The sequence below is a fragment of the Jatrophihabitans sp. genome, from assembly GCF_046262535.1.
Taxonomy (GTDB): domain Bacteria; phylum Actinomycetota; class Actinomycetes; order Mycobacteriales; family Jatrophihabitantaceae; genus Jatrophihabitans.
On record NZ_JBHEMO010000072.1, the window covers coordinates 1 to 51,944 of the forward strand.

At 70.7% G+C, this 51,944-nt stretch carries 47 protein-coding genes and 1 pseudogene; 24 read left to right on the forward strand and 24 right to left on the reverse strand.

The features are described from left to right. Positions 1–636 (forward strand): LuxR C-terminal-related transcriptional regulator (locus ABR571_RS10150; protein WP_409453078.1); only part of this gene is annotated, 636 nt, incomplete at its 5' end. A gap of 41 nt (positions 637–677) precedes the next feature. Then, positions 678–1,079, forward strand: a complete 402-nt coding sequence (locus ABR571_RS10155; protein WP_409453079.1) for a response regulator transcription factor — start codon at positions 678–680, stop codon at positions 1,077–1,079. Between the two features lie 14 nt (positions 1,080–1,093). Here the strand turns inward: ABR571_RS10155 and ABR571_RS10160 are convergent, their stop codons facing one another. From ABR571_RS10160 to ABR571_RS10180, 5 genes are read right to left on the reverse strand one after another with little or no spacing between them, the layout of a single operon-like run. Continuing rightward, entirely contained in the window at positions 1,094–3,049 is a 1,956-nt protein-coding gene (locus ABR571_RS10160) for a histidine kinase (protein WP_409453080.1), read from the reverse strand. 2 nt (positions 3,050–3,051) lie between these two features. Continuing rightward, on the reverse strand, positions 3,052–3,348 hold the full coding sequence (locus tag ABR571_RS10165; protein WP_409453081.1) for a hypothetical protein: 297 nt from the start codon (positions 3,346–3,348) through the stop codon (positions 3,052–3,054). A gap of 1 nt (position 3,349) precedes the next feature. Next, positions 3,350–5,791 (reverse strand): ABC transporter permease, encoded by a 2,442-nt coding sequence (locus ABR571_RS10170; protein ID WP_409453082.1) that lies wholly within the window; start codon positions 5,789–5,791, stop codon positions 3,350–3,352. Beyond that, complete coding sequence (locus tag ABR571_RS10175; RefSeq protein ID WP_409453083.1) at positions 5,788–6,516, reverse strand: ABC transporter ATP-binding protein; 729 nt, start codon at positions 6,514–6,516, stop codon at positions 5,788–5,790. Before ABR571_RS10175 ends, ABR571_RS10170 begins: the two co-directional genes overlap by 4 nt. Then, a complete protein-coding gene (locus ABR571_RS10180; RefSeq protein ID WP_409453084.1) occupies positions 6,513–7,901 on the reverse strand; it encodes an adenylate/guanylate cyclase domain-containing protein in 1,389 nt (462 codons plus the stop codon). Before ABR571_RS10180 ends, ABR571_RS10175 begins: the two co-directional genes overlap by 4 nt. A gap of 74 nt (positions 7,902–7,975) precedes the next feature. Between ABR571_RS10180 and ABR571_RS10185 the strand changes: the two genes are divergently transcribed. The 6 genes from ABR571_RS10185 (at position 7,976) to ABR571_RS10210 (ending at position 13,498) form a co-directional block, all read left to right on the forward strand. After that, positions 7,976–8,992, forward strand: a complete 1,017-nt coding sequence (locus ABR571_RS10185) for a cyclic nucleotide-binding domain-containing protein (protein ID WP_409453085.1) — start codon at positions 7,976–7,978, stop codon at positions 8,990–8,992. A gap of 89 nt (positions 8,993–9,081) precedes the next feature. After that, entirely contained in the window at positions 9,082–9,831 is a 750-nt protein-coding gene (locus ABR571_RS10190) for an MBL fold metallo-hydrolase (RefSeq protein WP_409453086.1), read from the forward strand. Positions 9,832–9,884: 53 nt separating this feature from the next. Then, positions 9,885–11,081 (forward strand): homogentisate 1,2-dioxygenase, encoded by a 1,197-nt coding sequence (locus ABR571_RS10195; RefSeq protein WP_409453087.1) that lies wholly within the window; start codon positions 9,885–9,887, stop codon positions 11,079–11,081. Then, positions 11,078–12,187: a fumarylacetoacetate hydrolase family protein gene (locus ABR571_RS10200; RefSeq protein ID WP_409453088.1), complete on the forward strand. Its 1,110-nt coding sequence runs from the start codon at positions 11,078–11,080 to the stop codon at positions 12,185–12,187. The genes ABR571_RS10195 and ABR571_RS10200 overlap by 4 nt, the downstream gene beginning before the upstream one ends. Next, on the forward strand, positions 12,184–12,753 hold the full coding sequence (locus ABR571_RS10205) for an RNA polymerase sigma factor (protein ID WP_409453089.1): 570 nt from the start codon (positions 12,184–12,186) through the stop codon (positions 12,751–12,753). The genes ABR571_RS10200 and ABR571_RS10205 overlap by 4 nt, the downstream gene beginning before the upstream one ends. Before the next feature lie 25 nt (positions 12,754–12,778). Next, a complete protein-coding gene (locus ABR571_RS10210; RefSeq protein ID WP_409453090.1) occupies positions 12,779–13,498 on the forward strand; it encodes an anti-sigma factor domain-containing protein in 720 nt (239 codons plus the stop codon). A gap of 131 nt (positions 13,499–13,629) precedes the next feature. Here ABR571_RS10210 and ABR571_RS10215 read toward each other — a convergent pair whose 3' ends face one another. The 4 genes and pseudogenes from ABR571_RS10215 to ABR571_RS10230 all read right to left on the reverse strand — a co-directional run bounded on the left by ABR571_RS10215 (position 13,630) and on the right by ABR571_RS10230 (position 17,691). Next, positions 13,630–14,427, reverse strand: a complete 798-nt coding sequence (locus tag ABR571_RS10215) for a DUF1295 domain-containing protein (RefSeq protein WP_409453091.1) — start codon at positions 14,425–14,427, stop codon at positions 13,630–13,632. A gap of 1 nt (position 14,428) precedes the next feature. Further along, the gene (locus ABR571_RS10220) at positions 14,429–15,712 is read right to left on the reverse strand and encodes a class I SAM-dependent methyltransferase (RefSeq protein ID WP_409453121.1); all 1,284 of its coding nucleotides are present in this window, start codon (positions 15,710–15,712) and stop codon (positions 14,429–14,431) included. An 84-nt stretch (positions 15,713–15,796) separates the two neighbouring features. Then, positions 15,797–16,438 (reverse strand): annotated as a pseudogene (locus ABR571_RS10225) (DUF1365 domain-containing protein); the annotation flags it as partial. Further along, a complete protein-coding gene (locus ABR571_RS10230) occupies positions 16,432–17,691 on the reverse strand; it encodes an NAD(P)/FAD-dependent oxidoreductase (RefSeq protein WP_409453092.1) in 1,260 nt (419 codons plus the stop codon). The pseudogene ABR571_RS10225 and the gene ABR571_RS10230, both read right to left, overlap by 7 nt. Before the next feature lie 127 nt (positions 17,692–17,818). Here ABR571_RS10230 and ABR571_RS10235 point away from each other — a divergent pair, with 127 nt between their 5' ends. Genes ABR571_RS10235 through ABR571_RS10245 form a run of 3 tightly spaced genes read left to right on the forward strand, consistent with a single transcriptional unit; the run spans position 17,819 to position 20,722 of the window. Continuing rightward, a complete protein-coding gene (locus tag ABR571_RS10235) occupies positions 17,819–18,619 on the forward strand; it encodes a thioesterase family protein (protein WP_409453093.1) in 801 nt (266 codons plus the stop codon). Positions 18,620–18,656: 37 nt separating this feature from the next. Beyond that, on the forward strand, positions 18,657–19,445 hold the full coding sequence (locus ABR571_RS10240) for a CPBP family intramembrane glutamic endopeptidase (RefSeq protein WP_409453094.1): 789 nt from the start codon (positions 18,657–18,659) through the stop codon (positions 19,443–19,445). A 26-nt stretch (positions 19,446–19,471) separates the two neighbouring features. Continuing rightward, positions 19,472–20,722: a GNAT family N-acetyltransferase gene (locus ABR571_RS10245; RefSeq protein WP_409453095.1), complete on the forward strand. Its 1,251-nt coding sequence runs from the start codon at positions 19,472–19,474 to the stop codon at positions 20,720–20,722. 10 nt (positions 20,723–20,732) lie between these two features. Here ABR571_RS10245 and ABR571_RS10250 read toward each other — a convergent pair whose 3' ends face one another. From ABR571_RS10250 to ABR571_RS10260, 3 genes are read right to left on the reverse strand one after another with little or no spacing between them, the layout of a single operon-like run. Beyond that, positions 20,733–22,037 carry an SPFH domain-containing protein gene (locus tag ABR571_RS10250; RefSeq protein WP_409453096.1) on the reverse strand — a complete coding sequence of 435 codons (1,305 nt, stop codon included), beginning with the start codon at positions 22,035–22,037 and terminating at the stop codon, positions 20,733–20,735. Positions 22,038–22,069: 32 nt separating this feature from the next. Beyond that, a complete protein-coding gene (locus ABR571_RS10255; protein ID WP_409453097.1) occupies positions 22,070–22,507 on the reverse strand; it encodes an NfeD family protein in 438 nt (145 codons plus the stop codon). Positions 22,508–22,551: 44 nt separating this feature from the next. Continuing rightward, entirely contained in the window at positions 22,552–23,376 is an 825-nt protein-coding gene (locus tag ABR571_RS10260; protein WP_409453098.1) for a DUF3097 domain-containing protein, read from the reverse strand. 62 nt (positions 23,377–23,438) lie between these two features. Here ABR571_RS10260 and ABR571_RS10265 point away from each other — a divergent pair, with 62 nt between their 5' ends. The 3 genes from ABR571_RS10265 to ABR571_RS10275 all read left to right on the forward strand — a co-directional run bounded on the left by ABR571_RS10265 (position 23,439) and on the right by ABR571_RS10275 (position 25,919). Then, entirely contained in the window at positions 23,439–24,188 is a 750-nt protein-coding gene (locus ABR571_RS10265) for a hypothetical protein (protein WP_409453099.1), read from the forward strand. Positions 24,189–24,224: 36 nt separating this feature from the next. After that, positions 24,225–24,650, forward strand: a complete 426-nt coding sequence (locus ABR571_RS10270; RefSeq protein WP_409453100.1) for a PPOX class F420-dependent oxidoreductase — start codon at positions 24,225–24,227, stop codon at positions 24,648–24,650. Positions 24,651–24,737: 87 nt separating this feature from the next. Further along, the gene (locus ABR571_RS10275; RefSeq protein WP_409453101.1) at positions 24,738–25,919 is read left to right on the forward strand and encodes a glycosyltransferase 87 family protein; all 1,182 of its coding nucleotides are present in this window, start codon (positions 24,738–24,740) and stop codon (positions 25,917–25,919) included. Here the strand turns inward: ABR571_RS10275 and mptB are convergent. From mptB to fabG, 5 genes are read right to left on the reverse strand one after another with little or no spacing between them, the layout of a single operon-like run. After that, positions 25,834–27,279, reverse strand: coding sequence for a polyprenol phosphomannose-dependent alpha 1,6 mannosyltransferase MptB (gene mptB, locus ABR571_RS10280; protein WP_409453102.1), 1,446 nt, complete (start codon positions 27,277–27,279; stop codon positions 25,834–25,836). The genes ABR571_RS10275 and mptB overlap by 86 nt on opposite strands. Then, positions 27,276–28,085 carry a phosphotransferase gene (locus ABR571_RS10285; RefSeq protein WP_409453103.1) on the reverse strand — a complete coding sequence of 270 codons (810 nt, stop codon included), beginning with the start codon at positions 28,083–28,085 and terminating at the stop codon, positions 27,276–27,278. Before ABR571_RS10285 ends, mptB begins: the two co-directional genes overlap by 4 nt. Beyond that, positions 28,082–29,125: a ferrochelatase gene (locus ABR571_RS10290; RefSeq protein ID WP_409453104.1), complete on the reverse strand. Its 1,044-nt coding sequence runs from the start codon at positions 29,123–29,125 to the stop codon at positions 28,082–28,084. The genes ABR571_RS10285 and ABR571_RS10290 overlap by 4 nt, the downstream gene beginning before the upstream one ends. Then, positions 29,126–29,893 (reverse strand): enoyl-ACP reductase FabI, encoded by a 768-nt coding sequence (gene fabI / locus ABR571_RS10295; protein WP_409453105.1) that lies wholly within the window; start codon positions 29,891–29,893, stop codon positions 29,126–29,128. 37 nt (positions 29,894–29,930) lie between these two features. Then, positions 29,931–30,638 carry a 3-oxoacyl-ACP reductase FabG gene (fabG, locus tag ABR571_RS10300; protein ID WP_409453106.1) on the reverse strand — a complete coding sequence of 236 codons (708 nt, stop codon included), beginning with the start codon at positions 30,636–30,638 and terminating at the stop codon, positions 29,931–29,933. A 69-nt stretch (positions 30,639–30,707) separates the two neighbouring features. Here fabG and ABR571_RS10305 point away from each other — a divergent pair, with 69 nt between their 5' ends. Continuing rightward, a complete protein-coding gene (locus tag ABR571_RS10305; RefSeq protein WP_409453107.1) occupies positions 30,708–31,661 on the forward strand; it encodes an NADPH:quinone oxidoreductase family protein in 954 nt (317 codons plus the stop codon). 16 nt (positions 31,662–31,677) lie between these two features. On the opposite strand, the gene ABR571_RS10310 is transcribed toward ABR571_RS10305, so the two are convergent. From ABR571_RS10310 to ABR571_RS10320, 3 genes are read right to left on the reverse strand one after another with little or no spacing between them, the layout of a single operon-like run. Then, entirely contained in the window at positions 31,678–32,634 is a 957-nt protein-coding gene (locus tag ABR571_RS10310) for a VWA domain-containing protein (protein ID WP_409453108.1), read from the reverse strand. Further along, positions 32,634–33,623, reverse strand: a complete 990-nt coding sequence (locus tag ABR571_RS10315) for a DUF58 domain-containing protein (RefSeq protein WP_409453109.1) — start codon at positions 33,621–33,623, stop codon at positions 32,634–32,636. The genes ABR571_RS10310 and ABR571_RS10315 overlap by 1 nt, the downstream gene beginning before the upstream one ends. Further along, positions 33,620–34,696 carry an AAA family ATPase gene (locus ABR571_RS10320; protein WP_409453122.1) on the reverse strand — a complete coding sequence of 359 codons (1,077 nt, stop codon included), beginning with the start codon at positions 34,694–34,696 and terminating at the stop codon, positions 33,620–33,622. The genes ABR571_RS10315 and ABR571_RS10320 overlap by 4 nt, the downstream gene beginning before the upstream one ends. A 153-nt stretch (positions 34,697–34,849) precedes the next feature. Here ABR571_RS10320 and ABR571_RS10325 point away from each other — a divergent pair, with 153 nt between their 5' ends. Beyond that, positions 34,850–35,050 (forward strand): hypothetical protein, encoded by a 201-nt coding sequence (locus ABR571_RS10325; protein ID WP_409453110.1) that lies wholly within the window; start codon positions 34,850–34,852, stop codon positions 35,048–35,050. Here ABR571_RS10325 and moaA read toward each other — a convergent pair. The 3 genes from moaA to ABR571_RS10340 all read right to left on the reverse strand — a co-directional run bounded on the left by moaA (position 35,047) and on the right by ABR571_RS10340 (position 38,678). Further along, a complete protein-coding gene (moaA, locus tag ABR571_RS10330; protein ID WP_409453111.1) occupies positions 35,047–36,090 on the reverse strand; it encodes a GTP 3',8-cyclase MoaA in 1,044 nt (347 codons plus the stop codon). The genes ABR571_RS10325 and moaA overlap by 4 nt on opposite strands. A gap of 19 nt (positions 36,091–36,109) precedes the next feature. Next, positions 36,110–37,480, reverse strand: a complete 1,371-nt coding sequence (locus ABR571_RS10335) for an NlpC/P60 family protein (RefSeq protein ID WP_409453112.1) — start codon at positions 37,478–37,480, stop codon at positions 36,110–36,112. Positions 37,481–37,601: 121 nt separating this feature from the next. Then, entirely contained in the window at positions 37,602–38,678 is a 1,077-nt protein-coding gene (locus ABR571_RS10340; protein ID WP_409453113.1) for a phosphatase PAP2 family protein, read from the reverse strand. Between the two features lie 170 nt (positions 38,679–38,848). On the opposite strand from ABR571_RS10340, the gene ABR571_RS10345 reads away from it, so the two are divergent. The 7 genes from ABR571_RS10345 to ABR571_RS10375 all read left to right on the forward strand — a co-directional run bounded on the left by ABR571_RS10345 (position 38,849) and on the right by ABR571_RS10375 (position 49,089). After that, positions 38,849–41,581: an aconitate hydratase gene (locus tag ABR571_RS10345; RefSeq protein WP_409453123.1), complete on the forward strand. Its 2,733-nt coding sequence runs from the start codon at positions 38,849–38,851 to the stop codon at positions 41,579–41,581. Between the two features lie 104 nt (positions 41,582–41,685). Further along, positions 41,686–42,873 (forward strand): xylose isomerase, encoded by a 1,188-nt coding sequence (gene xylA / locus ABR571_RS10350; protein WP_409453114.1) that lies wholly within the window; start codon positions 41,686–41,688, stop codon positions 42,871–42,873. Positions 42,874–42,882: 9 nt separating this feature from the next. After that, a complete protein-coding gene (locus tag ABR571_RS10355) occupies positions 42,883–44,301 on the forward strand; it encodes a xylulokinase (protein ID WP_409453115.1) in 1,419 nt (472 codons plus the stop codon). A gap of 142 nt (positions 44,302–44,443) precedes the next feature. Then, positions 44,444–45,610, forward strand: coding sequence for a sugar ABC transporter substrate-binding protein (locus ABR571_RS10360; RefSeq protein ID WP_409453116.1), 1,167 nt, complete (start codon positions 44,444–44,446; stop codon positions 45,608–45,610). Positions 45,611–45,721: 111 nt separating this feature from the next. Then, a complete protein-coding gene (locus ABR571_RS10365) occupies positions 45,722–46,477 on the forward strand; it encodes an ATP-binding cassette domain-containing protein (RefSeq protein WP_409453124.1) in 756 nt (251 codons plus the stop codon). Beyond that, complete coding sequence (locus ABR571_RS10370; protein WP_409453117.1) at positions 46,474–47,868, forward strand: sugar ABC transporter permease; 1,395 nt, start codon at positions 46,474–46,476, stop codon at positions 47,866–47,868. Before ABR571_RS10365 ends, ABR571_RS10370 begins: the two co-directional genes overlap by 4 nt. A 15-nt stretch (positions 47,869–47,883) precedes the next feature. Beyond that, positions 47,884–49,089, forward strand: coding sequence for an ROK family protein (locus ABR571_RS10375; protein ID WP_409453118.1), 1,206 nt, complete (start codon positions 47,884–47,886; stop codon positions 49,087–49,089). A 2-nt stretch (positions 49,090–49,091) separates the two neighbouring features. Here the strand turns inward: ABR571_RS10375 and ABR571_RS10380 are convergent, their stop codons facing one another. Continuing rightward, on the reverse strand, positions 49,092–50,999 hold the full coding sequence (locus ABR571_RS10380; RefSeq protein ID WP_409453119.1) for an ABC transporter ATP-binding protein: 1,908 nt from the start codon (positions 50,997–50,999) through the stop codon (positions 49,092–49,094). 315 nt (positions 51,000–51,314) lie between these two features. Here ABR571_RS10380 and ABR571_RS10385 point away from each other — a divergent pair. Then, a partial coding sequence (locus tag ABR571_RS10385; protein WP_409453120.1) for a DUF222 domain-containing protein occupies positions 51,315–51,944 on the forward strand: 630 nt, incomplete at its 3' end.

Below are 51,944 nucleotides of genomic sequence, written 5' to 3' on the forward strand. Positions count from 1 at the left end.
ATGCGAGAAGGCATCCGCCAGGTCGTCGGCCTGCAGCCCGACCTCGAGGTGGCCGGTGACTGTCCCGACCTGCCGTCTCTGCGTGCGCTTGTCGAAGCGGAGAAACCGGACGTCGTCGTGACGGACGTCCGCATGCCCCCGACCTTCGGCGATGAGGGCATCAGCATGGCGGTCGAGCTGCGGCGGACCCATCCCGACATGGGGGTGGTCGTGCTCTCGCAGTACGCCGAGCCGGCCTACGCCAACGAACTCCTGGCCGGCGGCAGCGCCCGGCGCGCCTACCTGCTGAAGGAGCGGATCAGCGAACGCGACCAGCTGGCCGCCGCGATCCGCACCGTCGCCGCTGGTGGTTCGGTCATCGATCCGGTCGTCGTCGACATGCTCGTGTCGGCGTCATCGGGCCGGCCGTCGTCGCCGCTCGCATCGCTCACCCCTCGTGAGCTGGAGGTGCTCGACGAGGTGGCCCAGGGCAAGAGCAATGCCGCCGTGGCCGCGGCTCTGTTCCTGTCCGAACGCGCCGTGGAGAAGCACATCAACGCCCTGTTCGCCAAGCTGGGCCTTGCGGTCACCCCGGACGTGAATCGCCGGGTGGCGGCGGTACTGCTGCACCTGTCCGAACGGGGCCGGGGTAGCTAGCACCCTTGCCGATCTAGAAATCCTCACCAAGACTTGACGCTGTGAGCAGTCCCCTCGACACCCGCCCGAGCAGCGCCGCCTCGACCGTCAACGTGCTGATCGTCGACGACCAGCGACCGTTCCGCGACGCGGCCCGCACGGTGGTGTCCGTGATCAAGGGCTGGCAGGTCGTCGCCGAAGCGGCCTCCGGTGAGGACGCGGTCGCCGCCGCCGAGGCGACGTCGCCGGCGATCGTGCTGATGGACATCAACCTGCCGGGCATCAGTGGCATCGAGGCCACCCGCAGGATCGTCGAAGCTGCTCCGGAGATCCGGGTCATCCTGCTGTCCACCTACCAGGCCGACGACCTGCCGGCCGACGCGTTGACGTGCGGAGCCGCCGCGTACGTCCGTAAGGAAGACCTCACGCCGCGCGTGCTGCGCGACGTGGCCGCGGCGTCCTGACGCCGCCCGCCCCGTCAGCGCGCGGCCGTCTCGAGTGGCTGGGCCGGGATCGACGCCCGTACGACGGTGCCCCCTCCCGGCGTCGACTCGACGGTCAGTTCCCCGCCGATCGCGCCCAACCGGTCCTTCATGTTGAGGAAACCGTGGCCGAGGCTGGTCGTGCTGGCATCGAACCCGGCCCCGTCGTCGCTCAGCTCACAGCACAGCACGTCGGTCGTGCCGTGGAGGCGGACGGTGATGGTTGCCCCGTCGCCGGCGTACTTGCCGGCGTTCTGCATCGCCTCCAGGCAGCAGAAGTACGCCGCTGTCTCGATCTCCTCCGCATACCGCCCGGGCAGATCGACATCGACCGAACACGGCAGCGGCGAGCGAGTGGCCGCGGTGCGCAGCGCCTCCCCGAGGCCGCGGTCCCGCAGCAACGGTGGATAGATTCCGTGAGCCAGCTCCCGCAGCTCCCCGATTGTGGTCTGCACGTCGGCGCGCAGGTCCTCCAGAAGGCCGAGCACGGTCCCGGTGTCGCCGTCCTCGGCGATCGAACGCGCGAGGCCGAGCTTCACCGCGAGCGCGACCAGGTGCTGCTGCGCACCGTCGTGCAGGTTCCGCTCGATCGCCCGACGGGACGAGTCGGCCGCCGTGACGATGCGCAGGCGCGAGGCCTGCAGCTCCTCGTTGCGTTCGGCCAGCTCGGCCAGCGACGCCTGCAACGCGGAGTCGAGCCGGACGTTGTGCAGCGCCAGCCCGAGCTGCCGGGCGACCTCGACGAGCGCGCGTTCGTCGTCCTCGGTGTAGTGCTCGTCGACCGGACGACGCCGGACGACGATCAGCCCGAGGAGTTCGCCCAGGTGCGCCACCGGAACGACGCGCAGGTCGCCACCTGCGGGTTGCGCCAGGGTCGGCAGCCAGACCGCGGTCCAGCTCGGCCCGCCGATCCGGGCCCGGCCCACCACGATGCGGTCCTGCTCGCTGAGCTCGATGCGCTCGGCGCCGCGCGAGGGGACACTGACCGTGCGGGCCAGGGCACCGCCGGCCCCCGTCCAGATCTCGGCACCGGCGGGGGCCACGGACGCGCGCAGGGATTCGACCAGCTGCAGCATCAGTTCGTCCATCGGCACGGCCCGGCTCATCCGAGCGCCGAAGCCGCTCACGACTTCGTCGGTCGACGGATCGGTTGCCCCGATCAGCCGGTCGGCGAACGCAATGAGGCGCCGGCGGACGGGCACGGCCAGCGCCGCGACCACGAGCGCCGCGGCGAGGCTGGCGATGAGAACATCCCGCTCATGGCCATGCGGGGACCCGTTGATGCCCACCACGACGACGAGGTACACGATGACCACAAGCGCCGCCAACCCGGCCGCCGCGATCGCTTCCAGCAATACGGCGGCTGAGGCCCGGGTACCGGTCACGATCGCGCTGAGGACGAGCGCGATCGGGACGAACAGCAATCCGGCGGCCACCCAGACCGGCAAGGGATGGGGTTTGTCGGTCATCAGGTCGAGCGCCAGGCACACGACGATGAACGCCGCCGCCAGCACCGAACCGGCGGCCAACCAGCGCAGGATGCGTTTCTCTTCGACGCCGCCCTTGGCGTAGCGGGCGATCGAGGCCACCGCTCCGCCGGCACTGCCGGCCACGGCGACGATCACGAAGCCCGTCATCGGCGGGTGGTCGCCAACCACCTCGAGCACCACGGCCCAGCCGACGGTGGCCGCCAGCGCAACGGCGGCAAAGACACGGCGTGGTGCGGTTCCCAGGGCGCCACCAGGCACGGCCAGGGCGAAGACGAACCAGGCGCCGAGCACCAAAGGAGCGAGCTCGGGCCACATCGCGGCCAGCACGTGGGTGACCGCGGCGCCAGCGCAGCTGAGCGCCAGGTGCAGCCGCGTCGCGGGAGCCCATCTCTGCAGCACGACGATGGCGGCGACAGCCCACACGCCACCCAGCGCGATCGACATGATCGACAGGCCGGTCATCGTCACTCCGTCCTCAGGACGTGCGCGATGCGCAGTTTCGCAGCGCGCCGCCCCGGCCACGCGGCCAACGCGTTGGCGACGACCAACGCCAGCGGAACGATCAGCAGCGTCACGAGAAGCGCCGTCGGCGATTTGTACTGGATCGGGGTGTAGTCGGCGACGGTGCGACAGCCGCGCCGGGCGCCGGCGAGGGCTGCCATCACAGTCGCGCCCGCGATCGCGATAAGGACGGCGAGCACCACCAGGGAGCGCCGCGGGCGGCGTAGGTCCAACCGCAGCCACGCGTGAGCAACCGCCATGTCACTCCGCCCTCAGCACGTGTGAAATGCGCAGCCGCGCTGCCCGCCGACCCGGCCACGCCGCCAGGAGGTTGGCGACCACGAACGCCGCCGGCGCGACGAGCAGCAGCGCCCACAGCGAGATCGGCGAGACGTACTCGAGCGGGGTGTAATCCGCCACCACGCGCCACACGGTCCGGCCGAGCGCCAGACCGGCCGGCACCCCGAAGACCAGTCCGATCAGGGCCAGCAGGCTGGCCTGCGTGACGACGACCCAGCGGCTCTGCCATTGGGTCATGCCGACGGCGCGCAGCACGGCCAAGTCGTGCGAGCGCCGCCGCACCGCTGTGGCGAGGGCATGTCCGACCGCGCCGATCGCGAGCAGTGCGAGGAATGCGCCGAGCAGGATCGGCAACGTCCGGACCTCGCGGATGAGCGCGAGTTCAGTGGGGACGTCACCGGGGTCGAGCTCCAAGCCCGCATCCTTGAGTTCCGGCATCTTCTTGATCACTTCGTCGACGAGCGCGGCGGACGCCTTGTGCACATCCGCACCGGGCCGAAACCTGATCAGGATCGTCCGGAACTTGTAGCCCTTGAAAAGCGCCTCGTAGCCCGCGGTCGCGACCCAGCCGCCTTCGGCGTAGCCATTGTGCGGGCCGAGCGGGACGAGTCCGCTTCCGGTGACCCGCATCCGTTGGGGCGTCCGGTGGCCCGGCTTGTTGCCCGTCAGCTCCACGAGTCCCCCGACATGCGCGTGTAGCAGGGACATGGTCTGGGGCGCCAGCATGACCTGGTCGGCCGTCGTCGGCATCCGTCCTTCGAGCACGACAACGGGCAGCGGCTTGGCTGCGGCGCGGTACTCCCACAATGGGACGGACGCCCGCCCGCCCGACCCGGTGGCCACGGCGCTTCTGCTGTCATCGATCCCCGTTGTCAGCGCACTGTTCCGCATGACCGACGTGACCGCGGCGACGGGACCGCCGTCCTTGCCGTTGATACCGGCAAAGGCGACGGCCTGGAAGGTCTGGCCGAACCTCTCGGGCCGCGCCGCCGCGTCGCTGACGCCACTGGAGAACGTGAACGCGGCAACGATCCCGATGACGCCCAGCACCGCACCGAACAAGGCCGGTCGAACGGGCACCGCGGTGCGGCCGCGTCCGGTTTCCAGCGCGAATCGCGCGCCCACCACGATCGGCACCGGCATCCCGGCTTTGGCTGCGGATCTCGCGATGGTGGACTGCCGGCTCGCAGTGCCACGACGAGCCGAGACGAGCGCCATCAGGGCCGCGACCGCGGCACCCGCGGCCACGAGAACCGCGATGAGTGCGCCGACGCTCCCGGTCACGAGCGGATCCCAGGAGCGGCCCGGCGACGGTTCGAATAGGCCGGCCGCGCCGTAGGGGAAGTGCGAGGACGCGATCCAGGCGGCCGCTCCGGCAACCACGACGCCTATGACGCCCACGAGCGTCGGCGCCGCGGCAGCCGTGATCATCGCCTGGCGAGGTGTCATGCCCAGAGCGCGCAGGGTCTGCAACTCCGTGGCGCTCGCAGCGGCGTACCGCGCGATCGCCTGACCGACGAGGAACAGTGCCGCCACGAACGCCGCAATGGCGAACGCCAACAGGCACCGCGACTCGAAAGCGATGTTGTGTTGAATCGTCCGGCCCTGCTCGTAGAGGTTCGAGATGTCGAGGTCGGACCGTCCGGTCACCCGGGCCAGGTCATGACTGAATCGCGGGACGTCGGTCGGGCTGCGCAATCGGACGAGGGCGTTGACGAACTGCGTGTTCTCCGGGATGTTCGGATCGCCGACCGTCTCGAGGGGATACTTCGCGACGAGCCCGGCCGAGATCTGCAGACCGCCCTCGGCGTCCGGGGAGTCCGAGAGCCACGGCGAGACTCCCACGCCCACGATGTGGACCTTGATCGTCGGGCCCACCAGCTTCCTCGGCGTCGGGCCGTCGTTGAAGGAATCGGCCAACTGCTTCGCGCTCGGCAGATGGAGCGTGACAATGTCGCCCACGCCCTTGTGGTGTTTGCTCACGAACCTGCGAGTGACGATGGCTTCGTCGGCGCGCGTGGGGTCAGGGGTGCGGCCGGCGAACAGCACCGGCTTCTCGATGGTGCGCAGAAAGGCGCCGTCCGCGGGCGGGAAGCCGAGGCTCGCACCGTCGATCCCGTCGAAGGACACCGTGTAGTCCACGACGAATTTGCTGAGGGCCCGAACCTCCGGGAGGGCTTCGACCTTGGTCCAGTCGAACCCCGGCTGGTTGGCGAGCACGGCGATGGTGGCCGGTTCGGTCCGAGCCGACAGGCGGGTGAGGGCGCTGGCCCCCCGACGCGCCGCCGCGAGAGCCGTGATGACCACGCCGGCCGACAGCGCGACGAGCAGCCCGAGCACGACGAGCGAGCGCCAGCGGCGGCGGAGCTCGAGCCGCAGCCACGTGGCGACGATCGGCGTCATGTACCGGCGCTGTCCGACTCGACCTGGCCGTCGCGCATCACGACCTGGCGGTCGGCACCGGCCGCAACGTCGTGGGAGTGAGTGACCATGACGATGGTCTGTCCGGTGTCGTGCAGTCGGCGGAAGAGTTCGAGCACCTCGATGCCACCGTCGCTGTCCAGGGCGCCGGTCGGCTCGTCGGCGAGCAACAGCGTCGGGGAGTTGACCAGGGCCCGGGCGATCGCCAGGCGCTGCCGCTGGCCGCCGGACAGGACCGCGGGAACCTGCTGGGACCGGTCACCCAGCCCGAGCAGGTCGAGCAGCTCCCGGGCGCGCGACTCGGCCGCTTTGCGCCGCATGCCGCCGAGCACGCCGGGCAGCACGATGTTGTCGAGCGCACTCACCCCGTCCAGCAGGTTGAAGAACTGGAAGACGATGCCGATGTGGTGCCGGCGGAATTTGGCCAGCCAGTTCTCGTCCCGGCCGTCGATCCGCTGGCCGGCCACCTCGACCGTCCCGTCGTCAACCGTGTCCAGGCCGGCGACGATGTTGAGCAGCGTCGACTTGCCGCAGCCTGACGGGCCCATGATGGCCACGAACTCTCCGTCGGCAACATCCAGGTCGATGCCGCGCAAGGCCCGTACCGGCGCCAGCTCGGCGGTGAAGGTGCGCCGCGCCCCCCGCAGGCGAACGGCCGGCTGACCGACCACTCCCGGTTCGGGCTCAATCAATTCCACCGCACTCATGAATCGCTCCCCTGATCGACTTCTTGCCCCGGACTCAGCCGGTAGGCCATGACGGGCGCTTCCCGGCCCTTGACATCGCACGCTCCGAGCGACTCCCAGGGCCACTCCGCCGAGCACAGCTGCACGGTGGCTTCGCTCGCCACAGTGGTGCCGGCCGGGCGGGCGAGGTCCTGCAGGCGCTGCGACAGGTTCACCGTGTCGCCCACCACCGTGTATTCGAGCCGCTCGGCACTACCGAGCATTGCTGCCGCCACGTCTCCGGTGGACAGCCCGATGCCCAGTCCGAACGCGGAGAGGCCCTGTGCGGCCCACTCGTCGTCCAGCTTCCGCTGCAACCTGTGCATCGCGATGGCCGCCCGTACCGCGCACGTCGCGTGGTCGGCCTGCGGATTGGGCGCGCCGAAAACGGCCATCACCGCGTCCCCCACGTACTGCATGACTGTTCCCCCCTCGTGGAGGATTGCAGCATTCATCTGCCTTCGGTGCGCGTTGAGTTGCCCGGCCAGCACCGCGGGGTCGGCATGTTCGGCGATGCCGGAATAGCCGCGAACGTCCGACATGAGCACCGTGACCGTCATCCGTTCGGTGCGGTCGATCGCGCCCTTGTCGGCGCGCAGCTTGTCGGCGAGGCCGCCGGGCAGGAGCCGGGACAGCGTCTGGCCCTGTTCCTCCCGATCGAGGATGGCGGTGTGCAGCATGCGCAACCGGCGCAGCGCGTCGACCTGGCCGGCTGATGCTCCCTTGGCAAGGGTCAGGAAGAGGTCCTCGATCTGGTCGTTGACCTTCTCCGGCGGGACGTGCAGCGCGCTGGCGATGGCCTTGACGGGCCGGCCTTCGGCGACCTGACGCAGAAGGTCCTCCTGCTCGTTCGTCAGTGCACCTTCGGCCCGGACGGGCGTCACAAGGGAGTTGACGATCTCGGGGTCGAGCATTGATCCGCCGGTGGCCACCTCACGGATCGCCTGGGCCAGCCGGTCGCCGTCGGCCACCCGGTCCTTCAACAGGTACGCGTAGCCGGCGGCGCCGCTCGACAACAGCTCCACCGCGTACTCAGGACTGTCGTACTGGCTCAGGACCACTACGCCGGTGCCCGGGAAACGCTTGCGGACCTCCTTGGCGCCCTCGATGCCCTCGTTCTGGAACTTCGGTGGCATGCGGATGTCGGTGACCAGGACCTGAGGCGTCAAGGCCATGGCCTGGGCGATGAGCTCGTCGTAGTCGCCGGCCACGCCGACGACGTCGATCGTCGGATCGCGTTTGAGGAGCGCCCGGACGCCCTCGCGGACGATCAGGTTGTCGTCGACGAGCAGCACGGTGATGGCTTGCACGGCCTCATTACCCCGTAGCCCGGCGTCCACGACAAGGTGGTCAGGACGACGCGGCACGGGGTGGTGGCTACACCACAAGATTCAGGTTGGCGCCCGTGATCTGGCGCGGTCTCGCGCTTAGCGTCTGCGGCATGCGAGTCGAATCCAGCGCGACCTCCCTGTCATGGATCCCGTCCGAGGCGGTGAGCGGCCCGATGAAGGCAGGCTTCGCCACCGGATTGGCGCACTACGACCCGCCGCCGCCGGCTCATCTCGAGCCCGAAGACGTGGCCACCATGCTCGCCGCCGATCAGTTCCGCTTCGGCAACGTCCTCAACGCCTGGGCCGAGTTCGACGGCGACACCGTGGTGGCGCACGGGCGGAGCGGTGGCCTGCTGATCGGCGCCACGACGGTTCGCGTCGGCCCCCTGGATGCGACCTTCCAGGCGGTCGGCATGCCGGAGCTCACCTACGCACCGGAGATCGGCGACGGTCTCATCAGCTGGATCCAGACCGTCGGCGGGCGGACGTCGGTGCCGTTGCCCCGCACGATCAACAAGCCGCCGTACGTCCGCCTGCACGCGCCGCTCGTGTGGACGACGCTGCGGCTCACCCTCTATGCCGACGGCACTGCCCGGCGCGAGCTGGTCGGCGCCAGCCCGTTCCCGCGCCACTGGGTGTACGACGCCGAAGGCAACCTCGCGCTGAAGGCCGGCGTCGCGGACTGGAAGCACTGGCTCGGCCAACCGTCCTGGTCGGCCACGCCGTGGGGCGCCGAGGACTCGCCGGTCGTCTCCGCCGCTGCGGAGACCGCACTGGAGCGCGAGCTGTCGACCTTGCTGATGCACGGGGCCCACCGGCCGAAGATCGAGAGCATCAAGACCGGCGCGGTCCTCGCCCGGCAGGGCGATCCGGGTGATTCACTCTTCCTTGTGCTGGACGGCATTCTCGAGGTCACCGTCGACGGTGTGAAGCTGGGCGACATCGGCCCAGGGGCGGTCGTCGGCGAACGGGCCGTGCTCGAGTCCTCACCGCGCACGGCGACACTCACCGCGCTGACGCCGGTTCGGGCGGCCGAGGCGCCGGCCGGCATCGTCGACCGGTCCGTCCTCGCCGAACTCGCGGGCGGGCACCGGCGCGAGGTGGCAGACCACCCGATCGCTCAGTGAGGGTCGTCCCCCTGGGAGTTCGGGGTTCCACGGCGGCACCCGGTGCCGCGTTCGTCCGCTACGGCGGCCACACGAGTTGCGTTGCGGTGATGCAGGGGGGTGTCACCGCAACGCAACTCGTGCTGGATGCGGGCACCGGGTTGGCCGCCCTTCCGGACCTCCTCGGCGATGCGCCGTTCACCGGCCGGATCCTGCTAAGCCACCTGCACTGGGACCACATGCAGGGCCTCCCGTTCTGCCGGTCGATCGATCGGCCGGACGCGGAGGTGTCGCTGCTGGTGCCGGTGCCGTCGGCCGACGTCGATCCGGTCCAGCTGCTGGCCCGGTCGTTCTCGCCCCCGAATTTCCCGATCGGGCCGGAGGGGCTGGTGGGCGATTGGCGGTTCCGGGCGCTGCTCGCGGGGCCGATCGACGAGACCCTTTCCGTCGCTCAGGTCGTCCACAAGGGCGGTGTCACGTTCGGTGTGCGCGTCGCGCTGGACGGCTCGACGCTGGCCTACCTGCCCGATCACGCGCTGCACCGCGGCACTTCTGCGGTGGACCGGCGAAGTGCGGCCCGGCTCGCCGCGGGTGCCGACCTCTTGCTGCACAACGGCCAGTACCTCGCCGACGAGCAGGGCCTCGCCGTCGCCTACGGGCACGCGATCATCGAAGAGGTTCTCCGCTTCGCCGACGAGTGCCGGGTCGGCGCTGTAGCGCTGACCCACCATGCTCCGATGCGCACCGACGACGAGCTCGACGAGCTGGCCCGGCGCTTCGCGCACACACCGGGCGGGCGGCCGGTGACCTTCGCCCGCCAGGGTGTCCCGATCGACGTCGGGACGCCCGCTGCCGGGTAAGTCGTGCCACGCTGGATGCGATCACGACAACGATGTCGAGGAGCGAGAACCGAATGGCGTACTACCAGCAGCGGGGCAGCGTGCCGCCCAAGCGGCACACCCAGCACCGCGGTCCGGACGGCCGGCTGTACTTCGAGGAGCTGATGGGCGAAGAGGGCTTCTCGTCGGACTCGTCGCTGCTCTACCACCGTGAGATCCCGTCGGCGCTCGTCGACGCCCGGCCGTGGGAGCTGCCCGACCAGGCGACGGTCCCGAACGAGCCACTGCTCCCCCGCCACCTCCAACTACACGGCCTCTTCGACGACGGTGCCGGGACCGACGTCGTCACCGGGCGGCGGCTCGTGCTCGGCAACGAGGACGTGCGCATCTCCTACGTGGTTGCCAACCGCCGCTCGCCCTTGTACCGCAACGCGGTCGGTGACGAGTGCGTCTATGTCGAGTCGGGCTCGGCCACTGTCGAGACCGTCTTCGGCACGCTGCCCGCAGTGGAGGGCGACTACGTCCTAATCCCCCGCGCCACGACGCACCGGTGGTTGCCCGGCCCGGACGGCGTCCGGGCCTACTGCATCGAGGCGAACTCGCACATCACGCCGGTCCGCCGGTACCTGTCGAAGTTCGGGCAGCTGCTGGAGCACGCGCCGTACTGCGAGCGTGACTTGCATGGGCCGTCCGACCCACCGGTCGCCGACGAAAGCGACGTCGAGGTGTACGTCAAGCATCGGGGCTCCGGCCCCTCCGGGCTCGCCGGCTCCGTCCACGTCGTGCCGCACCACCCGTTCGACGTCGTGGGTTGGGACGGCTGCCTCTACCCGTACACGTTCAACGTCGAGGACTTCATGCCCATCACCGGTAAGGTGCACCAGCCCCCACCGGTCCACCAGGTCTTCGAGGGCAACAACTTCGTCATCTGCAACTTCGTCCCGCGCAAGGTCGACTACCATCCGCTGTCGATTCCGGTGCCCTACTACCACTCGAACGTGGACTCCGACGAGGTGATGTTCTACTGCGGCGGCGACTACGAGGCCCGCAAGGGTTCGGGGATCGGTCAGGGCTCGATCTCCCTGCACCCTGGTGGTCACTCGCACGGCCCGCAGCCGGGTGCGTACGAGCGCTCGATCGGGATCGAGTACTTCGACGAGCTCGCCGTCATGGTCGACACGTTCCGGCCGCTGCGCCTCGGCGAGGGCGGCCGGGCCGCCGACGACGGCCGCTACGCGTGGTCGTGGTCGGGCCGCGGCCCGGCGACATGACCTTCGGTCTCGACAACCTGCCGTACGGGTCGGTGGCCGGACCGGGCGGCGAGCCGATCGCGGCCGTGCGTTTCGGCGACAACGTGCTCGATCTGCGCCACGTGGACGAGACGCTGTTCGCCGACGGCCGCCTGGACGCTTTCCTGGCGGCCGGGCCGCAGGCGTGGGCCGACGTGCGCGGGGCCGCCGGCGACATGATCGAGGCGGACGGGCGACCGCTCTTGCCACTGTCGGGCCTGCGTCCGGTCCTCGGGTTCACCGTCGCCGATTACGTGGACTTCTATGCATCCGAGCAGCACGCGACGACGGCGGGGCGCATCCTGCGTCCGGGAACCGATCCGCTGCCCGAGAACTGGCGGCACCTGCCGGTCGGCTATCACGGCCGATCCGGATCGGTCGTCGCGTCCGGTGCTCCGGTCGGCCGGCCCGCGGGCCTGCTCGGGCCAGGACGGTTCGGGCTGACGCAGCGGCTGGACTTCGAGGTTGAGGTCGCGTTCGTGGTCGGCGTCCCCGGTAGCCGGGTCGACGTCGCCGCGGCCGACGACCACCTGTTCGGGGTGTGCCTCCTCAACGACTGGTCGGCCCGCGACATCCAGCGCTTCGAGACCCGTCCGCTCGGACCCTTCCTGGGCAAGTCCTTCGCGACGTCGATCGCGACCTGGATCACGCCCCTTGCCGCTCTGGGCAGCGTGCGCGTAGCCCCTCCGCGGCCCGACCCCGCACCGGTTGCCCACCTTCAGGAGTCCGATCCGCCCCACGGCCTCGCGCTCGACCTCGAGGTGCGCATCAACGGGTCGGTGGTCGCCCGTCCGCAGTTCGCCGGCATGTACTGGACCTACGCGCAGATGCTGGCCCATCTGACGTCCAACGGGTCGTCGGTCCGGACCGGGGACCTCTTCGCGTCCGGCACGGTCAGCGGGCCGGGTCCGGGCGACGCGGGCTGCCTGTTGGAGCTCACCCGCGACGGCGCGGATCCGATCACCCTGGCCGACGGCACCTCCCGCGCCTGGTTGCTCGACGGCGACGAGGTCGTCATCGCGGCGACGGCCGGCAGCATCACCCTTGCCGAGGTTTCGGGGCGGGTTCAGGCCGGGGTGGAACCGTGAACCGGTTCCACCGCGAACACAAGGATGTGGAGTCCGCACTCGCCGACATCGGGGAACGCCTCAATCGGGGCGAACCGGAGGCCTTGGAAGAGGCCTACCGGACCCTCGGCCCGTTGGTGATGTCCTATCTGAGCCGGTATGTCCCACAGCCGGACATCGAGGACGTCATGCAACGGGTCTTCTACGAGGTGTGGCGGGTCCACGAACGGTACGACCCAGGGCAGTCCTTGCGTGGCTGGGTGCTTGGCATCGCACGAAAGCGCGCGATCGACCATCTTCGCAAACGGCGCGACGTCGTGGTCCCGCTGGACTCGATGCGCGAGATCACCGGCGACGACGGCCGCGAGGTCGCCGAGCGCCTGGTCTGGGCCGACGAGGTCCGCGGGGCGTTGGACCTGCTGCCCGAACTGCAGCGCGAGGTCATCGAGCTCGCCTACTTCAGCGGGTACACGCAGGTCGAGATATCCAGTTCGCTCGGCATTCCGCTCGGCACGGTCAAGACGCGCACCGCGCGGGGGTTGCAGCGCCTGTCCGGTCTGCTGGAGAACACGCGGGGGCAGCGATGACTTTCGTACGAATTCAGGTGCAGCGATGACCAGTCCACACATCTCCGAGAACCTGCCTCGCCTGTTGACCGGCGACGCAAACCGCGACGAGGTCATGGCGGCGGCGGAGCATCTCCGCAACTGCCCCGACTGCCAGCAGGAGCTGATCTCCGCGGTGGTCGCGCACGCGTCCTTGACGTCGGCCCACCGCTTCGCCCCCGGGATCGTCGCGCCGGTGTCGACGCCCGCGCCGGACGAGGACGACGAGCACGACATCGACACCCCGCTGCCGGACATGAGCGCGATGTTCGCGAAGGTTCGGGCCGAGGCTTCGGTCGCACCGGCCAGGACGCAGCACCGCCGTCGCCTGCTGGCGGTTGCCGCAGCGGCGGCGGTGCTGGTCGGCGGTGGCGTGACACTGGCCGAGACGGTCGGCACGAGCTCGTCCTCGACCGACACCCGTTCGTTCGCGCTGCGCCCGTTCGATGCCGGCGACCATCCGGCCAAGGTGACGCTGGTCGGTAGCAACATGCATATCGACGCCACGTCGCTCCCCCGGCTCGACGCCGGCCACTTCTACGAGGTGTGGCTGACCGACAGCGCCCGCAAGCGCATGCAGTCGGTCGGGTCGATCGGGCAGAACAACAAGGCCGAGCTCACCGTCCCGGCCAACGTGATGTCGCAGTACAGCGCCATCGAGGTCAGCCTGCAGCGCACCAACGAGACGGCCTACAGCGGCACGAGCGTGCTGCGCGGCTCGTACTGATGCCGCGGCGGGTCCCCTCCCCCGCCTCGTGTGTGGCTCCGTAGCGGGCCACCACGCGGCGTGTCTGCCCGCAGCGTGGCCACACCCAGCCGAGCGGCCACCACTAGCCGAGCGGCCACCTCCAGCCGGCGTCAGCGCTTCTTGGGCGGACGCGGGAAGAACATGCTCGTGCGGGCCGCGTAGGCGTCCCATCCCTCGCGGGAGCTCATGTGCTTTTCGAGGATGCGGGCACCCGACCCCTTGGTCAGCAGCAGCGTCATGAGCACCGGGGCGAACACGGTCACCACACCGGGCAGCGCGTCCGCCGCCACCAGGAAGATCCCCCACCACACGCAGGCGTCGCCGAAGTAGTTGGGATGCCGGGTGTAGCGCCAGAGGCCGACGTCGATGACCTGACCCTTGTGCGCCGGATCGCGCCGGAAGCGCTCCATCTGCGCGTCGCCGACCGCCTCGAAGAAGACACCGACGCACCACAGGGCAACGCCGAGCCACGCGAGGAGGCCGACCCGCCCGCCCTCGAAGCCGCCGACCAGGATGGGCGCGGCGATGACGAAGGCGAGCACGCCCTGCAGCAAATACACCATCCGCAGGGCGTAGAGATCGGGATTGCCGCGGCCCTTGGCCAGCAGCTGTTCGTAGCGCGGGTCCTCGGGCCGGCCGATGGTCCGGCGGGCGATGTGCTGGGCCAGCCGCAGTCCCCACAGGGCCGGCAGCAGGAACAGAAGCCATCGTCGCACGTCCCACGCATGCCCCTCGGACCGAGCGAACACGACGATGGCGATCGCGACGAACAGCAACCCCCACGTCGTGTCGATCACGCTGTGCTTGCCGACGATCTTGGCGACGACGAAGGTCGCCAGCAGCACGACGGCCGCGGCGCCGGCCGCCCAGAGCAGGGTGCCGGCGAACGCCGAACCGTCGAAGCTCACCTCAGACCGCAGCCCACGGCCGGGAGGCCGGCATGCCCGACACGCCCTCGCCGGTCGGCTTGACAGCCAGGAACTGGTCGACGCCCATCCGGCCGGCCTCGAACGCCAGCGCGCCGCCGACGAGGTAGAGCTGCCACACGCGGGCGACCTCCTCGCCCTGCAGCGCCACGAACTCGGGCCGGTTCGCCTCGAACCGCTCGATCCAGTGGTTCACCGTCCGGACGTAATGCTCGCGCATCGCCTCGACGTCACGGACCTCGAAGCCGGCCGCCTCGAGGTGGCCGAGCGTCTGGGACATCGGCCGCATGTGCATGTCCGGCGCGATGTAGGACTCGATGAAGGCGCCACCGCCGGGGGCCGAGTCGCCGCGCCGCGACATCTGCTGCAACAGCAGGCGCCCGGTCGGTTGCAAGGAACCGAACAGGATGCCGGCGTACACGTGGTACTGCCCTTCGCCGACGTGTTCGCCCATCTCGATGGAGCTCACCGCGTCGAACGTCTCGCCCGTCTCGGCAAGTTCGCGATAGTCCTGCAACCGGACCTCGACGCGCTCGGTGAGCCCGCGGTCGGCGATCCGCTTCGCCACGAAGTCGCGTTGCTGCTGGGAAAGCGTCACGCCGGTCGCGTGCACGCCATAGTGCTCGGCCGCGTGCAGGATCAGCGCGCCCCATCCGCAGCCGACGTCGAGCAGCCGCATGCCCGGCTGCAGGTCCAGCTTGCGGCAGATGAGGTCGAGCTTGGCGCGCTGGGCGTCGGCCAGCGACTGGTCGTCGGACGTGTAGTACGCCGACGAGTACGCCATCGACTTGTCGAGCAGCAGCGCGTAGAAGTCGTTGGACAGGTCGTAGTGGTGCGCGATCGCCGCCCGGTCCCGCAGTCGGGTGTGCAGTCCACCCGACAGTCGCGCCTCGGACGACGGAGGTTTCGGCGGCGCCCCCAGCACCCCCAGCCGGGCGGCGGCCGCGGCGGCGCGGACCCGGGCCCCGAGCGACAGGCGCACCCGCGGCGCCGATCCGCCCGCCCTGCTCCACGCGCGCCGGAAACCGTCGGCCAGGTCGCCCTCGACGTCGAGGTCGCCGGTGACGTACGCGCGGGCCAGGCCCAGCTCGCCGGGCACCCACAGCAGCCGACGCAGCGCACGCCGCGACCGGAGCACGACCACCGGCCCTTCGCTCGGGCCGGTCTCGCTGCCGTCCCAGGCTCGTACCCGGACGGGCAGGTCGATGCCGGCCGTGCTGCGGATCAGGGCGGCCAGGCGGTCGGCGGTCGTGGGTTTCGTGGGCATCGGGGCCTCCGGGTCGGACGGGTGCGCGGGGCGCGGTTGGACGGGCAGGCCCTTACGCCACAGGGCGATGCCGTGCAGCGTGATGAGGGCCCGAACAACATGGGTCTCGAACGGGTGCCGGAGCGCGGTGGCGACGACCGCTCGGCGCGATGCCGGGCGGCGCACTCCGCGCACCGAGGCGGTGAACGGGCGACTGTCCGGCCGGTGCAGGGTGATCGTGAGGGCCAGCGACTCGCCCGGTTCGGGCACGCTCATCCGGTAATAGCCGTCGACCGGGTTGAACGGCGACACGTAGAACTCCTTGACCGTGTCCGCCCGTCCGGCGTCGTCGGGATGCAGCAGGTAGCGGTGCCGCTGGCCGTAGGTGTTGTGGACCTCGGCCACGATGCAGCGCAGGTTCCCGCCCGGGCCGTGGCACCAGTAGACGGTCAGGGGGTTGAAGACGTAGCCGAGGCTGCGGGCGCTCGTCAGCATGGTGATGCGCCCACCGTCGAGTGTCACGCCGGAGTCGGCGAGAAAGGACTCGACATTGGCCCGCAGCGTCGCCGACGGGTCGCCGACGTGGTCGCGGGACTCGATCCGGGCCAACGGCCCGTGGCGCGGCAGGTCGTCGACGTCGACGTACCAGAGGTAGCCGCGGTGCCGGACGTCATGGCGAAGCGGATCGACGCGCACGTGCGCGATGTCGACCTCGTACAGCGCGGCGGTTCCCGACGGAGTCACCATCGCACTCCCAGTGAGGCCGCCGCCTCGACGCCGGAGCGGCAGCCGTCCTCGTGGAAACCCCACCCGTGATACGCGCCGGCGAACGCGACCACGCCGTCGTTCAGTTCCGGCAGCCGCCCCCTCGCCGCCACCGAAGCGGACGTGTACACCGGGTGTTCGTACTCCATCCGGTCCAGCACGCGCGCGGGGTCGACGGCCTGCTCGCCATTCAGCGTGACGACGTACGTCTCGGGCGCTTCGAGGCGCTGCAGCCGGTTCATGTTGTAGCTCACCTGGACGGCGGTGGGCACCGAGTCACAGGTCGGCAGCGCGTAGTTCCAGGACGCCTGGGCCCGCGCGGCGCGGGGCAGCACGGAGATGTCGGTGTGCAGGACTGTCGGGTTCACCGTGAAGCCGATCGCGCCGAGGACGTCCCGTTCGGTGGAGGTCGGTTCGGCGAGCAGCCGCAGGGCCTGACCGGGATGGGTCGCGATGACCACCCCGTCGTACTGCTCGACCGCGTCGGAGTCGGCGCGTACCTCGACACCGCGTCCCCACCGGGTCACCGCCCGGACGGGTGTCGACGTCTGCACCGCCGTGAGGCCCTTGGCCGCCTTCTCGACGTAGCGGGCCGATCCGCCGACAACGGTGTACCAGACCGGCGCGCCGGTGACGCTGAGCATTCCGTGGTTCTGCAGGAACGTGAACAGGTAACGGGCCGGGTAGTCCCCGGCCCGGGTGGGCGCGGTCGACCAGACCGCGGCGATCAGGGGCGTCATGAAGTGCGCGGTGAAGTACGGCGAGAACCGGCCGGCGCGCAGGAACTGCCGGACCGTCATCGTGTCGTCCGTTCCCGCCAGCAGCGCCGTGGCCCGGCGGTGGAACCGCACCACTTCGCCGAGCATGCGCAGGTACGCCCCGTTAGTGACGGTTCGGCGTGACGGCAGTAAACCGCCCACGCCCCGGCCGCCCGCGTACTCGAGGCCGCAGCCGCCGCAGGAGATCGACATGCTCATGTCGGACTCCTGCGTAGCCACGTCCAGCTCGTCGAACAGCCGCCGGAGCAAGGGGTAGGTCCGCAGATTGTGGACGATGAAGCCCGTGTCGACGTTGCGCAGCACGCCGTCGGCACCGACCACCTCATGGGTGTCGGCGTGTCCGCCGAGCCGGGCATCGGCCTCGTACAACGTGACGTCGGCCTCGCCCTGCAGCACGTAGGCCGCGGTCAGGCCGGCCACCCCGCTACCTACGACGGCGATCCTGCGACGTGTCATCGGCCAACTCCCGGGTCTCGGCGCCTCACTGGTTCAGTAAGGCGGTCTGTTGCCCAGGAATTCGAGACAGGCGGGCGGACGGTTCCACCGCGTGGGGCGGATCCCCCGGCCGCTAGGTTTGGATTCCATGTCAGCCGCCTACTTCTCGGTCGTCGAAGAGACTCCGCTCACCGGGCGCTACCTGTCGAACCCCCCGACGGTCGGGCCGTGGGCCGATCACCTGCAGCACGGCGGGCCGCCGAATGCTCTCGCCGTCGCGGCCGCCGAGCGAGCGGTGCGCGCCGAGACTGGGCGCGAGGATCTCGTCGCCCTGCGCGTGGCGGCGGAATTCATCGGGGCCGTGCCGGTCGACGAGGTCCGCACGACGGCGCGGGTGATTCGGGCAGCGCGCAGCGCGGCCCTGGCCGAAGTCGTGGTGTCGGCCGGCGAGCGTGAGTGCGTGCACGCCCGCGTCTGGTTCGTCCGCACCGCCGACACGTCACGCGTCGCTCCCCCGCTGGGCGAGCCGGTCGATCTGCCGGACGTCGCGGTCAATCGCGACTGGGACTTCGGCTGGGCCCGGAGCCTCGAGTGGCGCTTCGTGCGCGGCCTGCCCGGCGCCCCGGGCGGTTCCGAGGCGTGGGCGAGGCCCACGCTGCCGCTGACCGACGGCCACGAGCTGTTCGGCCTGGCCCGCGTCGTCATGGTGGCCGACTCCGCGAGCGGCATCTCGGCCGAACTGGACTGGCAGGAGTGGTCGTTCGTGAATGTCGATCTCGACGTCCACCTGGCCCGGCCGTTCCGCGGTGAGTGGGTGGTGATGGACGCCGAGACCCATCTCGGTGAGGACGGCTCGGGACTGACCCGCTCGACGCTGTCCGATCGGCACGGGATCGTCGGGGCCGGACTGCAGACCCTCGTCCTCGCGCCGCTGCGCCGGGCCGGCTGACACGGCGCGCTCAGCCGACTGCGGCAGACTGCCTACCGTGACCGCCGAGGTGGAGGCCGACGCGCCCGCGCCGGCCAAGCAGCGCTACGGGCTGGAGCTGCTGGCCGTGCTCGGCGTCTCGTACGGAATGTCGGGCATCACCGCGCTGCTCAGCTTCATCCGGTCACAACTGATCATCAACCACGGCATCGGGTTTCGCCACGTCGCGACCGGGCCCATCAACTCGGGCCGCAAGACCCACTACCAGTGGCTGGACATCCTCGACCAGCTCGCCAACGTGCTCAGCGGCGTCCTGCCGGCGTTCCTCGCCGTCGTCCTGCTCATTCGTTCCCCGGGCGGCCGGGGCCTCGGCGTGGGACTCCATCGGCTGCGGCTACGGGAGATGCTGCAGGGCGCGGGCTTCGCCGCGCTGATCGGGATTCCGGGGCTCGGCTTCGTGTACGTCGCCCGCAAGCTCGGCGCGAACGCCCAGATCGTCGTGACGGATTTCCCCGACGTCTGGTACCGGATCCCCGTCCTGCTGCTGGATGCGCTGCAGGACGGGCTCGCCGAGGAGATCATCGTCGGCGCCTTCGTCCTCACCCGCCTCCGTCAGCTCGGCTGGTCCAACTCGCGCGCCCTGGCCGTCGGCGCCGTCCTGCGCGGCTCGTACCACCTCTACCAGGGTTACGGCGGCTTCTTCGGCAACGCCGTCATGGGAGTGATCTTCGGCTGGTGGTTCCAGCGCACGCGCCGGGTGTGGCCGCTGGTCATCGCGCACTTCATCATCGACGCGGTCAGCTTCATCGGTTACATCTACCTGCACGGCCGCGTCGACTGGATCTGAGTTGCGCCCGCTGGCAGGGTCGGGACGTGAGCGATCCGGAACTGATCAGCCCGGTCCCCGTCGATGAGGCACATGCCTGGGTGGCGATGCTGGCGACCGCCCTGCTCGGTTCGCCGTACGACGACGACTTCTCTCGACGGGTCGATCGCTGGGCCAGGGAGTGGATCCCCGAACGGACGTGGGCGTATCGCGATTCCGGTCGGCTGATCGCCACACTGGCCACCGAGCCGCGCAACGTCTCCGTGCCCGGCCCGCACGGCACCACCCGCGACCTGCTCGCCGATGCGCTCACCGGCGTTAGTGTGTCCGCCACCCACCGCCGCCGCGGGCTGCTCCGCTCGATGATCACCCGGTCTCTGCAGGCGGCCAAGGACCGCGGCGACGCGCTCAGCATGCTGCTCGCCGCCGAGTGGCCGATCTACGGACGGTTCGGCTACGCACCGGCCACGATGAACGCCGAGTACGTCTACCACCCGCGGCGGGCTGCGGCGACCCTTCCTCCGCCACCGCCGGGAAGCGTGCGACAGGTCGAGGCCGACGAGCTCGGCGCCGTCGCCCCGGCAATCTTCGAAACGGCGCGTCGACTGCGCCCGGGCCAGGTCGACCGCCGCGACCCGTGGTGGGACCGGCGACTCGCGCTCAACGGCTACGAACCGATCGGCAAGCGACCGCACCTCATTCTGCACGAGGGACCGGACGGTCCGGACGGCCTGCTGGCCTGGAAGGTGACGCGGGACTTCGACCTCAACGGCCGGCTCGGCGCCATCGAGCTGAACGAGTTCGTCGCCGCCAACGACGACGCCTACCGCGAGCTGTGGGCCTACCTCGGCGGCATCGACATCATCGACGAGATCAAGTACGACAACGGGTCGACGTTCGAGCCGGTGCAGTGGCTGCTGCCCGATGCCCGCGCCCTGGAACACGTGAGCACCTGGGATTCCCTGTGGGTGCGCCTGCTCGACGTCCCGGCCGCGCTGTCCGCGCGTTCGTACGCCATCCCCGGCCGGGTCGTGCTCGACGTCGTCGACACCGGACTCGGCGGCTACGGTGCCGGTCGCGTCGTGCTCGAGGCCGACGAGGACGGCGCCCAGTGCTCGGCCACCGCCGAGCGGGCCGACCTGCGGGTCGACCAACGGGCACTGGCCGCGTGCTACCTCGGGGGCTACCGGCTGCGGCAGCTGCCCACCGGCGTCGAGGAGCTCCGGCCCGGCGCGTTGGACCGCGCCGACCTCATGTTCTCGGTGCCGCTGCCGCCCTGGAACCAGACCGGCTTCTGATCCGGCGCGGTTACTGCTGCGCCGGCCCCTGGTACGGCGGCTGCTGCGGGTACTGGTAGCCCGGCGGCTGTTGCGGGGGCGGGGTGCGCGGGAAGTCCTGTGGCGCCGGTGCGGCCGGCGGCGGGTCGTCAGCCGTCGGGACCCGCTTGCGCAGGATCTCGGCCACGTCCTCGGCGTCGCCGCCCGGGATGCCCGCCCGCGCCTCCTGCGAGTCCGGGTCGTCGTCGGAGGCGCGCAGGTTCGTCGCTTCCGGCATGTCGGCCGCGGCGGGCAGGTTCGAGTCGAACCAGCCCTCGGTGTCGATCGGAGTGGCCGACTCACCTCCGCTTCCGCCGGGGCCGCCGGTGCCCTGCGCGCTCAGCCAGGAGGGGCCGTCGTCGCCGTCCCCGCCAGTCAGTTTCGAGAGTCCCTCCAACGCCTTGCTGAACTCGCTGGGCACGATCCACATCTTGTTCGCGTCACCCTGAGCGATCTGGGGCAGCGTCTGCAGGTACTGGTAGGCCAGCAGCGCCGGGTCGGGCTTGGCCGCGTGGATCGCGCCGAACGTCGTCTCGATCGCCTTGGCCTGCCCCTGGGCCGCGAGGTAGCGGGCGGCCCGCTCGCCCTCGGCCCGCAGGATCCGCGACTGCCGGTCGGCCTCGGCGGCGAGGATCGCCGCCTGCTTCTGCCCCTCGGCGTCGAGGATCTGCGCGGCCTTCTGGCCCTCGGCCGTCTTGATCGCCGACTCCCGCTGGCCCTCGGCGGTCAAGATGAGGGCGCGCTTGTTGCGGTCGGCGCGCATCTGTTGCTCCATCGCGTCCTGAATGGACGGCGGCGGGTCGATCGCCTTGATCTCCACACGTGCGACCCGGATGCCCCACGGGCCGGTCGCCTCGTCCAGCACACCGCGCAGCTTGCTGTTGATCTCGTCGCGGCTGGTCAGCGCCTGTTCCAGGTTGAGCGAGCCGATCACGTTGCGCAGCGTGGTGATCGTCAACTGCTCGACGGCCTGGATGTAGTTCGCGATCTCGTAGGTGGCGGCCCGCGGGTCGGTGACCTGGAAGTAGATGACCGAGTCGACGCCCACGGTCAAGTTGTCCGACGTGATGACCGGCTGCGGCGGGAAGCTGACCACTTGTTCGCGCAGATCGATCATCGGACGCATCCGGTCGACGAAGGGCAGCAGCAGCGTCAGGCCGGGCGTCGCCGTGCGCACGTAGCGTCCGAGCCGTTCGATGACGGCCGCCCGCGCCTGGGGCACGATCCGCACCATTCGCGCCAGCACGATGATCACGACCACCGCGATGATGATCGCGGCGATGGCTGCTGCATTCATGCGTTCGTCCTCTCAGGCACGGTTTCGACCTCTCACGCGAACGGGTCCTGCCACACGACGGCGGTGGCGCCGTCGATAGCCACGACCGACACCACCGTCCCGGCCGGCAGGTTCTGGTTGGGGTCCTTGGCCCGGGCCGACCACTCTGCGCCGTTGAGCCGCACCCGGCCGTCGTGTTCGGTCACCGGCTGGAGGACGACGGCCTCACGCCCCACCAGCGCATCCGGTCCGGTGACGATGAGCGGACCGGAGTTGAAGTGCCGGATCGCGGCCGGCCGGGCCAGGCCGAGCAGGCCGAGGGTGCCGAGGATCGCCACGAGCACCTGGAGGAACACTGGACCGCCCACCGCGGCCGTGACGGACGCGGCCGCCGCACCGCCGGCTGCCATGATCATGACGAAGGTGAGGGAGGTCGCCTCACCGGCAGCCAGGACGCCGGCGATGATCAACCACACCAGCCATGCGTCCACCCCTTCATCGTGGCACGCCACGCCCCTAGCCGCTTGCGTTGTGGTCAGTCAGTTACGAAGTCGATCAATTCCTCGACCGAGCGCAGAAGGGGCACCTCGACGTCGGCGTAGCTGTTGACGCTCGCCAGCACGCGCCGCCACATCTCGCGTGGGGCGCTGACGCCGAGCGCCGCACAGATGCCGTCCTTCCAATTGGTGCCGCGCGGTACGTCCGGCCAGCGCTCGATACCCAGCGCCGTCGGCTTGACCGCCTGCCAGATGTCGACGTAGGGGTGGCCGTTGATCAGGACGTGCGGGCTGCGCACGAGCGCGGCGATGCGGGACTCCTTCGAACCGGGCACCAGGTGGTCGACGAGCACGCCGACCCGCCGTTCGGCGGTCGGGGCGAAGTCACGCACGGCGGCGACCAGGTCGTCGATGCCGTCGAGCGGTTCGACCACGACGCCTTCGACCCGCAGGTCATCGCCCCAGATGCGCTCGACCAACGCGGCGTCGTGCACGCCCTCCACCCAGATCCGGCTGGCCCGGGCGACGCGGGCCGGCGCGCCGGCGACGGCATAGGACCCGGACGCGGTCTTGGCCCGGGCCCCCGGCTTGCTCGCTGCGGTCGCGGGGCGCACGAGCGTGACGATCGCCCCGTCCAGCAGAAAGGCAGCCGGCAGCATCGCAAAGACCCGGCGCTTGCCGTGCCGGTCCTCGAGGGTGACGGTGTCGCGTTTCTCGCCCGCATCCACCGCGCGGCCCACTCCGACGACCGCGCCGCAGAAATCGCCGTCCGCGGTCTCGACGACGAGGCCGGTCTCGGCCGCGACCTCGGGCACGTGGCGGCGGCGGGCGGGTTGGGCGAGCACGTCTGAGTAGTCGGGCACGCCGAGAACCTATGCCGAGGACGGAGGCCGGTCTCGGCACCACGCCCGTACGCTCGGGACCCGTGCCCATCGTTCGTTCCGGACCGCTCGCCGCGTGGGCGGCGGCGTTCTTCGCCGGCCGGGTCAGCATCGACCAGGCGGCCGACGCGGTGAGCGGCACCGACGCCCCGCACCAGGTGGGCGGCCTGCCCGCGTTCGACTTCGAACTCGTCCCGCTGCGCGAGGCTCTGGTCGCGTGGCGGCGAGGCGGGAGCACCGTGCGACTGGTCCTGCCCGTCGCCGGCGACGTCCGCGGGGTACCCGGACCGGCGGCATTCCGAAGCGCCGCGCTCGAGCACGGCGAAGCAGTCGTCGGCTCCGGCCTCGGCGTTGTCCCCGACGTCATCGAGTACGCGCCCAGCAGTGCCCCGACGACCGTGCTGTGGCAGGCGTTCGCGGCGGAGCCCGTCCCCGCCGACTTCGTCTCCGTGGCCGACGCGCAGTTCGACCTGACCACGGCGATCCGTGAGTCGGCGACCGCGCTGTCGGCCGCCGACGTGGCGGGCTGGATCGACGACATCACCGAGGCGCTGCAGGACGCCCGGCACGCCGGCGAGCGGCTCAACCTGCCGCCGGGATTCCCTCCGCGCGCGGTCGCCCTGCTCGCGCAGGCCGAACGACTGCAGGCCGTGCTCGACGTCGCGTTCAGCGATCCGACCGGGGGGGCGATCGACCGGACCGGGATCGCCGCGCGGACGTCGACCTTGCGACCGCTCGCGACCGCCGTCCGTCGCGCCCGGATCGCCGGCTACAACGCCGAGGCGCGCGACTGAACGCACTGGGCGACGGTTTGCCCGTAGCGTCTGCTCATGAGTGTTCTCAACTCCGCCGCCCGGAACGCCGTGAGCGGCGGGCATCTCGCGCACCTGGTCACGATGAATCCCGACGGCAGCTCCCAGGTCAGCGTGGTGTGGGTCGGTCTCGAGGGCGACGAGATCGTCAGCGGCCACATGGGCGAGCGCCAGAAACTTCGCAACGTGCGCCACGACGCGCGCGTCGTCCTGTCGATGGAGACCGGGGTGGTGAACGACATGGGCCTCGCCGAGTATCTGGTGGTCCATGGTTCCGGCCGGGTGACGGAGGGCGGCGCGGCCGAGTTGCTCCAGCGGTTGGCCCATGTCTACCTCGGGCCGGACGTCACGTTCCCGCCGGGCACCGACCACCCGCCGGGCCTCGTTCTGCGGATCAAGCCCGAGCGCGTGACCGGCGTCGGCCCGTGGAGCGACCCGGCCTAACTCGCCTTCCCACCCGGCGTGGTTGCCTTCGACGCCGTAAATCAACCGCGTCGGGTGGGAAGACGGGTCGGGCTACGCTCCGAGGTCGTGCAACTTCGGCCCGCCCTCCGGGTGCTGCTCGCCGTTGTCGGTGCGGCATCGATGGGGTGGCCGCTCTACCACGCGACAATGCCACTGGACCTGCGCGTCTATCTCGCCGGCGGGGACGCGCTGCTGCACGGGCACGACATCTACGGCTCGGCGGTGCAGGTGCAGGGCTACGGCTTCACCTATCCCCCGTTCGCCGCCCTGCCGATGGCGCTGCTGGCGGCACTGCCGGGATGGCTGGCCGAGACCGTCATCGCCTTGGCCTTCTTCGCCGCGCTGCTCACGGTCGTGCAGGTGTGCGCGCCCGGATTGATCCACCGGATCGCCGACTCGTGGGGCGCCGTCCTCTTCCTCGCCGCGATCCTGGCCGGGCAACCGGCCTGGGCCACCCTCCACGACGGGCAGATCAACATGGTGCTCGCCGCGCTCGTCCTGTACGACCTGCGACCCCGCACGCAGCGCGCGCCGTGGCGCGGTGCGCTCGTCGGCGTCGCCGCCGGCCTGAAGCTGACGCCGGCGATCTTCGTCCTCTACCTGCTCGCGCAACGGCGGTTCCGCGACGCCGGCAACGCCGCGGCGGCGTTCGCCGGGACCGTCGCCCTCGCCGCGCTCGTCACGCCCCGGGACTCCCGCGACTTCTGGACCCATCACCTGTACGAGACATCGCGCGTCGGCGACGCCGACCGGATCAGCAACCAGTCGCTGCGCGGGCTGCTGCTGCGCGCGACGACGAGCGATCAACTGGCCCGCATGGTGTGGGTACCGCTGGCCCTGCTCACGGTAATCATCGCGATGTGGCTCGCGCGGCGACTCTCGGCCGCGGGTGCAGAGATCCTCGCGCTCGGCGTCGTGGGCATCGGCGGCTGCCTGGTGTCGCCGGTGTCGTGGACGCACCACTGGGTGTGGTTCATCCCGGTGCTGTGCGGGCTCCTCGCCTCGCCGTACCGCGGTCGGCGCTGGGGAGCTGCTCTGACCGCAATCGTTGCCGGCGTGTTCGTGCTCGGGGTCAACAAGCCACCGATGCGGGCGACCTACCACTCGGCCCTCGGACGAACCGTCTTCGGCAACCTGTTCGTCCTGACGGGGTTGGCCGTCATCATCGCCCTGGCAGTGGCGGTGCGGCGACCGGCTCCGGAGCAAGCGGCGGAGATCGCCGGCCCGGTCGGAGCGCGAGGGCGGTGACGACGACGCCGCCGAGCACGACCAACGGGGCCCGCCAGTCACTCTCCCATCCCTTGCCGGACGGCGTGATCATGACGGTGAACACCACCGGGACGGCGGCCAGCGCGAGCAGAGCCCGCCGGTCACGCACGGCCAGGCCGGCGACGGTCAGCGCCCAGAGGTAGTACCACGGCTGCACGGACGGTCCGAGTACGGCGGCGACACCAAGGGCCAGCGCAAGGAGCCCGACAGCGGTGCCGCGTTCGCGAGCCCGCCGCACGGCCAGCAGCCAGAGCAGCGCGAGTGCGACGACCGCGATGAGCTCGCCGACCGTCCGGCAAACCCGAACGGTGTCATCCAAGCGGCGCGGATGGCCCTCGCCGCTCACCCACTTGCCGAAGATCGCCGCTGCGGACGGCAACGAGAGCCAGCTGACCCATTGGGCGTCGGAATTGACCTTGGTGACCCAGCCGAAGCCCAGCCCGGTCAACCCGGTCAACGCCGACAGGGTCGCAACTGCCGCGGCGAGCGCTGTCGCGACTGCGCCGCCCGCGCGGCGCACCGTCGGCGGTTCCCGCCCGGCTGCGAGCCACACCGGCACGATGAACGCGACGACGATCGCCGCGGGCGACTTGATCAGCGCGCCGGCGCTCGCCAGTGCGGCCGCGCCGGCCACGGCGCTCCATCCCGGACGCGCGGCCAGGGCCAGCCCGGCCAGCGCCAGCCCGAGCATGACCAGGTCGTTGTGCCCGCCGCCGACGCCGAGAACCGTCATCAGCGGGCTGGCGCTGCCGAGCCACAGCGCGACGTCGGCCCGGGCGCCGAACCGGGCGGCCAGCGCGCCGACCGCCCAGCAACACAGGAGCAGTCCGATGTAGGCCGGTGCCCGCAGGACCAGCGCGGCGACGATTGGATGACCGTGCGACGCCCACGCCGCGAACTGGCTGAACCGGAGCCACAGCGGGCCGTACGGAGACGGGCTGTGAAGCCAGCGGGCGCTCACCTCGTCGGCGAAGCGGCCGGGCGCAGCCGCCGGACCGTGGTGGTACGGATCGCGCCCGGTACCGACCAGGTGACCCTGCGCGGCATAGGCCCACAGATCGCGGCCGAACGGAGCCGCGGCCAGCATCGGCGCCGCTGCGATCAGCGCGAACCGGTGCGCGACGCGCCGGCTCGCCGCCGATCCCGTGCTGGTGAGCAGCGTGCGGCCCAGCACCAGCCAGCTGCCGCCGAGCAGCGCGAGTCCGACGTAGTAGACGACGGTGCCGAGCGTGCGGTGTTCGGGGTGCCACGCCACCGGTAGGGCGGCGATCGACCACGACGCGCCCGCCATCAGCGCGGCGACGGCCCCGGCCGCCACCGGCAGCGCGCGTGCGCTCACTGCAGGTCGCTGTGCAGCCGGTCGCGGACGCGGGCGAACCAGGCGATCCGGCGTTCGATCACGTCCCCCACGCCCTGGGCCCACATGCGCGCCCAGCCGCCGCCGAGGTGCACAGCCGACCAGTGCATGCTCCGGTACGACCCGGCGAAACGCAGCTCGGCCGCGTGCAGTAGCTGCTCGGCGCCGACGGCATCGCGGCCGTAGGCGTCCAGGAGCAACCGCAGCCGGGGGCCCGGCTCGAGGCCGTCGTACACGGCCGGCCGGTCGACCGGGTCGCAGAGCGGGACCCAGTGCATCGCGGTGTTGGCGAGGTCGACGGAGCGGGTCGTCCAGTCGCTCAGGTCGAAGTCGATCAGTCCCCACGCAGCATCGCCGCGGAAGACGGTGTTCTGCGGCGTCACGTCGCGCTGCGCGACGATCCGCGGCTCCCCCTCAGGCAGGAGCGGCTGCGGCCGGCCCGGCACGACCGACCGGGCCGGCGGCGCGTAGCCCGCGCTCGCGTCGTGCAGCCGGCGCAGCAACCGCGCGACACCGGGCAGGACGTCGTCCCTCGCCGCCCATGGCTCCACCGGATCGCCGGGGACCCGGCCGTCGAGGTAGGTCAGGACGTCGCGGCCTTGAGAATCCCGGCCGAGGTAGCGGGGTGCGCCGTCGAAGCCCACGCGTTCGAGGTGGCGCAGGTAGGCAGCCACCCGCGGGCTTGAGTCCTGGTACGGACGCCGGACGGTGTCGCCGACGCGGACCACGCCGACGGTGACGTCCCCGGCGGGCAGCGCAATCTCAGGGCCGTCCGGAAAAGTGGTCACGACGCGGCCGGCGCACCACGCCGCGGGGCCGGGCAGCAGCCGACCGGGCAGTCGATCCCGGTCGGGCCGAGCGGTCCGAGTGCGCGCGGCGGCGCTCCGACGATCCGTTCCTCGACGAGTTCGCGGACGGCCGCGACGAAGGCCGGGTGGGCGCCGGGAGTGGCGGCCCGGGCGTAAGTCAGCCCGAGCGCGGCCGCCGTGTCACGGGCCTCGACGTCGAGGTCCCAGCGCACCTCGATGTGGTCGGACACGAAGCCGGTCGGTGACACCACCACGGCCGAGACACCATCCGCGGCCAGGGCCTCCAGGTGGTCGTTGATGTCCGGCTCGAGCCAGGGCACCTGCGGCGGACCGGAACGTGACTGCCACACCAGGTCGAACTCGGCGCCGGGGCCGCGCACCTCTTGGGCGACCAGGCGCGCGGTCTCCCGCTGCTGGGTCAGGTACAGCCCGTCGGCCTTCGGTCCGGACACGTCGTTCATCGACACGGGTATCGAATGGGCGGTGAACACCAGTCGCGCGGTATCGCGCCGTTCGGCGGGCAGGGTGGCCAAGGCCGTCCGCACGCCGTCGGCGTGGGCGGTGATGAAGCCCGGGTGGTCGTAGAAATGCCGCAGCTTGACGAGGTCCGGTGATCCCTCACCGGCCATCCGCTGCGCCTGCGCAAGGTCGTCGCGGTACTGGCGGCAACCCGAATAGGAGCTGGTCGCGCTGGTGGCGAAGACGAGCGCGTGGTGCACGCCGTCGTCGCGCATCTGCCGCACGGCGTCGGCCACGTACGGCTTCCAGTTGCGGTTGCCCCAGTAGATCGGCAGGTCGATGCCGTGCTCGGCGAACTCGGTTCGCAGGGCCGCGATCAAGGCGCGGTTCTGCTCGTTGATGGGCGAGACGCCACGGAAGTGCGCGTAGTGCTCGGCCACCTCGGCCAGCCGCGCGTCCGGGATGCCGCGGCCGCGTGTGACGTTGCGCAGGAACGGCATGACGTCGTCGGGGCCCTCCGGACCTCCGAACGAGAGCAGCAGGAGCGCGTCGAAGTCCACTCAGACGCCCATCGCGTGGAACCCGCCGTCCACATGCAACAGCTCGCCCGTGGTCGCCGGGAACCAGTCGGACAGCAGCGCGAGCGTGCTGCGCGCGACCGGATCGGCGTCGGTGTTGTCCCAGCCGAGCGGCGCCCGCCCGTCCCATGCGTCCTCGAACATCGAGAAGCCGGGGATGCTCTTCGCCGCCATGGTGCGGATCGGGCCGGCAGCGATGAGGTTCACCCGGATGTGCCGGGGCCCGAGCTCGCGGGCCAGGTAGCGCGACGTCGATTCGAGCGCGGCCTTCGCCACGCCCATCCAGTCGTAGGCCGGCCAGGCGACGCGAGCGTCGAAGTCGAGGCCGATGATGGAGCCGCCGGACTCGGGGAACAACGGCAGCGCCGCGGTGGCCAGCGACTTCAGCGAGTACGCCGAGATCTGGACGGCCGTCGCGACGTCCTCCCACGGGGCGTCGAGGAAGCCCCCGCCCAGACACGAGGCGGGGGCGAAACCGATGGCGTGGACGACGCCGTCGATGCCGTCGACGTGCTCGCGGACCTGATCGGCCAGGCTCTCGAGATGACCGGCGTCGGCCACGTCGAGCTCGATCACCGGTGGCGGCTCGGGCAGCCGTCGCGCGACTCGCTCGACCAGCGACATCCGGCCGAACCCCGTGAGCACCACGGTCGCGCCCTCCTGCTGGGCCAGCCGGGCGATCGAGAACGCGATCGACGCGTCGGTGATGACACCCGTCACGAGCAGGCGCTTTCCGTCGAGCAGCCCCATGAGACGTCCTTCCCTGCTTCGATTCGTGCCGGTCGCGCTAGATCCCCATGCCGACGCCGCCGTCGACCGGGAGGACGGCGCCGGTGATGTAGGCCGCCGCGTCGGAGGCGAGGAACACCGCGGTGCCGGCGATCTCGTCGACCGTGCCGTACCGCTTGAGTGGCACGCCCCCGAGCACTTCGTTCCGGCGGCTCTCGGTCATCGCGGCGGTCATGTCGGTGTCGATGAAGCCGGGAGCGATGACGTTCGCGGTGATGGAACGGCTGCCAAGTTCGCGGGCGATCGACCGGGCCAGGCCGACCAGGCCGGCCTTGCTCGACGCGTAGTTCGCCTGGCCCGGCGCGCCGACGAAGGCGACGACCGAGGACACGAAGATCATCCGCCCGCTGCGCGCCCGCAACATCCCCTGCGCCGCGCGCTTGGCGACGCGATAGGCGCCGGTCAGGTTGGCATCCACCACGCCGGCGAAGGACTCCTCGCTCATCCGCAGCAACAGCGTGTCGTCGGTCATCCCGGCGTTGGACACGAGCACCTGGACCGGGCCGAGTTCCTCCTCGACCGCGGCGAACGCGGCGTCGACCTGCTCTCCCGACGTGACGTCGCACTGCACCCCGAACAGCCCGTCCGGCACGCCGCTGCCCCGGTGGGTCACGGCGACGCGGTCGCCGTTGGCGGCGAAGGCCTGCGCGATCCCCAGGCCGATCCCCCGGTTGCCGCCGGTGACGAGCACGGTGCGTCCATCCACGTCGGTCGACGCTAGCGGATGGCGGCGCGCCGGATCCGCGCGCGCGTTACTGCTGCGTAGGGTGCCACCATGCGGGCCATCCAAATCACCGAGTTCGGCGGGCCCGAGACGCTGGTCGTCCGCGAGCTACCCGATCCCGAAGGCAGCAACGGCGCCCAGGTCGTGCCCGTGCTCGCCGCGGGCATCAACTACGCCGACACCCACCAGACCGAGGACTCCTACCTCGCCAAGCAGACGCTGCCGATGATCCCCGGCGCCGAGGTGGTGGTGCGCGACAGTTCCGGGCGCCGGCTCGTGGGCATGATCGGCGGCGGGGGCTACGCGGAGAAGGTCGCGATCGATCCGCGCCAGCTGTTCCCGGTGCCCGACCCCGTCACCGACGCCGAAGCGCTGACGACGCTCGTGCAGGGCGCGACGGCCTGGCATCTGCTGCGGACGAGCACTCACCTGCAGGCGGGCGAGACGGTAGTCGTGCACGCAGGCGCGGGCGGAGTGGGGACGATTGCCATCCAGTTGGCCAAGCGCTGGGGCGCCGGCCGGGTCATCGCCACGGCATCCAGTGCCGACAAGCGGGCGCTAGCCCTCGAGCTGGGCGCCGATGTCGCCGTCGACTCCCGCGTCCCCGACATGAAGGCCGCGCTGCGCGAGGCGAACGAGGGGCGCGGCGTGGACGTCGTGCTCGAGATGACCGGCGGACCGGTGTTCGACCAGAGCCTCGCCGCGCTGGCTCCGCTCGGCCGGCTGGCCGTGTTCGGCATGGCCGGGCGGACGCCGCCGACCGCGGTCGACCCGGCCCGGTTGATGAGCCGCAGCACGGCGGTGATCGGTTTCTGGCTGATGCACGTGGTCCAGCGGCCCTACCTGCTCGCCGAAGCGGTCACCGATCTGATGGGCCTGATCGCCGACCGCTCGATCCGGCCGGTGATCGGCGAGACCTATCCGCTGGAGCGGGCCGCCGATGCGCACCGCGCGCTGCTGGACCGTTCGTCGGTGGGCAAGCTCGTGCTCGACCCGCAGGGCTGACGGGCCCCCGCGGCGCTCAGATCAGCCGGCCGGCCCACAGCATCGCCGCGCCCCCGGCCGCGAACAGGCAGAGCAGTCCGGCCAGCATGAACCGCCAGCTGATGTCGCGGTGCTGGGTGGTGTAGCCGATCTGCGAGCCGATGTTCTTGTACACCGTGCTGAGTTCCTGCTCGCTGTGCGCGGTGTGGAACGAGCCGCCTGTGGCTTCGGCGATCGACTGCAGTGTGTTGTCGTCGGCCGGGACGCGCTGCGTCTGGCCGTCGATGGTGACCGAGCCGTTCTGGGTGCCGAACGCGATGGTCGAGACCTGCACGTGCGCCTTGAGCGCCGCGCCGATCGCGTCGTTGACCGAGCGGCCGACGGTGTTGGTGCCGTCGCTGAGCAGCACGATGCGCGCCGGCGGCGGCTTGTCGCCCTTCGCCGTCGTCGACCGGGTGAAGACCTGGATCGCCTGCAACGACGTGAAGATCGCCTCGCCGATCGCCGTCGACTGCTGCAGCCGCATGCCGTCGATCGCTTCCTTCACGGGCTCGCGGTTCAACGTCGGCGGGACGAGCAGGGAAGCCTGGCCACCGAAGGACACCAGGCCCAGATTGATGCGAGTGGGCAACAGGCCGACGAACTCCTTGCCGGCGGCCTTGGCCGCCTCGACGCGCGACGGGAGGACGTCGGTCGCTTCCATCGACAGCGACACGTCGATGTCGAGCATGACCGTCGCGTTTTCCCGCGGCACCTTGACAGCGGCCGACGGCCGGGCGACCCCGACCGAGAGCACGGCCAAGCCGCTCAGCAGCAGGGCGAACGTCAGATGACGCCGCCAGCCGGGGCGGCGCGGTGCGATGCTGCCCAGCAGCTCGACGTTGCTGAACCGGGTGACGAACCGCTTGCGTCGCACCTGGAGGACGACGTACCCGGCGAGCAGCGCGGCGACGCCGAGCAGCAGCCACAGGTAGGCCGGGGAGAGGAAGTTCATCAGCGGATCCCTGCCCCTACGGCACCGACGACGAACCGCCGGCGGGCCACCACGAAGCGGACGACGTCGGTGATCCAGTCGCGGTCGGTGCGCAACTGCAGGTGAGCGGCGCCGGCGTGCCGCAGCCCCGCGGCGATCCGCTCCCGCTGGCGGGCGGCGGCCGCGGCGTACTGCGCCCGGACGGTCCGGTCGGACGTCTGCACCTCGAGCTGACGTCCGGTCTCCGGATCGACGAAGGTGACCAGGCCGGCCGGCGGCAGCTCGAGTTCTCGCGGGTCCAGCACTTCGATGCCCAGCAGCTGGTGCCGGCTGGACAGCCCGCGCAGCGGCCGTTCCCACGGCGCCGGGCCGTCAGCCGGCGTGCCGTCCATGAAGTCGGACACGACGGCGACCAGGCCGCGGCGCCGCTGCGGACGGCGGACCGCTTCCAGCAGGGCGGCCAGGTCGGTGCGCCCGGCCGACGCCGCCCGCGGGGTCTGGGCGATCCGCCGCACCAGGTACTGCGCATGCGCGCGGCCGGCCCGCGCGGGGATCACGTAACTGTCCTGCCCGTTGCCGACGACGGCACCGACGCGGTTGCCGCCCCGGACCGTCAGGTGCACGACGGCGGTGATGCCGGCGAGGACGAGTTCGCGCTTCTCGGTCAGCGCCGTCCCGAAGTCCATGCTCGGCGAGAGGTCGACGACCAGCCACGTCTCCAGCTCGCGGTCGGCGACGGTCTGGCGGATGTGCGGGACGGTGGTCCGCGCGGTCACCGGCCAGTCCATGCGCCGCACGTCGTCGCCGAGTTCGTACTGCCGCGACTCACCGGCTTCGCTTCCCGGTCCGGGGACCAGGCCGAGGTAGTTGCCCTGCAGCAGTCCGTCGAGCTTGTTGCGGACGGTGTACTCGAGCCGGCGCAGCAGGGCATCGGCGCCCTCGAGGGACAACGCCGGGCCGTGATCGGTCGGTAGCGGCGCCTCGCCCACCACCGGCGGAAGTTCGTTCACGCCGAGCGCTCACCCCATGGGGGCGATTGCTGCTGGGGCGCCGCGTTGCCGAACACCAGCGGCTGACCGCCGGGGCCACCGGGACGGGGAGCGGGCCCCTGAGGCGGGGGTGCCATGTCGATCGGCCCGCCGGCGCGCTGGCGCGGCGCGACCTGCGGCAACGGCACTGCTTGCAGGATCCGGCGGATCGCGTGCTCGGCCGGCACGCCGTCGGCGATCGCGTCGTAGCTCAGCACCATGCGGTGCGAGAGCACGTCGACGGCGACGTCGAGAACGTCCTGTGGCAGGACGTAGTCGCGCCCGCGCATCAGGGCCAGCGCCCGGCCGGCCGCGACGAGGCCGAGGCTGGCGCGCGGGCTGGCGCCGTAGGAGATCCACTGCGCGACGTCGGGCAGGCTGTACTGCTGCGGGTTGCGGGTGGCGAGCACGAGGCGGACGACGTAGTCCACGATCGCGTGGTGCACGAACACGCGGCTCGACGTCGCCTGCAGCCGCTGCAGGTCGTCGGTGCTGAGCACGGCGTTGGCCCGCGGCGGGGCCACTCCCATCCGGTAGATGATCTCGCGCTCCTCGGCGGCGGTCGGGTAGCCGACGGTGATCTTCATGAGGAACCGATCGCGCTGCGCCTCCGGCAGCGGGTAGACGCCCTCGGACTCGATCGGGTTCTGGGTGGCGAGGACGAGGAACGGGCTCGGCACCTCGTAGCGCCGCCCGCCGATCGTGACCTGTCGCTCGGCCATCACCTCGAGCAGGGCTGACTGCACCTTGGCCGGCGCCCGGTTGATCTCGTCGGCCAGTACGAAGTTGGCCATGATCGGGCCGAGCTCGGTGTCGAACGCTTCTGCGCCCGGCTTGTAGATCCGCGTTCCGACGATGTCGGACGGCACCAGGTCGGGCGTGAACTGCAGACGCGAGAAGCTGCCACTCACCGTGCGGGCCAGGGTCTCGACCGCGAGCGTCTTCGCGACACCGGGGACACCCTCGAGCAGGCAGTGGCCCTGCGCGAGCAGGCTCACCACCATCCGCTCGACGAGCCGCTCCTGCCCGACGATCACCCGCTTGACCTCGAACATCACCCGCTCGAGCGCCGACGCGTCGGCTGCGGGGGTTTGGAGGTGCTCGGAATCGGCCACTGGTGCTCCTCGGAATGCGGCGCTGTGCGGTAGGTGGTGCTCACTCATTTCGCGTCGGCTCAACCGTACGGGACGAGCCTGTACGGTGCCTGGGTGTCCGAGGCGCCGGAGGAGCCCCGCTGCTCGGCCAAGGGGTGCCGGGCCGCCGCCACCGTCGATCTCGGCTGGCGCAATCCTCGCCTGCACGATGCGGCCCGCGTGAAGCACTGGCTGGCCTGCGACGAGCACGCCGACGGACTCGCCGACTTCCTGGCCCGCCGCGACTTCTTGCTCAGCCGCGAACGCCTCGCCTAACCGCCGATCGCCGACATCGTCCGTTCGGGCTGGACGAAGGTGGCCGAGCCGATCCCGTGCCCGGCCTGCTTCTGCGCGACCGCCTCGATGATGATGCGCGCCAGGTCGGCGTCGGACGCGCCGTTGCGCAACGGCCCGCGCAGGTCGGTCTCGGACTGCGCGAACAGACAGGTGCGCAACTGCCCGTCGGCGGTGAGCCGCAACCGGTCGCACTCGCGGCAGAACGGCCGGGTCACCGAGGCGATGATGCCCAGCCGGCCCACGGGCGCCGTCCACGCCGCCCGGTCCGGCCCGTCGACCACGTCGAACTCCTCGGCCGGCGCGCTCGTCCGCGCGCCGTGCGGAACGACCGCGAACTGCGCGCCGATGATCTCGAGGATCTCGTCGGCCGTGACCATGTCGTCGCGTGACCAGGTGTGGTCGGCGTCGAGCGGCATGTGCTCGATGAAGCGCAGGTGGTACCCGCTGCGCAGCGCCCAGGACAGCAGCGCCGGCGCCTCGTCGAGATTGCTCCCCCGCACCAGAACGGAATTGATCTTGATCGGCGCCAGGCCGGCGGCACTCGCGGCGGCGACGCCGGCGAGGACCTCGGGCAGCCGGTCGCGCCGGGTCAGTTCGGCGAAGCGAGCGCGATCGAGGGTGTCCACGGAGACGTTGATGCGGTCGAGGCCGTCGGCGACGAGACGTTCGGCGAACCGGTCGAGGCTGACACCGTTGGTGGTCAGCGAGATCTCCGGCCGCGGATCCAGGGCGGCCAGCCCGGCGACCACGTCGGGCAGGGTCGGATGCACCAGCGGCTCACCGCCGGTCAACCGCACCGACCGGACACCCAGCCGGACGAACAGCGCGGCCAGCCGGAAGAACTCCTCGTCGGTGAGCCGCTGCGCCTTGGTCAGCCAGTCCAGGCCCTCGGCCGGCATGCAGTACGTGCAGCGCAATGAGCAGAGGTCGGTGAGCGAGATGCGCAGGTCGGTGGCGACCCGGCCGAACCGGTCGCGCAGCGCTCCGCCCCCGTTCGGGGGAGCCTCGTTGTCGCTCACCCGTCCGAGGCTACGCGGATCAGGTCAGCGGCCGGGTGGTGAAGTCGATGTTGCCGTACTCGTAGATCGATTCGACCTGCACGACGCCGCCCGAATAGGGGGCTTCGACCATCCGTCCGCCGCCGATGGCGATCGCCACGTGGTGGATGCCCCCGACCGTGCCGTCGGCGCTCCAAAAGAGCAGGTCGCCGGCGCGCAGGTTGCCCGGGCTCGGGTGGTAGCTGCCGGCCTGGCTGTACTGCGTCGCCGCGTAGTGGTCCCAGTACTTCCCCCACGCGTAGAGCACGAGACCGGAACAGTCGAAGCCGCTCACGTTGCAGTCGTTCGGGGCACCGTTGCTGCTGTCACAGATCCCGTAGCTCGGGCCGCCGACCCCCCCGCCAGCCCATGCGTACGGCATGCCGACCTGGCTCAGGGCCCGATTCGCCGCCTCCTGGCCCTTGCTGGCCTTCCAGCTGCCGCCCGACGGCGCGGACGGGCCGGGACTGAAGTGGGACCCGCCACCGCCACCACCCTGTGCAGCCTGGCGTGCGGCCGCGGCAGCCGCGGCGGCCGCGGCGGCCGCGGCCGCGGCGCGGCGGGCGGCCGCCTCACGCGCCAGGCGCTCCCGGCGACGCTGTTCGAAGAGCAGGTAGGCGGCGCGCTGGCCCTGCAGGTTCGCCAGGTACGTCCGCTTGGCTTCCAGATCCGCCTGCGTGCTGGCCAGGCTCTTCTGCAGCGCGGCCTCCTCGGCGTTGGCCTGGGCGACGGCCTGGAAGGCGATCTGCTTCTGCTGGTCGGCGGCGTCCTTCGCCTTCTGGCGCTTCTGCACCGCCGCCCGCGCCGCGGCGTCGGCGTTGGACTTGGCGACGGTGGCGCTCTGCAGCGCGCCGATGGCGTCGGCCTGATGGGCCTGCTGGTACTGCTGGAGCGCTGACTGGGCGAGCAGGTCGCTCGGGTTCTCGGCCGTCAACAGGTTGCCGGCGGTGCCCTGGACCTCGCCGCTCATGTAGGCGGCCTGCACGTACTCGACGAATTTGGCGTGCGCGCGGTCGACGTCGGACTGGGCGGCCTTGACCCCGGCCTGGGCCCTCACCGCGGCCGCTTGCGCGTCGCGCAGCTTGGCGATGGCGTTGGCGTACTTCTGCTCGGCCAGTTCGGCCCGGCCCCGCGCCTGCTGCAGTTCCTCCTGCTTCTGGGCGACCTGGCCGCTGAGCTGGCCGACCTCGGCGGCGATGGCGTTCTGCGCTCGCGCCGCGGCGCTGAGCTGCCCGTCGGTCGGGTTGGGCGGCGGAGCGGGCTCGGCCAGCACCGCGGGCGCCGCGATCAGGAGGCTGAGCGCGGTGCCGATCGCCAGGAGAGCGGCGAGCATCCGCCGGGCGGTCAAGCGACCCCTGGTGCGTTCGTGCACAGCGACGATCTCCTCTGGCGTACCCCGCTCAGCTACAGGCGTTCGTCAGACTGCCATCCGAATCCCATAGGCGCCAGTAGCAACACCAGTAACAATCGCACCATTCGTCACAAAGCAGACATCAGGCCCGCAGGAAACGTTCCAAATCGCCCGGATCGCGGCAAGATTCGGGACGTTCGGCCCCGTCGGCGCGGCGCGGACGGTGCCGCTCCCAGCGGTTCAGCGCGGCGTGCGCCGCCCAGGCGTAGCCCAAGCCGGCCACCAGGTCGAGGACGTAGTGCTCGCCGCAGTAGACGAGCGTGAAGCCCATCGCCGCCGGGTACAGGGCGAGCAGGAACCGCCAGCGCGACCGGATCCGGGCTCCGATCATCAGGGCCACCAGGACGGCGAAGGCCAGGTGCAGCGACGGCATCGCCGCGATCGGGTTGGCGCCGTCGTTCTGCGCGTTGGCCAGCGTCTCGTTCACGTTGCCCAGGTGGAACCAGATCCAGCCGCGCGCCGACAGCCGGGCCACCGGATCGGTCAGCCCGTCCCGGGCCGCCATCCACGGCGGAGCCTCCGGGAACAGGCAGTACGTGATCAGGCCGGCGAACGACAGGACCACGACGCGGGTGATGTAGCGCAGCCAGAGCGCGCGGTCGCGCAGCCACAGCAGTGCCGCGAGGATCGGCGTCGCCAGGAAGTGCGACGTGTAGATGAGGGTGCACAGCGCGTCGTACCAGTAGACGTGGCCGGGGTGATACAGGTGGTGCTGCAGCCAGACGCTGGGCTCGGTCCCGCCGAACAGCCATTCCTCGGCCCGGACGATGTCCCTCTCGTGCAGCGAGATATCGAGGTGGTCGGCGACGCCGCGCGTCCGGTCGTAGAGCATCAACACGGCGGTGAAGGGCAACCAATCGAGCACCACCTGCGCGGTGTGCCGCCACGTGCGACCGATGCTCGTCAGAGCCAGTCCGGTGACGATGATGGCGGCGAGACTCGCCCGCGCCGTGGGTACGCCCTCGGCGATGACGATCCACGCCAGGACGCCGAAGTACGCGGCGAAGGCCAGCAACCGAACACGGCGCCAGCCCGGGGTCACCGTCGTCGGTTCGGCGCCGGCGTACAGCGAGGAGAGGGACACGTCGCCCGGTGTGACGGAATCGGCGAGGCTGCGCCGCTCGGGGGCACGCGTGCTCGACGTTTCCGCTCCTTCCACTTGCCGGAGTTTACGGCCACGATGCTGGCAGGCAGGTTCATCGCTCCCCCGCGGGCGCCTGCGCGTCGGGTGGTATCTTGACGTCAAGAGATCTTCCGAATGACCGAGAACCTCGACAGGAGCGCGCCGTGCCAGCACCGAGCAAGAACAGTTTCCAGTCCCGAGCTTCGCTGGCCCTCGACGGCGGGAGCCTCGACTACTTCCGCATCGACGCGGTCGAGGGCTCGGACCGGTTGCCGTTCTCGCTGAAGGTGTTGCTGGAGAACCTGCTGCGGACCGAGGACGGCAAGAACGTCACGGCCGAGCAGATCCAGGCCGTCGGCAGCTGGCGGCCCGACGCCGAGCCGGACACCGAAATCCAGTTCACGCCCGCGCGCGTCGTCATGCAGGACTTCACCGGCGTGCCGGCGGTCGTCGATCTCGCCACCATGCGGGAGGCGGTGGTCGACCTCGGCGGCGACGCGACCAAGATCAACCCGCTCGCGCCGGCCGAGCTCGTCATCGACCACTCGGTCATCGCCGACCTGTTCGGCACCCCGGACGCCTTCCAGCGCAACGTCGAGCTGGAGTACGAGCGGAACAAGGAGCGCTACCAGTTCCTGCGGTGGGGGCAGACGGCATTCGATGAGTTCAAGGTCGTTCCGCCCGGCACCGGCATCGTCCACCAGGTCAACATCGAGTACCTGGCCCGGGTGGTCTTCAACCGCGACGGGCTGGCCTATCCGGACACCCTGGTCGGTACCGACTCGCACACCACGATGGTCAACGGCCTCGGAGTGCTGGGCTGGGGCGTCGGCGGCATCGAGGCCGAGGCGGCCATGCTCGGCCAGCCGGTCAGCATGCTCATCCCCCGCGTCGTCGGCTTCAAGCTCAACGGCGAGCTGCCGGACGGCTCGACGGCCACCGACCTCGTGCTCACGATCACCGAGATGCTGCGTCGCCACGGCGTTGTCGGCAAGTTCGTCGAGTTCTACGGGCCGGGCGTCGGCGCCGTTCCTCTGGCCAACCGCGCGACGATCGGCAACATGAGCCCGGAGTACGGCTCCACCTGCGCGATCTTCCCGATCGACGACGAGACCCTGCGCTACCTGCGGTTCACCGGGCGCAAGGACGAGCAGATCAACCTCGTCGAGACCTACGCCAAGCAGAACGGCCTCTGGCACGACGCGTCGGTCGAGCCGGAGTTCTCCGAAACGCTCGAGCTCGATCTCTCGACCGTCGAGCCGTCGCTGGCCGGGCCCAAGCGGCCCCAGGACCGGGTGCCGCTGAAGTCGGCCAAGGCGATGTTCCGCGAGGCGTTGGGCAGCTATGTCGACGGCGACTCCGTCCAGGACTCGCAGGACGAGGCGAGTGCCGAGTCCTTCCCGGCCTCGGACGTGCCGAGCCCGGACATGAACGCCAGTGTCCCCGCACCCACCCACTCGGCCGCGGCGGGTGCGCAGGGCCGTACGTCCAACCCCGTGCCGATCACCTTTGCCGACGGTGGCGAGGCCGTCCTCGACCACGGCGCCGTGGTGATCGCCGCGATCACCTCGTGCACGAACACGTCCAACCCCTCGGTCATGGTCGGCGCCGCGCTGCTGGCCAAGAAGGCGGTGGAGAAGGGCCTCGAGCGCAAGCCGTGGGTGAAGACGTCACTCGCGCCCGGCTCGAAGGTCGTCACGGACTACTACGACCGGTCCGGGCTCACTCCGTATCTCGAGAAGCTCGGCTTCAACCTGGTCGGCTACGGCTGCACGACCTGCATCGGCAACTCCGGGCCCATCATCGACGAGGTCTCGGCCGCTGTGAACGACGGCGACCTCGCCGCGACCGCCGTCCTGTCCGGCAACCGCAACTTCGAGGGCCGCATCAACCCCGACGTCAAGATGAACTACCTGGCGTCCCCCCCGTTGGTCGTCGCCTACGCGCTGGCCGGCTCGATGGACGTCGACCTGTTCAACGACCCGCTCGGCACGGGCACCGACGGGCCGGTCTATCTGAAGGACATCTGGCCCACCCCGCAGGAGATCGAAGAGGTCATCGACCAGGCGATCGCCAGCGAGATGTACACGACCGACTACGCCGACGTGTTCGCCGGCGATGAGCGGTGGCAGGGGCTGCCCACGCCCGAGGGCAGCACGTTCGAGTGGGACCCGCAGTCGACCTACGTCCGCAAGCCGCCTTACTTCGACGGCATGCAACAGGAGCCCTCCCCGGTCACCGACATCGCCGACGCCCGGGTGCTGCTCAAGCTGGGCGACTCGGTGACCACCGATCACATCAGCCCGGCCGGCGCGATCAAGGGCGACTCCCCCGCCGGCGACTACCTGTCCGAGCACGGGGTCGACCGCCGCGACTTCAACTCCTACGGCTCGCGCCGCGGGAATCACGAGGTGATGATCCGCGGCACGTTCGCCAACATCCGCCTGCGCAACCAGCTGGCACCCGGCACCGAGGGCGGCTTCACCCGCGACTTCACCCGCGACGGCGAGGTCAGCTCGATCTACGAGGCGTCGGTCAACTACGCCGAGGCGGGAACGCCACTGGTCATTCTCGCCGGGAAGGAGTACGGCTCCGGCTCGTCGCGCGACTGGGCGGCCAAGGGCACGGCGCTGCTCGGGGTTCGCGCCGTCATCGCGGAGTCCTACGAGCGAATCCACCGGTCCAACCTGATCGGCATGGGTGTGCTGCCGCTCCAGTTCCCCGACGGCGAATCGGCCGAGTCGCTCGGCCTGACGGGCGAGGAGTCGTTCACGATCTCCGGCGTCGAGGCGATGAACTCCGGTTCCACGCCGCGCACGGTGACCGTCCGGGCCGGCGGGACGGAGTTCGAGGCACGGGTGCGCATCGACACCCCCGGCGAGGCCGAGTACTACCGGCACGGCGGGATCATGCAGTACGTCCTGCGCTCGCTGCTCTGACAACTTCGGGGCGAACGGTTTCCAAGTTGCACCGCGCCGACTACGCTCCCTGTATTAGTTCATCACGCGAACAAATAGCGCGTGGGCATCTGAGGGAGGTCGCCATGGCGCCGACGCCGACTCGCGAGGACCGGTTCAGCTTCGGACTGTGGACGGTGGGCTGGGAGGCGCGCGACCAGTTCGGCGACGCCACCCGTGCCCCGCTGGACCCGGTCGAGTCGGTGCACAAGCTGGCTGAGCTCGGCGCTTACGGCGTGACCTTCCACGACAACGACGTGATTCCCTTCGGCGCCACCGAGAGCGAGCGCGACAAACACATCGCCCGGTTCAAGGACGCGCTGGCCGAGACCGGCACCGTCGTGCCGATGATGACGACGAACCTGTTCACCCACCCGGTGTTCAAGGACGGCGGGTTCACCAGCAACGACCGCTCCGTACGCCGCTTCGCCCTGCGCAAGGTGCTGCGCAACCTCGACCTCGCCGCCGAGCTCGGCGCCCAGACCTACGTGTTCTGGGGCGGGCGCGAGGGCGCGGAGTACGACGGCGCCAAGGACATCCAGGCCGCCCTCGACCGCTATCGCGAGGGGATCGACCTGCTCGCGGCCTACGTGAAGGAGCAGGGCTACAGCATCCGATTCGCCATCGAGCCCAAGCCCAACGAGCCCCGCGGTGACATCCTGCTGCCGACCGTCGGGCACGCGCTGGCGTTCATCGCTGAGCTCGAACACGGCGACATCGTCGGCGTGAACCCCGAGGTCGGGCACGAGCAGATGGCCGGTCTCAACTACGCCGCGGGCATCGCGCAGGCCATGTGGGCCGGCAAGCTCTTCCACATCGACCTCAACGGCCAACGCAGCATCAAGTACGACCAGGACCTGGTCTTCGGCCACGGCGACCTGCTCAACGCCTTCTTCACCGTCGACCTGCTCGAACACGGAGCGCCCGGCGGCGGTCCGGCCTACAACGGCCCGCGCCACTTCGATTACAAGCCCTCCCGCACCGAGGACATGACCGGCGTCTGGGAGTCGGCCGAGGCCAACATGCGCACCTACCTGCTGCTCAAGGAACGCGCCGCCGCCTACCGCGCCGACCCCGAGGTCCAGGCCGCCTTCGAACGCTCGGGCGTCACCGCCCTGCGCGAGCCGACGCTGAACGCGGGCGAGACCGTCAGCGATCTGCTCACCGATCGCGGTGCATTCGAGGACTTCGACGCCGACGCGGTCGGGCAACGCGGGTATGGCTTCGTCCGGCTCAACCAGCTCGCCATCGATCACCTGCTCGGGGCGCGTTAGAACATCGCGATGGCCCTCGTCGCCGGCGTCGATTCGTCAACCCAGTCCTGCAAGGTCGAGATCCGCGACGCCGACACCGGGGCGCTGGTCCGGCACGGCCGCGCGCCGCACCCGGACGGTACCGAGATCGCCCCGGCGGCGTGGGAGGCCGCGCTCGCCACCGCCGCGGCCGCCGCCGGCGGGCTCGACGACGTGGCCGCGGTGTCGGTCGCGGCTCAGCAGCACGGCATGGTCTGCCTCGACGCCGACGGGGAGGTCGTCCGCGACGCGCTGTTGTGGAACGACCTGCGGTCCGCGCCGGCCGCCCGCGACCTGATCGCCGAGCTGCCGGGCGGGGCGGCGGCGTGGGCCGAGGCGAGCGGTTCGGTGCCGGTTGCGTCGTTCACCGTCACCAAGCTGCGCTGGCTGGCCGAGCATGAGCCCGGCTCCGCCGCTCGAGTGGCGGCAGTGTGCCTGCCCCATGACTGGCTGACCTGGCGCCTCGGGGGCGCCTCCGCACTCGATGCGTTGGCCACCGATCGCGGCGACGCGAGCGGAACCGGCTACTGGTCCCCCATCGGCAACGAATACCGCCCCGACCTCCTCGAGCTCGCATTCGGCCGCCCGATCGGCGTCCCGGCCGTCCTGGGGCCCTCAGCCAGCGCCGGCCGGACGGACGCCGGCGCCCTGCTCGGCTGCGGCACCGGGGACAACGCCGGGGCCGCGCTCGGGCTGCACGCCGGGCCGGGTGACCTGATCGTCTCCATCGGCACCTCAGGCGTCATCTCGGCCGTCAGCGTGACGCCGACGGCGGACGCGAGCGGCCTGGTGACCGGCTTCGCCGACGCCACCGGGTCGTACCTGCCGCTTGCCTGCACGCTCAACGCGGCGCGGGTGCTGGACGTGACCGCCGGGCTGCTGGGCGTGGACCACGACGAGCTGTCCCGGCTGGCTCTGTCGGCCGACCCGGGCGCCGGAGGTCTGGTCTTCGTCCCGTATCTGGAAGGTGAGCGCACGCCCAACCTGCCCGACGCGACCGGAGCGCTGCACGGGGCGGAACTGGCGAACATGACGCCGGCCAACCTGGCGCGGGCGGCGGTCGAGGGTTTGCTCTGCGGGCTCGCCGACGGCATCGACGCGCTGCGTGCCTGCGGGGTGGCGATCGAGCGCGCGTTCCTGGTCGGCGGGGGGGCCCGGTCCGCCGCTGTGCGCCGGATCGCCCCGTCGATCCTCGGTCTCGCGGTGCTCGTGCCGCCGGACGGTGAATACGTCGCCATCGGCGCGGCGCGGCAGGCCGCGTGGGCGCTCAGCGGGGGGGCCGAGCTCCCGACGTGGCCGCAAATAGTAACGGAAGGGACGACGATCCGGCACGAAGCCGACATCCTTCCCGCCGTCCGCGAGCGGTACTCCGACGCGAGGCAACTGACCCTGAGCAGACGCCGATCATGATCAGATCACGACTTGGTATCGACTCGCGGTGAGTCAGCCCACTCTGGGATATGTTCGCGCGCACAACATTCAATGAGGGCTCCGCCGAACAAACTCCGATCCACGCGGCGGGTACCTCGGAGCGGAAAGGCGTGACCTGCGCATGCGCAAGACCACCACTGTCTCTGTCGCGGTACTCGGGGCTGCTGTTCTCGCCCTGACCGCGTGCAGCTCCAGCAAGAAGGGCGGCGGCGGCAAGTCGTCCGCAGCCTCGTCGGCCGCCGGCGGGTCGTCCTCGGCGTCGGCCCCCTCCTCCTCCGCAGCGGCAGGCGGCGGCACGATCGACGGCAAGGGCATCAAGGTCGGCATCATCCTTCCCGACACGACGTCGTCGCCCCGGTGGGTCACCGCCGACCCGACCGCTCTCACTGCTGACTGCAAGAAGTACAACCTCGCGTGCGACATCCAGAACGCCGGTGGTTCGGCGCAGAAGATGAAGACGATCGCGCAGCAGATGGAGTCCTCAGGCATCAAGGCGCTCATGATCGTCGACCTCGACGCCGCGTCCGGCGCCGCGATCGAGCAGGCCGCCAAGAAGGCCGGCGTCATCACCGTCGACTACGACCGGCTCACCCCGAGCGGCGGCGCGGCGCTCTACGTGTCCTTCGACAACGTCAAGGTCGGCCAGGTGCAGGGCACCGCGCTCACCCAGTGCCCGCAGGTCAAGGGAGCGAAGGCGGTGCAGTACGTCGACATCGACGGCGCGCCGACCGACAACAACGCCACCCTGTTCGCGCAGGGCTACGACGGCGTGCTGTCGAAGACCGCCGGATGGACCCGCGTCGGCAAGCAGACCGGTAACTGGGACGCCCCGACCGCCGGCCGCGTGTTCAACTCGATGCTGGGTGGCCACCCGAACATCAAGGCCGTCATGGTCGCCAACGACACGATGGCCGGCGCGGTCATCACCGACCTCAAGCGTCAGCACCTCAACGGCAAGGTCGCCGTCTCGGGGCAGGACGCGAGTGCGGGCGGTCTGCAGAACATCCTCAACGGCGACCAGTGCTTCACGATCTACAAGCCGTCGAAGCTCGAGGCCGACCCGGCCGTCAAGGCGATCGCGCAGCTGGTGAACGGCCAGGCTCCCGACACCAACGGCGTGACCATCACCGACCCCTCGACCAAGCAGCCGGTGCCGGCGATCCTCGCCACCCCGATTGCCGTCACCAAGGACAACGTGGCGGCGCCGATCAACGACCAGTACACCCCGAAGAACACGGTGTGCACTGGCGCCTTCGCCGCCAAGTGCACGGCGGCCGGCGTCAAGTAACACCCAACGAGACGGAGTGGCCGCCGCCTGCCAGAGCGCGGCGGCGGCCACTCTCGTTGTACGACCACGAAACGAAGGAGCGCCGGGGTGGCCGATCAGCCGATCTTGGAAATGCGCAACATCAACAAGAGCTTCGGCCCGGTAGACGTGCTGAAGGACGTCCAGATGTCCGTCTACCCCGGTGAGGTCACCGCGCTGGTCGGCGACAACGGCGCCGGGAAGTCGACGCTGGTGAAATGCATCAGCGGTACGTACCTGATCGACTCCGGCGACTACCTCTTCGAGGGGCGCGCGGTGCACCCGCACACTCCGCGCGACGCGAGCGCGCTGGGCATCGAGGTCGTGTACCAGGACCTCGCGCTGTGCGACAACCTCGACATCGTCCAGAACATGTTTCTCGGCCGCGAGAAGCACCACGGCCCGTTCCTCGACGAGAGCGGCATGGAAGAGGCGGCCGGCAAGACGCTTGCCTCCCTCTCGGTACGCACGGTCAAGTCCGTCCGCCAGCGCGTGTCCAGCCTGTCCGGTGGACAGCGGCAGACGGTCGCCATCGCCAAGGCGGTGCTCTGGAACTCCAAGGTGGTGGTGCTCGACGAGCCGACCGCCGCCCTGGGCGTTGCCCAGACGCGGCAGGTGCTCGATCTCGTGCGGCGGCTTGCCGATCGGGGGCTCGGCGTCGTTCTCATCTCGCACAACATGACGGAGGTGCTCGAGGTCGCCGACCGCATCACCGTGCTGTACCTCGGGCGCTCCGCCGCCCAGGTCCGCCGCCAAGACGTCAACCAACAGGAGCTGGTCGAGCTGATCACCACCGGAGGCCTGTCCGGGCGAACGCTGCCGACGACCACGAACGAGGTGCCGGCATGACGAACCTCGAGAAGCCGGCGGTCGAGAGCGACCCCGACATCGACGCCGCGGCGGCCGACGAGGTCGGCTCCATAGGCGACACCGACCTGGCGACGCTTGCCAGCACCGCCCCGGTCGCCGGCGGGACCAGCGACTACGTCCGCAACTACATCCAGCGCGTGCGTGGCGGCGACATGGGCTCGCTGCCCGGCATCACCGGCCTCATCGTGCTGGTCATCTTCTTCTCCGTCGCCCAGCCGTCCTTCCACACGGTCTTCAACTTCGGCAACATGTTCACCGAGGGCACCGGGACGATCTTCATCGCCATGGGGCTGGTGTTCGTCCTGCTCCTCGGCGAGATCGACCTCGCCGCCGGTTACACCGCCGGCGTGTGCGCCGCCGTGATGGTCCGGTTGATGAACGGGAAGAACGCCCCCTGGGGACTGTCCATCGGCGCGGCGCTGCTCACTGGCATCGTCATCGGTTTCCTCATCGGCTGGCTGCGGGCCAAGGTCCGCATCCCCTCGTTCATCGTCACCCTGGCGTTCTTCCTGGCCTTCCAGGGCGTGATGCTCTACATCCTGAACAACGGCCCCGGGCAACACGGCGACGTGAAGATCAACGACAAGGTCGTGCTCGCCTTCGCGAACTCCTCGATGCCGATCTGGGCCGGTTGGACGCTCGGCGCGGTCGTCATCGGTGGCTTCGCCGCGGTGAAGGTGTCGGCGGCGATGTCACGGCGTCGTCAGGGCCTCGCCGGTGAACCCGCGGGCGTCATGGGCGCCAAGATCCTGGTGCTTGCAGCGGTCTCGCTCACGCTCATTTACCTGCTCGGCCTCAACCGGGCGTTGAACACCACGCCCACGCTGCAGAACGTGGGTGGGAAGTTCGTCAAGGTCTATCCGCCCGCGGTGAAAGGCGTGCCGTGGGTCGTCCCCGTGCTGCTCGTGCTGTTCGTGTTGTGGACGTTCCTGCTCGGCCGGACGCGTTACGGCCGCCACCTGTACGCCGTCGGCGGCAACGAGGAGGCCGCCCGGCGCGCCGGTATCCCGGTCGACCGGATCCGCATCTCGGTGTTCGTCCTGTCGTCGTTCATGGCCGCCGTCGGCGGCATCATGATCGGCTCGAACGTGTCGTCGGTCAGCGAGCAGAACTACGGCGGCAACACACTGTTGCTGGCCGTCGGTGCCGCGGTCATCGGCGGCACGAGCCTGTTCGGTGGCAAGGGCCGGATGATCGACGCGATCATCGGCGGCGCGGTCGTCGAGGTGATCTACAACGGCACGGCGACGCTGGTGCACGGTCCCAACGGGTCATCGGTGCAGTTCATCGTGACCGGCCTCGCTCTTCTGCTCGCGGCCGCTGTCGATGCCCTGTCCCGCCGCCGCGCGGGCTCGGCCGGACTGGCCTGAGCGACTCGCGCTCTCATGCCCGCCTCCCCCGCGGCGCGTCCTGACGCGATCCGCCGGCACAACCTGTCCCTCGTGCTCGACCACATCCATCGCGACGGTGCGCTCACCCGCGCCCAGTTGACGCAGCGGCTGGAGGTGAGCCGGTCGACGATGGGCGCGCTCGTCGCCGACCTCATCGAGCTCGGTCTGGTGGACGAGGTCGTGCCCACCGGGGGGTCGGGTGTCGGGCGCCCGTCGCACGTCGTCGGGCCGCATGCGTCGGGCCCGTACGTCGTGGCGGTCGACATCGACGTCACGCAGATCATCACCGCCGCCGTCGGCATCGGTGGCGCGCTGCTGACGCGGCATGTGGTGCCGACCGGTCCCGAAGCGAGCAGTCCCGGTCAGGTCGCCGGCATCGTGGCCGAGTCGGTCGACCAGGTCAGCAAGGACACCGGACGCAACCGGCCGCCGCTCGGCATCGGCATCAGCCTGCCCGGGACGGTCGACCGGTGGTCGGGCCGGGTGGCGGTCGCGCCCAACCTCGACTGGCACGACGTCGCGTTCGGCGCGCTGCTCGGCCAGCTACTGCCCTCGGGCATGCGCGTCTCGGTCGGCAACGACGCCGACGTCGCCGTGCTCGCCGAGCACCGTCGGGGCGGCGTACGCGACGTGGACGACGTCGTGTTCCTCCTCGGCCGGATCGGCGTGGGCGCCGGCATCATCTCCGGCGGCCGGCCGCTGCGCGGCTTCGACGGGTACGCCGGCGAGATCGGGCACAACGTCGTCGACGCGACGGGGCCGCCCTGTCACTGCGGCAAGGCGGGCTGCGTCGAGACCTACATCGGCGAGGGGGCCTTGCTGCGCCTCGCCGGCCGGCCGGAGCCGCCGAGCGACGACGTGACCGCCGCGATCTTCGCCGACGCCCGGCGCGGCGACGCTGCCGCGCTGGCGGCGGTCCGTGGCGTGTCCGAATCCCTCGGCCGCGCCCTCGCCAGCCTGGTGAACACCTTGAATCCCCAGCGCGTCATGCTCGGCGGCTACCTGTCCGAACTGCTCGACATCGCCCGGCCGGAGATCGAGCTGGCGCTGAAGGACTACGCTCTGGACGCGCCGGGACGCAACGTGCAGTTGATGCACCCATCCTTCGGGGCCGACTCCGCCCTCCTCGGCGCGGCCGAACTCGCGTTCGCCGAACTGCTGGCCGATCCGCTGACGACAACGGGCGCGCTTCCGGCCTGAGCTCAGCCGGTGGCGAGCTGGGCGTCCGGTTCGGGGTCGGCCGACGCGCTGAACTGCGTGCGGTACAGCTCGGCGTACAGACCGCCCTTGGCCAGCAGGTCTGCGTGCGTGCCGGACTCGACCACCCGTCCGGCCTCGAGAACGATCACCGTGTCGGCGCTGAGGATCGTCGACAGTCTGTGCGCGATGACCAGTGAGGTCCGGCCGGCCAGCGCCCGCGACAGCGCCGCTTGCACTGCGGCCTCGCTCTCGCTGTCGAGGTGCGCGGTCGCCTCGTCGAGGACGACTATCTCGGGCTCCTTCAGCAGCAGCCGGGCGATGGCGAGGCGAGCCTTCTCTCCGCCCGACAGCCGGTAGCCGCGATCGCCGACCACGGTGTCGAGCCCGTCGGGAAGGCTGCGGACGAGGTCGCCGATCTGGGCCGCGTCGACCGCACGCCACAACTGGTCGTCGGTCGCCTCGGGCGCGGCATAGGTGAGGTTGGCCCGGATCGAGTCGTGGAACATGTGCGCCTCTTGGCTCACCACACCGATGCGATCGCGCAGCGACTGCTGGGTGACGCTGCGGACGTCCTGGCCGCCGACGAGGATGCGGCCGCCGGTCACGTCGTACATGCGCGGGAGCAACTGGCTGATCGTGGTCTTGCCGGCGCCGGACGGACCGACAAGCGCGATCATCTCCCCCGGCTCGGCGCGGAACGACACCCCGTGCAGCACCTCTTGGGTGGCACCGCTGTCGAGCACCGCAACGTCCTCGAGCGAGGCGAGCGACACCTCGGCCGCGCTCGGGTAGGCGAAGCGGACGTCGGCGAACTCGACGGTGCGGGCGTCGGGATTCAGCTCCACGGCGTCGGGCGCATCGGCCACCATCGGCGGCAGGTCGAGCACTTCGAAGACGCGGTCGAAGCTGACGAGCGCGCTCATCACGTCGACCCGCGCGTTCGAGAGCGCGGTCAGCGGCCCGTACAGACGGCTCAGCAGCAGCGCCAACGTCACCACCGTGCCGGCCGACAGCTCGCCGCGGATCGCGAACCAGCCACCCAGGCCGTAGACCAGCGCCTGGGCCAGCGACGCGACGAGGGTGAGGGAGACGAAGAAGGCCCGGCCGTACATCGCCGACGTGACCCCGATGTCGCGGACGCGGGCGGCGCGGGCGCGGAAGGACTCGTCCTCGATCTCGTGGCGGCCGAAGAGCTTCACCAGCATCGCCCCGGCGACGTTGAACCGCTCGGTCATCGTGGCGTTCATGGACGCGTTGAGGTTGTACGACTCGCGAGTGATCGCCTGCAGCTTGGCGCCGATGCGCCGGGCGGGGATGACGAAGATCGGCAGCATCACCAGCGAGATCGCGGTGATCTGCCACGACAGCGAGAACATCACGCCCGCGGTGAGCAGCAGGCTGACTGCGTTGGAGACCAGACCCGACAGGGTCGAGGTGAACGCCTGCTGCGCGCCGAGCACGTCGTTGTTGAGCCGGCTGACGAGCGCGCCGGTCTGGGTTCGGGTGAAGAAGGCCAACGGCATCCGCTGGACGTGGTCGAAGACCGAGGTCCGCATGTCGTAGATCAGCCCCTCGCCGATGCGTGCGGAATACCACCGCTGCGCGAACGACAGTCCGGCGTCGAGCACGGCCAGACCGGCGATGACGAGGGCGATCTTGATCACGACGCTGTCGGAGCCGTGCTTGGTGATCTGGTTGATCACCCGGCCGGCCAGCACCGGGGTGGCCACGCCGATGAGCGCGTCGCCGATGACCAGCAACAGGAAGATCGTGAGTTCGAAGCGGTACGGGTTGGCGAAGCTGAACACGCGCCGCCAGGTGCCCGGCGGCAACTGTTTGTCGACGACCGACGGGTCGCGGCGGCCCATCGAGCGCATGGTGCGCATCGTGTTGATGTGGTCCATCGACATGTAGGAACCTCCGTCGGGCGGCAACGCCCGTCCGGGAGCCGCTCTTCCCATTGTCCGCCCAGGGCGGACAGGCCTCGTCGACGACTCGAGGAAGGTCGGCGCAGCGGCTGGCGAGCATGCCGGTGCGACAGTTCGGCGCTTTCGGTGCCGGAGTTGTGGACGGTTGCCGGGTTGTCCACAGCCGGTGCTGATCGCCGCGAATGTGTCGGTCGGTGCGTCTAGATTCGGGCGTATGAGCGAGTCGGTGCGGCGGGTCGACCCGACGGTCGCGTTGTCGGCTGCGCACGCTGCGCTGGATATCTGCTCGGCCTGGACGTGACCGGGCTGGACGACGACGCGATGCTGGCTTATTGGCGGGAGCTGGAGCGGCTTCGGCGCCGGGTCCCGGCGGCCGAGCACGCCCTGGTGTTGGAAGCCGAAGCGCGCGGGTTGCCGGATCGGCTGGAGGTCCGCTCGGTTGCCGCGGCGCAGGCGAGCGGGGAGATCTCCGACCGCCAGGCCCGCGCGATTGTGGCCGTCCTCGACCGGCTCCCGGATGCGGTGGCCGCCGAGCACGGCGTCCAGATCGAGACCGACCTGGTCGGCTACTGCACCCAGTTCGACCCGCACATCCTGGCCAAACTGGGAGAGCGGATCGTCGCCTATTACGACCCCGACGCCCCGGTCGAGGCGGTGCAGCATCGCGACAAGCACCGCGACCTCACCCTGGCTCAGCGCGTGGACGGGTCGAGCCGGCTCACCGGCGAACTCACGGCCGAGGCGACCGAGTTGCTGTTGCTGCATCTGGACGCCCTGGCCAAACCGCGACCGGAGATCGATGGGGTCAAAGACCCGCGCACCGCCCGGGCAACGCCGCCACGACGCCCTGCTCGAGGCGTTGACACTCACCATCCGGGCCCGCCAACTACCGACGGTCGCGGGCGTGACCGCGACCATCGTGATCAC

Coding starts and splice junctions, on each gene's coding strand:
- ABR571_RS10165 (WP_409453081.1), bottom strand. CDS start 3,348: ATGGCGGTTGCTCACGCGTGGCTGCGGTTGGACCTACGCCGCCCGCGG.
- ABR571_RS10200 (WP_409453088.1), top strand. CDS start 11,078: ATGACCTTCGGTCTCGACAACCTGCCGTACGGGTCGGTGGCCGGACCG.
- ABR571_RS10380 (WP_409453119.1), bottom strand. CDS start 50,999: ATGTCGATGGACCACATCAACACGATGCGCACCATGCGCTCGATGGGC.
- ABR571_RS10235 (WP_409453093.1), top strand. CDS start 17,819: ATGTCAGCCGCCTACTTCTCGGTCGTCGAAGAGACTCCGCTCACCGGG.
- ABR571_RS10170 (WP_409453082.1), bottom strand. CDS start 5,791: ATGACGCCGATCGTCGCCACGTGGCTGCGGCTCGAGCTCCGCCGCCGC.
- ABR571_RS10305 (WP_409453107.1), top strand. CDS start 30,708: ATGCGGGCCATCCAAATCACCGAGTTCGGCGGGCCCGAGACGCTGGTC.
- ABR571_RS10355 (WP_409453115.1), top strand. CDS start 42,883: ATGGCCCTCGTCGCCGGCGTCGATTCGTCAACCCAGTCCTGCAAGGTC.
- ABR571_RS10310 (WP_409453108.1), bottom strand. CDS start 32,634: ATGAACTTCCTCTCCCCGGCCTACCTGTGGCTGCTGCTCGGCGTCGCC.
- fabI (WP_409453105.1), bottom strand. CDS start 29,893: ATGGGGCTGCTCGACGGAAAGCGCCTGCTCGTGACGGGTGTCATCACC.
- xylA (WP_409453114.1), top strand. CDS start 41,686: ATGGCGCCGACGCCGACTCGCGAGGACCGGTTCAGCTTCGGACTGTGG.
- ABR571_RS10320 (WP_409453122.1), bottom strand. CDS start 34,696: ATGTTCGAGGTCAAGCGGGTGATCGTCGGGCAGGAGCGGCTCGTCGAG.
- ABR571_RS10175 (WP_409453083.1), bottom strand. CDS start 6,516: ATGAGTGCGGTGGAATTGATTGAGCCCGAACCGGGAGTGGTCGGTCAG.
- ABR571_RS10195 (WP_409453087.1), top strand. CDS start 9,885: ATGGCGTACTACCAGCAGCGGGGCAGCGTGCCGCCCAAGCGGCACACC.
- ABR571_RS10230 (WP_409453092.1), bottom strand. CDS start 17,691: ATGACACGTCGCAGGATCGCCGTCGTAGGTAGCGGGGTGGCCGGCCTG.
- ABR571_RS10365 (WP_409453124.1), top strand. CDS start 45,722: ATGCGCAACATCAACAAGAGCTTCGGCCCGGTAGACGTGCTGAAGGAC.
- ABR571_RS10210 (WP_409453090.1), top strand. CDS start 12,779: ATGACCAGTCCACACATCTCCGAGAACCTGCCTCGCCTGTTGACCGGC.
- ABR571_RS10220 (WP_409453121.1), bottom strand. CDS start 15,712: ATGCCCACGAAACCCACGACCGCCGACCGCCTGGCCGCCCTGATCCGC.
- ABR571_RS10370 (WP_409453117.1), top strand. CDS start 46,474: ATGACGAACCTCGAGAAGCCGGCGGTCGAGAGCGACCCCGACATCGAC.
- ABR571_RS10185 (WP_409453085.1), top strand. CDS start 7,976: ATGCGAGTCGAATCCAGCGCGACCTCCCTGTCATGGATCCCGTCCGAG.
- ABR571_RS10270 (WP_409453100.1), top strand. CDS start 24,225: ATGAGTGTTCTCAACTCCGCCGCCCGGAACGCCGTGAGCGGCGGGCAT.
- ABR571_RS10250 (WP_409453096.1), bottom strand. CDS start 22,037: ATGAATGCAGCAGCCATCGCCGCGATCATCATCGCGGTGGTCGTGATC.
- ABR571_RS10360 (WP_409453116.1), top strand. CDS start 44,444: ATGCGCAAGACCACCACTGTCTCTGTCGCGGTACTCGGGGCTGCTGTT.
- ABR571_RS10190 (WP_409453086.1), top strand. CDS start 9,082: ATGCAGGGGGGTGTCACCGCAACGCAACTCGTGCTGGATGCGGGCACC.
- ABR571_RS10375 (WP_409453118.1), top strand. CDS start 47,884: ATGCCCGCCTCCCCCGCGGCGCGTCCTGACGCGATCCGCCGGCACAAC.
- ABR571_RS10160 (WP_409453080.1), bottom strand. CDS start 3,049: ATGACCGGCCTGTCGATCATGTCGATCGCGCTGGGTGGCGTGTGGGCT.